The following is a 57,671-nucleotide window of genomic DNA, read 5'->3' as shown; positions in this document are numbered from 1 at the left end:
CCAATCACCTTTTTTCCATCCTGCTTCAAATTGGGTAACTCGCGTGAACGCGCACCAGTGGCAATTATAATATGGTCTGCTGTATATTCCTTTCCGTCTACTTCTACTTTCTTGCCGGGTTTTATTTTTCCGAAGCCATTAATGACATCAATCTTATTTTTTTTCATCAAAAACTGCACTCCTTTGCTCATGCCATCTGCAACCCCTCGACTGCGATCTATCACTTTACCGAAGTCCTTATCGGCTCCCTTAACAGTAAGGCCATAGTCCTCGGCATGCTGTAAATATTTAAAAACCTCTGCACTTTTTAACAGTGCTTTCGTAGGAATGCAACCCCAGTTCAGACATACACCACCTAAATTTTCTTTTTCAACAACAGCCGTTTTAAAGCCTAGTTGTGAAGCTCTAATTGCTGTGACATAGCCCCCTGGGCCACTCCCTAACACTATAATATCGTATTTACTCATGTTCTGTAATTAAGTCAGTAATATAAAGACACGAAATTACAAAATTCAAAAAGAAAAATTCCATATTCCAAAAATCAAATCACAAATTATTTGAGATGTAAAAAACGTCAAACTCAAAAAATGATATTTCGGATTTGACGTCTTGTTTTTGAAATCGAATTTTTTATTTTTTCTGAAAATCTACGGAGGCCGAATTTACACAATACCGTTGTCCTGTACTGGTGGGCCCATCATTGAATACATGACCCAAATGACTTCCACAATTTGCACAGACTATTTCGGTACGGATCATTCCGTGGGATGCATCTTTGATGTATTCCACCGAGCCTTTAATTGATTCATCAAAAGAGGGCCATCCACAGCCACTGTCAAACTTGTTATTACTTTCGAAAAGCGGAGTTCTACACGCACCACAGGCATAGCTGCCATTTTCAAAATTAAGATTGTATTCTCCTGTAAAAGGACGTTCAGTTCCTTTTTCTCGAAGAATGCGATATCTGTCAGGACCAAGCTCTTCCAGCCATTGGGCTTCTGTCTTCTGAATTGGATATTTTTTACTATTCATCTTTTGAAGGAATAAAATCGAGAGCAGCACCATTGATACAGTGTCTTTTTCCGGTCGTCTTCTTGGGGCCATCATCAAATACATGACCCAAATGCCCGCCACAGTTAGCGCAGTGCTCTTCGGTACGTGCATAGCCTATGTTGTGGTCGGTTGAAAATGCCACATTTCCTTTAATTTCACGATCAAAGCTCGGCCACCCTGTGCCACTATCAAACTTATGCTCACTTTTAAAGAGTGGGGTCTTGCAAGCAGCGCATACATAGGTTCCGGGGCTGTAGTTTTTATTCAACGGACTGGTAAAAGCCCGTTCTGTACCTTCTTCGCGCAAGACGTAGTACTGAAGTTCGGTGAGACTAGCTCTCCATGCAGCTTCTGTTTTACTAATGGGAAAATGCTTCGTTTCCTTTTTGTTTTGTGCCGAAGAATTACAGCTTAACAAAATGCTTGTTACTACTAAGAAAAAGACGTGCTTCATTGCTAATCGAGGGTGCGTATTTGATTTGTTTCAATTTGAAGGGCTTGCAATAATGCTTCCATACTCATGCTTGTTTTGCCAAATTCTGACGGAACTACTGCAATCCGAAAGGTTTGGTCGTTGGTAAAACCGTTTCCTAACAGGCCGAGATCAAAGTCGCCTTGAAGAAATAGTAGGACATCCAAAAATGTATGATTAAAAGTATATTGAAATGATCCTTCGTTTACATAAATGGTCTGAGGTAGGGGACTCCAAACATCAATGGTTCCTCCACTGTTATCCGGAATTACATCTTCCAGCCAATACACTAAAATGGCATCGCTTTCATAAACTTCTATATTAGAAGGGAATACAACTAATTGTTCATAATTATTGGAAGCTGTAAAATCGACGGTGGTTTCAAAAACCTGTCCCAGTATGTTTATGCCAGGCGCACCCGGAGGTCCCGGGTCTCCTTCACAAGAGGTAAATAAAATAGTGCTAAAAGCAGCGAATAAAAGAATAAGATGTTTCATAAGAATTTGTTTTTTTGGATTCTATTACAAAAGTTGTTCCATTCTTTAAAAGTATGTGTTTAATTATAATTTTACCACTTGCATGAATTACATTTTTGGCATTATTTTTGGCCTTTCAAAAAAATATAAAGCCGGGCATCGGTTTTCCGACTTTTTTATTTCAATTGAAAATTTAAATCTTATTTTTAAACCATAATTAAAACACTATTAGCATGAAATTTAAAATTATTATTTCCTTTGTTGTCTTGGCAGCAGTATCTATAGCCTGTACTACCAATCCTTTTACCGGTAAGCAGACCATGGCATTGGTTCCGAATTCGCAGATATTTCCGATGGCATTTCAGCAATACGATCAGTTTTTAGGCGAACACAAGGTAATTACCGGAACAGCCGATGCACAGCGTATTAAGTCGGTTGGACAGAAAATAGCCACTGCCTCCGAACGTTGGTTAACCGCGAATGGGTATGCGGGATATTTGAACGATTACCAATGGGAGTATAACTTAGTGGACGATCCGGCTGTCAATGCTTGGTGTATGCCGGGAGGAAAGATTGTTTTTTATACGGGAATCTTACCCATTGCGAAGAATGAAGCCGGGATTGCCGCAATTATGGGTCATGAAGTAGCACACGCACTGGCCAACCATGGGCAACAACGAATGAGCGCTGCACAATATCAGGCCTTAGGTGCTGTTGCTGGAAATATTGCTTTAAGCAAGGACCCGAAGAACCAAGAAGCGTTTAACACCTATTATGGATTAGGTACCACAGTAGGAGTGATGCTGCCGTTTAGTAGAAATCATGAAAGTGAGGCAGACAAAATTGGCCTAACACTTATGGCAATTGCAGGTTACGACCCCATGGTTGCAGCCGAATTGTGGCAACGAATGAAAGCTAGTGCAAGCGGTAGTGCACCACCCGAATTTTTGAGTACCCACCCATCCAGTGACACCCGAATTAGCAATATTACAAGTTGGGCACCGGCCGCGAAAGCCGAGGCAAGGAAGTTTGGGGTAACCTCATTTAAAAAATAATCCCTTCTTAAATTTATTTACTACTTTAGAATCCCGCTTTAGCGGGATTTTTACTATTTAACGATACCACTTTATGGGGCAATTAGCAAAAGGAAGTAAGAAGTTATTAAACGCCTGGGCGTTTTATGACTGGGCAAACTCAGTATATAGTTTGGTAATTGCTTCGGCCATATTTCCCATTTATTATCAGGCGCTGTTTAAAACGGCTGGAATAGAAACCGTTACGATCTTTGGAGGCGCAATTCGGAGTACCCCTTTAATTAGTTATACCACAGCCGCCGCATTTTTGATGGTTTCTTTTATTTCGCCATTACTCTCCGGGATCGCCGATTACGTGGGTAACAAAAAGGCGTTTATGCGATTTTTCTGTTATCTGGGTGCCTTATCCTGCATTGGATTGTATTTCTTCGATCTGGACCGCATTGTGATAAGCTTACTTTTTTACTTTCTAGGACTAGTAGGTTTCTGGGGTAGTTTGGTGTTTTATAATTCCTATTTACCCGATGTAGCCCATATTGAGCAACAGGATCGAATTAGTGCTAAAGGATATTCACTAGGATATATTGGGAGCGTCGTTTTGCTCCTATTCAATTTATTAATGGTGATGAAGCCCGAACTCTTTGGTTTGGGTGAAGGAGATGCAGCCAGTATGAAGGCCATGCAAATTTCCTTTATCACGGTCGGTGTTTGGTGGATCGCTTTTAGTCAATATTCCTTCTATTATCTACCAAAGGGTGTCTCTTCGGGACACAGGGTCACCCGAAAGATCCTTTTTAATGGCTTCAAAGAATTACGAGGGGTCTATCGGTCACTTTCAGAAAATATAAAATTAAAACGCTATTTAGCGGCCTTCTTTGTATACAGCATGGCGGTCCAAACTGTAATGCTGGTGGCCACCTATTTTGGGGAGCAGGAGATTGCTTGGGGAGGAAACGATGAGAAAACCATTGGGCTTATTGTAAGTATCCTTATTATTCAATTAGTGGCTGTTGTAGGAGCCACGATTACCTCCAGATCTTCTGAAAGATTTGGAAATATCCCAACGCTTATTGTTATCAACGGTATTTGGGTACTTATTTGTATCATAGCATATTTTATTGAAACACCTATTCAGTTTTATATGACTGCCGGAATTGTTGGATTGGTAATGGGTGGAATTCAAGCCCTTTCCAGATCTACCTATTCTAAATTTTTACCCGAAACTACCGAGACAACCTCTTATTTTAGTTTTTATGATGTAGCCGAGAAAATTGGTATTGTCATTGGAATGCTGGTGTATGGTATCATTGATCAGGTTACGGGCAGTATGCGGAACTCGATATTATTCTTAGTTACATTTTTTGTGATAGGGGTAATTTTACTTCTTAGAGTGCCAAGAAAAAATAACAAATAGACAATTTTTACTTATGTTTGCGGTTATTACCAGAGAAAACTTACTACTTATGAAAAAATTTCAACTATTAAACTATTTGCTTGTCGCCTTTCTTGCATTTCAGTTTACTGCTTGTGATAACGAACCCTTGGAGGGAACCTTCCAACAGGATGACCCAAATACTGCTGCCGAAGGCGAGTTTAAAGCCAAGGTGAATGGCCAAGACTTTTTGGCGGAAACAGCCAGCGGAGTCTTATCGGGCGACGTATTGGTGATCACAGGATTAAAAACCACTACAGGAGAAAGTATTTCACTTTCTATTGCCGGAGCAGGGGTTGGCACCTTTGACCTAACGGCGGGTACTGGTACACAAACGTTTGGTACCTATATTGATTCCAATACACCTGTCAATCCATATATTTCTTTTGTTGCTTTCGGCGGAACCGGAGAAGTGACCCTAACTGAAATGGATACTGAATTGTTGACGGTCACCGGGACTTTTAATTTTGTTGGAGGCCGAATGCAATTAGATGCTGAAGGCAATCCTGTTCTAGACGGTAATGGTGATCCGGTTATTGAAACAGTTGAAGTTACCTCAGGAGCTTTTAACACTATTGAATATACCATTGAAGACAATGGAGACGGAGGCGTGGATGATATTTTCTTTGCCAAGGTAGATGGTGTGGATTTTATTGCCGAAACCCTTACGGTAACACAAGTTACGATTGCGGGTGTTCCAATGCTGAACGTAGTGGCGACCAACGCAGCGGGCGCAACAATTAGAGTAGATATTCCTGAAAATCAGGGAGTAGGAGGGCCATGGGATATGGAATCCATTTCCAATGGAACCAAATTAATAGCCATGTACAATGATGGAGCTGGCGGTGAGGACCTTACTTCCAGTCCGGGATCTATCCGAATTCTCGAATTTGGAACAACGACCGGAAAACTTTGGGCACAATTTAATTTTAGAGCATCCGATCCGTTAGGAACAGACCCGGCCGTTCATCAAATTACCGAAGCCGGATTTGTAGTCGATTATATTGCCAATTCAGGAGATATTACCAACGTATTAGTAGCCGAAATTGATGGAGAAAGCTATATGCCCGATATGCTCGATATTGTACAAACACCGGTTAGTGGAATTCCAACAGTATGGATTACTACTGAAGATACTACAAATGCGCAATTTTTACGCTTAACATTCCCTGAAGCAATCGAGGTTGGAATGTATCAAATGACTACCGATCTAACTGTGGGAGACGAAAAAATTGCACTGTATATACCCGACACTACCGATCCGAGAAATTTTAAATCGGTTACTGGGACCTTGTCCATTGTGAGTTACGATACAACGGAAAAAATTATTGAAGGCACCTTCGAGTTTAGTGCCATTGATACCACAGGACAGGATCCTACCGTGTATCAAATTGCGAATGGAGCCTTCACCATTCAATTAGACTGATGCAAAACATACCAAATAAAAAAAGCCGCTTTCTAAGCGGCTTTTTTTTGTGATACGGTTACATCGATTTAATGGTGCCCGAGCCTGAGACCTTAGTATCACTCTTTTCAGGGTTTCCGGCATACCGAATATCTCCCGAGCCGTTAACACGGGCTTTTATGTGTTTCTTTGCATAAACTTTTGCATCTCCCGACCCCGATACATAGGCCTGTACATTATCTGCTATAAGGGAGGCTCCTTTATAATCACCGCTTCCACTTATTTTTATTTCTAAATTTGCTGCCTTTCCCGAAAGGTCCAAATCACCGGAACCGGTCAACTTGGCATTTATATCGGCCGCATCGACTGTGAGCACCATATCACCCGATCCTGTTAAGGAAACTTCAAGTTGGGAAGCCGTAATTGTATCCTTCGAATCAATATCCCCCGAACCCACTAAGGATACTTCAGAAATATCTTCATACGGGACTGTTATATGTATCCCCTTTTTAGTTTTCAAGCTGGTGTTCTTTTCAGTTCGAATCACCAACATATTATTCTCTTTCACTTCAACAATGATATATTCCTGTAAGTTTTCGTCGGTGGTCACAGCAATAGTGCCTTCAGCGCCTCTTTGCAAGTGTACGTCCATGGATCCAACGACCTGAATACCCGCATAATCTGATGTGTTAACAGTCTTTGTTACCACATTTCCGTTACCCACCACTTTTTTGCTACCCCATTGAGCCAATAATTCGGTATGACCAAGTAGGGTAAGTGAAATGGCAAGTGTAATTTTAACTAGTGTGTTCATAAGGTTGTGTGTTAATTAGTTTCTGAAAAAGGTTACGCCTCCGTAATCGGAGTCTATATTAACGATATTGCCCGAGTTCTTACTACCGTGATACCCGGAATACATTTTCTGACTATTTTCTGAAGAGGATTTCAACATGGTAACCAATTCTTCCCCTTTCATACCGCAATACGACAGTTGAACGGTAAAATCGAAGGAGTAATTACTCGCTAGACCTAATTTAATTCCTGTATAGTCGGCATTGATGGTGACGTTTTTAGCGGTTCCCGTGAGCCGGTCCACAACTATAGATCCATAGTCGGTATTCAAGTTCAAGGATCCGCTTACAGACCCAATTCGGTTGCTCACATAATCACCACGTCCAAGAATATTCACAGCCTTGTGTATTGTTACTTTTCCATAGTCACAGTTGTAGTTTACCTCATTGGCTTCGCCTATTTCCGAATTGGTATAATCTGCATTCAACTCCAAATTACCAACCTTGTCCAGCGTGAAGCTCGAATAATCGGCATCAATTTTTCCGCTTTTCATATAAGCAATTGTAGATTTGCTTGTATAATCGAAATTTAGATAGTTGTTATTTGCCATGAGGTCTCCTATGATTAACTGACCGTAGTCACAATTGATCTTGGCATTGCCTTCCAACCGATTCAGATTTATAGCGCCGTAGTTATTGTCAAGGTCTACCGAATTCGTAACAGGCAATTTAATGGTATAATGTACTTCAATCGAGATATTTTTGTTTTTCTTTCCCCACCAACTCCAAGAGCTACCTTTTTTATCGCCAAATCGGGTCTTTGCACTTACCAGTGAGGCATTTCCGGAAAAATCGACAGTGATTTCATCCAACCGTTTTTGAACCTCCTCTTCATCATTTCCATTTGTTAAAATGTGCACTTCGATCACCGTTCGGTTTTCATTCCAGGTGGTGATCTCTATATTTCCGTACGAATTATCAACCTCCAACCCCGCATTTGCGTTAACGGAGTATTCCTTCTTTATTTTCTTCTCTTTTGTATATTTTCCTTTAAAGGGGCCGTGGTTTGCCAAAAGCATCGCCGGCAACAATAAAAGGAGTATCAGTAATTTAGATTGTGGTTTCATTTTTAGTGTTATTTAGATTTTTAACTTCTTCTATGGTGGTTATTACTTGTTCTAGTAGTTCAATTCTGCTTTGGAAATTAGTGATCATAGCGTAGATAACGCGTTTATCGTTGCCACTTTCTACTAAATCTACTTTTAGTTTTTCGTATTGAACTTCTAGCACTTCCATTTGTTTTAAGGCATCGTCCACGAGGGCTTTTGTCTCGGGTGCATCAAAGTTTTTTAATGTTTGAAGCTCCTTGTTGATGGTTGTGGTAAAAAAAGTTTGTGTTTGTTCCATTTCGGGAGAGACACTTGCCAGTTCGGCTGCTTCAATGCTTGGCGTATTCAGAAAGGTAAACCCTATTCCGAAGATAACCAACACAGAAGCGGCTATAGACAGTGGTTTCCACCATTTTGGGTTGTTACGAGTGTGCTTTTCAGCATGTAATTTCTCCAAAAACCTTTTTTGGTGTCCGCTTGGTGTTTCCTCCACGTCGAAGGTGCCTTCTAAACGTTTAAAAATGGTATGTATGTACTCTTTATTCATGGTGCATTACTATTTTTTTTCGTAAACTTTCTTTGGCGCGGGAAATAAGTGTTCGGCAATTTGCATAACTTATTTTCAGAATCTCACAGATCTCTTCATAATCATAGCCTTCAATATAATGAAGCGTTAGAATTTGTTGATAGCTATCGTGCAATTCTTCCATGCAGGCGAGCAATTGCTTTGCTTTTAGCGGGACTTCCTCTTGATCAAGCAGCTCCATGGGTAATGATTCTTCCGCCGTATCGGGGAATCTATCATCGTGAATTTCCATAAAACGCTGTGACTTTCTGTACTGTGAAATACTATTGTTTATCACAATTCTTTTTAACCACGAACCAAATGAGGCATCTCCTTTAAAGGTATGAAGTTTTGCAAAGGCCGTAATAAACGATTCCTGCATAATATCCTCTGCTTCAGCGGTGTTTTTCACGATACGAAGCGCGGTATTGTACATGGCGCGTTGATAACGGTTGTAGACTTCAACCTGTGCTAGCTGATTTCCTTTCTGACAAAGAGCGAGTAACGAATTAATATGTTGTTCGGTTAGCGTCAAAAAAACATTTGTTTAATCTAAAGATGTAGCAAGTTACCAATTGTTACACTTGTATTTAAAAAATATGCCTCCGGTTTTAATGTCAAATTGGGATGCCGCTAACAGACTGGCACAACTCTTGACTTATGGGGGGTGAAGTTGCTTCGGAATTCCCTGTGTTTTTGGGGAATTTCAAAAAAAAAATATAAATATTAATACAGCAAAAACATTGTAATTGCTACTTTTAGTGACACAATGTCGTAAATCATACTATGTCCAAAACAAAGCTAACAACGATAGACAGTTTGTCATTTCAGGAATTGAAAGAAGATGCCGAGTTAATCCCCTTAATGACTCCTGAAGACGAAGAGGCCATGAATAATGAAGACTTACCAAAAGTGCTTCCCTTGTTGCCGCTCCGAAACACCGTATTGTTTCCGGGTGTTGTAATTCCCATTACAGCTGGTCGTGATAAGTCCATTAAACTTATAAATGAAACCAACAAAGGCACCAAAGTAATTGGTGTAGTTTCTCAAAAAGATGAAGACAAAGAAGAGCCCGGCTTAGAAGATATTAATACCATTGGAACGGTAGCTCAAATTCTACGAGTTTTAAAGATGCCCGACGGCAACACCACGGTGATCATTCAAGGTAAAAAACGCTTTGAAGTCGCTGAAGTGTTGACCACCAGCCCCTATATGACAGCTACCATTCGCGAAGTAGCAGAGGCTCGTCCCGCCAAGGAGAACGAAGAATTTATTGCCATCATCGATTCCATAAAGGAAATGGCCCTTGAGATTATAAAGGAGAGTCCCAATATTCCTTCGGAAGCGGCCTTTGCCATCAAGAATATTGAAAGCACCTCATTCCTGATCAATTTCGTGTCCTCCAATCTAAATATTTCGGTGGCTGAAAAGCAAAAATTACTGGAAATAAACGACTTGAAGGAGCGTGCACTTGAGACCTTGCGCTATATGAATATAGAGATTCAGAAGCTATCGTTGCGTCAAGATATTCAGTCGAAGGTAGAAAGCGATATAAGTCAGCAACAACGCGAATACTTCTTGCATCAACAAATGAAAACGATTCAAGAAGAGCTAGGAGGTAATACTTCCGAAGCGGAAATCGAAGAAATGCGTGCCCGCGGCAAGACCAAGAAATGGAATGAAGAGGTTGCCAAGCATTTCGATAAAGAACTGGCCAAGCTGCAGCGTATGAATCCGCAGGTGGCCGAATTCAGTATCCAACGAAACTACCTGGATCTCGTTCTTGAGTTGCCTTGGAATGAATTTAGCAAGGATAAGTTCGACCTAAAACGAGCCAGAAAGATCTTAGATCGCGATCATTACGGATTGGATGACGTAAAAAAACGAATCGTTGAATACCTCGCAGTCTTAAAGCTCAGAAACGATATGAAATCGCCTATTCTGTGCTTATACGGCCCTCCGGGGGTAGGTAAAACCTCATTGGGGAAATCGATCGCTGAGTCCCTAGGACGGGAATACGTGCGGATATCGCTTGGTGGCTTAAGGGATGAGGCGGAAATTCGAGGACACAGAAAAACCTATATTGGGGCGATGCCGGGTAGAATTATTCAAAGCTTAAAGAAAGCCGGAACGAGTAATCCTGTTTTTGTACTCGATGAGATAGATAAGCTTTCTATGGGAAATCAGGGGGATCCTTCATCCGCCATGCTCGAAGTGCTAGATCCGGAACAGAATTTTGCGTTTTATGATAATTTCTTGGAATTGGGATTCGACCTCTCCAAAGTGATGTTTATTGCCACTTCGAATAGTTTAAGTTCTATTCAGCCTGCGCTTTTAGATAGGATGGAGATTATCAATGTTTCAGGGTATACCACCGAAGAAAAGGTGGAAATAGCCAAAAGACATTTACTTCCGAAGCAATTAACAGAACACGGCCTTGCCAAATCCCATCTTTCCATTGGCAAACCGCAATTGGAGAAAATTGTGGAAGGCTATACGCGTGAGAGTGGTGTACGTGGTTTGGAAAAGCAGATCGCCAAAATGGTGCGTCATGCGGCTATGAAGATCGCTATGGAAGAAACTTATGAAACAAAAGTGACCAATACGCTAATTGAAAATGTATTAGGAGCCCCAAAAATGCAGCGCGATAAATATGAGAACAACGATGTGGCCGGCGTTGTAACGGGATTGGCCTGGACGCGAGTTGGGGGTGATATTCTATTTATTGAATCCATTTTGTCAAAAGGAAAAGGACAACTTACATTAACCGGGAACCTAGGTAAGGTCATGAAAGAATCGGCCACCATAGCGATGGAGTATATAAAATCGAATGCAGAATCAATGGGTATCGATCCTGAAGTATTTGAAAAATACAACGTGCATGTCCATGTACCGGAAGGAGCTACCCCAAAAGATGGTCCAAGTGCTGGGATTACCATGCTTACGTCGTTGGTTTCGCTGTTCACACAACGGAAAGTAAAGAAAAACATCGCGATGACAGGCGAAATTACGTTAAGAGGAAAGGTACTGCCGGTAGGGGGTATCAAAGAGAAGATTCTAGCAGCGAAGCGGGCGCGGATCAAAGAAATCTTGTTATGTGAGGACAATAGACGTGATATCGAAGAGATAAAACCCGAATACTTAAAAGGGTTGAAGTTTCACTATGTGAAAGAAATGGGCGATGTACTTGATCTTGCGTTGACAAAAGAGAAGGTGAAAAACGCCAAAAAGTTATAACCGTATATTGTTTTCTCATGCCGAAAAGCAGGACGCAACATTTTATACTTTGAATACCACTAGCACCTTTTGAGACTTGGTAAAATGCATCGGTTTGCAAATAGACTAAATAAGTAAACTCTTTTTTCCCTGCCGAAAATAAATTATACTTGCATTCGTTTTAAACTTCAGGTAAAGGTATCTCACAACTAATGAATCATAAGGTTTTATTTTTAGTAACCTCATTCATAGCTACTTCTGTTTTTTCGCAGGTAGGTGGGAAATCAACCTACCAGTTTTTAAATCTGGCAAATTCACCTCGACAGGCGGCTTTAGGAGGAAAAACTGTTACCAATTACGATTACGACCCAACCCAGGGACTGTTCAATCCGGCCTCTATCAACCCGGAAATGGACAATCAGCTTTCGTTAAACTACTTCAACTATATTGGAGATATCAACTATGGAAGTGTGGCCTACGCCTATTTATGGGACCGCCGTACCAGAGTACTACACGCCGGAATTACCTATATCAACTACGGAAAATTTGATGGGTACGACGAATTGGGGAATCCCACCGATACATTTAGTGGAGGAGAGGTAGCCCTGTCTTTTGGGCATGCCCGAAATATTCCTTATACAAATTTCCATGTGGGAGCCAATGTAAAATTGATCTCCTCAAAACTAGAGCAGTATTCTTCGTTTGGAGGTGCGGTGGATATTGGACTCATGTATGTCTATGAAGACTGGGATCTTCAAATAACCGGGGTGGCGAGAAATTTAGGGACGCAATTTTCACCTTACGACACCGAATACGAGCCATTACCATTCGAATTGATCTTCGGGGTATCGCAGACCTTAGAGAACATTCCTATCCGCTGGCACTTCACCCTCGAAAATATGCAACAATGGAAAGTGGCATTTCCCAACTCAGCACGAGACATAACCGATCTTGAGGGAAATACCCAATCGGAGAAGATCAATTTTATAGATCACGCTTTTCGCCATATGATTATAGGGATAGAGCTTTTTCCGGAAAGTGGCTTCAACATTCGATTGGGATACAACCTGCGCCGTGGTGAGGAATTGCGTATTCTTGAAAAACGAGCATTTGCCGGACTAAGTGCGGGATTCTCACTTCGATTAAACAAACTTCGCTTTAGTTATTCATATGTCAAATATAACACCGCGGCTTCAACCAGTAATTTCGGATTAAATATTAACTTGCAGTAATGCGAAAAATTACTATTGCCATTGACGGCTATTCATCCACCGGGAAAAGTACAGTTGCCAGACAATTAGCGAATTGGCTGGACTATGTCTATGTGGATAGCGGCGCTATGTACCGGGCGGTTACCTTGTATGCCATGCGCAACGGATTTATTTCTGAAACACATATTGACACCGACAAACTAATTAATGCATTGCCGAACATTCGGGTAGAATTCAGAAAAAACAAAGGTGGAAAGGCCGAAATGTACCTCAATGGTGAAAATGTAGAAAAGGCGATTCGCAGCATGGAAGTTTCCGAATATGTAAGCCCCATAGCGACTATTCCGGAAGTACGCAGGAAGTTGGTACGGCTGCAACACAAGATGGGTGAAGAAAAAGGCGTGGTAATGGACGGTCGCGATATTGGCACCGTTGTGTTTCCCAATGCCGAATTAAAGATTTTTATGACGGCTACTGCCGAAGAAAGGGCAGGGCGTCGTTATAGAGAATTGGTGGCACGAGGCGATTCGGTGCAATATGAGGAGGTTTTGGAGAATGTGACAGAACGTGATCATATGGATTCAACAAGGGCCGATTCTCCATTAAAAAAGGCTTTAGATGCAATTGAAATTGACAATTCAGACATGAACTTAGAAGATCAGTTTCATATTATTCTTCAATTGGCAAAGGATCGTATTGCCGGCAGAATTTAGGCGTTTTTAAACTAAAATTATTGCCATACCACTAAGTATCTCAACGATAATTATTTACGTAATTTCCTACAAATAAATTCCAATGAGCTAAAAAAGTTGCAGATAATCGAATTTTGTTGTTTATTTGCCTTCTATTAGCCCCTAAATTCCTACTTATGAAACAATTACAATTTACGCTAGCACTAGCTGTGCTTTCACTGTTTGTATTCTCCTGTAGTCAAGATCAAGAAACTTCCGATGAAAATCTAAATTTTAATGCGGCCAAAGATATTGCAGCCATCGATCAGTTTCCGAATAGAACCTATGATGAATCTAAATTTGGTATGTACCATGGTGTTGTTGCATCTGCTACTAGTTTGTCTAGAGGGAAAATTTGGATAAACGTTAATAATAATGGTCAATATAATGCCACAATTGACCTGGTTGGCGGTGCGATCATTTCATTTGGACTTAAACCGCAGTTTCAGGCAATAGCGGCAACTACTGAGGTATATGAGTTTGAAGGTGCTATTGGCCACTTTGTTTTGAATATAAGTGATTTTAACAACCCAATCCTCACGGATGTGGAGCTTTACAATGAGTCATATTTTGGAAGTGTCTTAAAAAGCAGAAGCAATAGTTTAGCAAATGCCGTAACGGCTACGTTTTCAGAATCGGGAAACCCGGCGTTTAGCGGAACTTGGAATCTAATTTCCGATGGTAGCATCCAAAATCCTAATGGAGATGGTGGTGAAGCAATAACTTCACTAATGATTACGTACGATGGAAATGTATATACCGATCTAATTTTTGAAAGTTTTAATGCGGATACTTGCCTAGGCTTGCCGGCATATATTCCTACTATTGGCTCAAATGGTTTAGAAGATTTTGTGGTTTGTGATTATCAAAATACGGAATTCGGCACTGGAATAGCCAAATGGAATCTTGGATATGACGCCTCAACCGACACCTATATGAGCTGGATGCGCTGCGAAACTGTTGCTTCGGGAGATTTTGTATGGATCAGTTCCGATGCAACTATGACCAGAGTGGGAGGAATCTATCTAGATTAATCCTTTAAATGAAGTACAATAAAAACAGCCCAAGCGGCTGTTTTTTTGTTTAATCAATATTTGCCTCAATTCGTCTATCGGGTATCAACCACATAATTGCTACCAAAATATACATTGAAATAGCAATCCATGTATTCACAAATGAAAGTGAAAGGCCTACTATATATAAAACGATTGAAAGTTTCCCTTTCAAGTCTTTGCCTACCGCCTTCCGCAGTACAAAGTCCGCTCCGTGAAATTTTAATATGACAGATTGCAAAATAAAATAGGCTATCGCACTCATTAAAAGATTAAGCCCGTATAGGGCGACCGGAACATCGGCTATATGGTTTTCGCCTAGCCAAGAAGTTGTAAAAGGAATAAGGGATAGCCAAAATAGCAAGTGCAGATTGGCCCACAAGATGCTTCCGCTTACTTTTTGCGCAACTTGAAACAGATGGTGGTGATTGTTCCAGTAAATTCCTATATAAATAAAACTGAACAGATAGCTTGCAAATTTTGGAAGCTCAGGCATAAGAGCCTCCAATGTTACATCGTGGGGAGCCTTTAGTTCCAATACCATAATGGTAATAATGATGGCGAGAACACCATCACTAAATGCCTCTAGTCGGTTGGTAGTCATATTTCTGGTTTCATTAGTTCAGCATAAATGTATGAAATGGTTTTCTAATTAATCCAATCCTCTAAAAATCCAACGATCTTCAATAAAACCCTTTGATAATCAAAACAAAAACACTATTTTTGCAGCCCTTTTAGCGATAAGACTGAATTAAAAGGAACTAAAAACAAAACAATCATAACCCTTCTGTGGGCGCATCGCAGTAAATTTCAGTCGGAACACAGAATACAAACCCTTGATTTTAGAGGAATTCATTCCGAAGAAATCAAATTTTAACGAATGGCTGATAAAGCAAAAGAAACAGCGGTAGAAGAAAAGAAAACTGCCAAACCAAGAAAAGCAGCGGCAAAAAAACCTGCCAAAGCAAAAAAAGAAGTAGTAGAAACTGTTGAAGCAACTACTGCCGAAGTGGAGGAAACTGCAAAAGCTCCCAAGGAAGTATCTCTTAAAGAGAGTAATCCTGAAAAATTCCTAAAAGATTTTAACTGGCATAACTACGAAGAAGGTATCGACCCTATCGACGATGGTAAGCTGGAAGAATTCGAAAAATTAGTAGCTGCAAATTTCGTTGACACCTTAGATGATGAAGTAGTAGAAGGTGAAGTAGTATACATCTCAGACCGTGATGCCATTATCGACATCAACGCAAAGTCGGAAGGTGTTGTATCACTTAACGAATTTCGCTACAACCCAGACCTAAAGGTTGGGGACAAGGTAGAAGTGTTGATTGACGTACGTGAAGACAGTACAGGACAATTGATTCTCTCTCACCGTAAAGCAAGAACCATTAAAGCGTGGGATCGCGTAAATGCAGCACACGACGAAGGTACTATCGTGAACGGTTTTGTAAAATGCCGTACAAAAGGTGGTATGATCGTAGATGTGTTTGGTATTGAAGCCTTCTTACCCGGATCACAAATAGATGTGAAACCTATCCGCGATTACGATATCTATGTCGGAAAAACAATGGAATTCAAAGTGGTGAAAATCAACCACGAATTCAAAAACGTTGTTGTTTCGCACAAAGCCTTGATCGAAGCGGATATCGAAGAACAGAAAAAAGAAATTATTGGTCAGTTAGAAAAAGGTCAAGTATTAGAAGGTGTGGTGAAAAACATCACTTCTTACGGAGTATTTGTTGACCTTGGAGGTGTTGATGGATTGGTACATATTACAGACCTTTCTTGGTCTCGTATTAACCACCCTAACGAGATCGTTGAACTAGATCAGAAATTAAACGTGGTAATCCTTGATTTTGATGAGGACAAAACACGTATCCAATTAGGTCTTAAGCAATTGAACGCCCATCCTTGGGATGCCCTTGGCGATGAACTTAAAGTGGGTGACAAAGTAAAAGGTAAGGTAGTTGTAATCGCAGATTACGGTGCGTTTATCGAAGTGGCCGAAGGCGTTGAAGGATTGATCCACGTGAGTGAAATGTCATGGTCTACGCATTTGCGTAGCGCACAGGATTTCGTAAACGTTGGTGACGAAATCGAAGCTCAAATTTTGACACTAGATCGCGAAGATCGTAAAATGTCATTGGGAATTAAGCAATTGTCACAGGATCCATGGACCGATATTACTAAGAAATACCCTGTAGGTTCAACCCATAAAGGAATTGTACGCAACTTTACCAACTTTGGTGTGTTCGTGGAATTGGAAGAGGGAATCGACGGACTTATATACATCAGTGATCTTTCTTGGACCAAGAAAATCAAGCATCCAAGTGAATTCACTAATATCAGTGATACCCTTGAAGTGGTTGTGTTAGAATTGGACGTTGAAGGCCGTAAGTTAAGTTTAGGACACAAACAAACTACCGAAAATCCTTGGGATAAGTACGAAGCTGAGTTTGCAGTAGGCTCTAAACATACAGCAGCGATCGACGAGATGGTGGATAAAGGTGCTGTGATAAACTTTAACGAGGATATCAGTGCGTTTGTTCCAACACGTCACTTGGAAAAAGAAGACGGAAACAACTTGAAGAAAGGTGAAGAAGCGGAATTCCAAATTATTGAATTCAACAAAGAATTCAAGAAAGTGGTAGCTTCACACATGGCAATTCATAAGGAAGAAGAGGCGAAAATCGTGAAGCAGGCAGCTAAAAAGCAAGCGGCTCAAGCGGAAGAGGCCAAGCCAACCTTAGGAGATGCGAATTCTAAACTTCAGGAGTTGAAAGACAAAATGGACGGAAAGAAGAAATAAAGCAATCCCTGTGAAAACAAGGATATAATCCTATATTTTGAAAAGCCTCTCAGCAATGAGGGGCTTTTTTATTTGGGCATTCCCAACCCGCAGCAAAGCTTTGGCTGGTCGGGCTTTCGGCGCTACACGATAGCTCGCCTCAATCCCTAATGCAAAAAAAGAAAGTACTTCTTAAAAAAAGTGCTATTTTTGTACCCTGAATATATTTCAGAACTACCTATGAGCCAAAAAGTGTTATTAAACGCAACCGAAGTACACATCGCACTTCATCGTTTGGCTTGTCAATTAATAGAAAATCACGACTCCTTTCACAATACCGTTCTCATTGGCATTCAGCCAAGAGGTGTTTATTTGGCCGAACGTCTCAAGAGCATGCTTGAAACCGATTATAAGATTAAAAATGTGCCTTTGGGCTATTTAGACATCACCTTTTATCGAGATGACTTCAGAAGAAGCGATAAACCGCTGGAAGCCAATAAAACCAAGATAAATTTTATTGTAGAAGACAAGAAAGTCGTTTTTATTGACGATGTGCTCTTTACCGGGCGCAGTATTCGATCGGCATTAACCGCTATTCAATCCTTCGGAAGACCTTTAGAAATAGAGTTGCTGACCTTGATTGACCGCCGGTTCAGCAGACATCTGCCCATTCAGCCCGATTACCGAGGAAGACAGGTAGATGCGATCAATAATGAGAAAGTAAAGGTATGTTGGAAGGAAAATGATGGGGAAGATGCCGTTTATCTGATAAAGAATTAAGGTCGCTTCGGCTCTGCTCTGCGACCGTTTAATGTAACAACCGAACCCTGAGCGAAATCGAAGGATGGAATAAAAGAGCAAACTAAGATGAGTGAACTAAGTGTAAACCACTTACTGGGAATTAAATACATCACCGAAGCCGACATTCAATTGATCTTCGAAACGGCAGATCATTTCAAGGAAGTGATTAACCGACCCATTAAAAAAGTTCCTTCCCTCCGAGATATTACGATAGCCAACCTCTTTTTCGAAAACAGTACCCGTACACGATTGTCCTTCGAATTGGCAGAAAAAAGACTTTCGGCCGATGTGATCAACTTTTCGGCTTCTTCCTCTTCCGTAAAAAAAGGAGAAACGCTCATAGATACGGTAAATAACATCCTGTCTATGAAGGTAGATATGGTTGTTATGCGCCATCCCAATCCGGGTGCGGGCGTATTTCTCGCAAAACACGTAAATGCAAGCATAATCAATGCGGGTGACGGAGCACATGAGCATCCTACACAGGCCTTGCTGGATTGTTATTCCATTAGAGAAAAACTAGGTGATGTCGCCGGTAAAAATGTAGTAATAGTTGGGGATATCCTACATTCTAGGGTGGCTTTATCCAATATATTTGCACTTCAAAAGCTTGGAGCAAAAGTTAAGGTATGCGGTCCTAAAACGCTTATACCTAAATATATAGAAAAATTAGGAGTGGAGATTGAAGGAAACCTTCGCAAGGCCTTGGAATGGTGTGATGTAGCAAATATGTTACGCGTTCAGAACGAGCGTATGGAAATTAGTTATTTTCCGACGACACGAGAGTATACACAACAATTTGGAGTAAATAAAGCATTGCTCGATGCGTTGAAAAAAGAGATCGTAGTGATGCACCCGGGTCCTATTAATCGAGGCGTGGAAATTACGAGTGACGTAGCCGATAGCAAACAGGCGATCATTTTGGATCAAGTCCAAAATGGTGTAGCTATTAGGATGGCGGTCATTTATCTTTTGGCATCAAAAATTCAACATCATGAAGATTGAGAATAGAGATAAATTTGTGATTTTAACCGATGATAAAGGAAATTTAAAAGAGTTTGCCTCCTTTATAACCTTTCAGATTGCCAATAAATTCAAACGACAAAACGTTGTCATAGATCTAGGAGCATTCGATGCTTTAGAATTGGATCAATTACTGTTGTTTCTTAAAGTTTCCAACCTGCACAGAAAAACGAAACACTCCTTTGTAATAGTAAACAATGCAATTGACCCGGACGATGTTCCCTTCGAGATGGTTGTAGTGCCTACCCTTCAGGAGGCTGCAGACATCATCGAAATGGAGGAAATAGAGCGGGATCTTGGATCCTAGTCAAAAGACAGGCTGCGCAGGCATTTTTTAAATCGTAATTCTAATGAAACTCACCATTCTTGGCTGTCATTCGGCCACACCACGTGCACATCACAATCCAACGGCACAGGTATTGGAAACGAAGGGTCATCTCTTTTTGATAGATTGTGGTGAAGGGACTCAGGTGCAATTACGACGTTTTAAGATAAAATTTTCCCGCATACGGCATGTTTTCATCTCACACCTACACGGCGATCACTTTTTTGGATTGATAGGGCTTATTTCTACCTTCCGATTGCTTGGTAGAGAGGCTGAACTCAATATCTACGGTCCGAAGGGGATCAAGGAAGCGATTACGCTTCAGCTTAAATTAGGGAAATCATGGACCAACTATCCCTTGTATTTTCACGAACTGGACAGTGATTCTCCACAACTACTTTTTGAAGACGACAAACTTACTATAACAACGATACCGTTAGACCACCGGGTATATACGAATGGCTTTCTTTTCCGCGAAAAACCGGGCGAACGCAAACTAAATATTGATGCTGCCCGTAAAGCCAACGTGGACCTTAGTTACTACAACAAGCTAAAACAAGGATTTGATGTGGTGAATAAGGACGGAAAAACCATAGCAAACAAGGACATTACGCTAGATCCTGATCCGTCAAAATCCTATGCCTTTTGTAGCGATACGGCCTATTACCCCAATATTATTCCGCAAATTAAAGAAGTGACTACCTTGTATCACGAAGCCACCTTTTTGGAAACGCACCAGCATCTTTGTGAACCCACCAAGCACAGTACAGCCAGGGGAGCTGCTACGATCGCTAAGAAGGCTGAGGTTACGACCTTGATTTTGGGGCATTACTCGGGGCGCTATGACGATCTCGAATTGTTTCGAAATGAGGCAAAACAAGTTTTTGAAGCAGTGGAACTGGCGGAGGATGGGAAGGTGTTTGAATTTTAGCCATGTTTTCGCTATTTTTTTTAACCCAAACTTAACTACAATTCCTTTTCAGAATAATTGTTAAAACTCGTAACTTGCAGTAAAGTTAGCGCATGAAGGACAACCTGCATAAACAACGAAAATCTTACGAAAAGGGAGAGCTGTCAGAGCATTCTGTAGATCCAAATCCCCTGCAGCAATTCAGAACCTGGTATTACGAAACCGAATTAACCGGTGGCGTTGATGAGGTCAACGCGATGACACTAACAACCTTGGGAACTGACGGTTTTCCACGTGGACGTGTAGTCTTACTCAAGAAGTACGACGAAAACGGATTTTATTTCTACACCAATTATAACAGTGAAAAGGGAAAATCGATTGCTGCCCACAACAAGGTATGCCTGTCGTTTTTCTGGCCCGATATGGAACGTCAAGTTATTATAAAAGGCATTGCTGAAAAAACCTCCGAGGCAGATGCAATTAATTATTTCCATTCCCGACCAATTGGGAGTCAGTTAGGAGCCTTGCTATCTCACCAAAGTGAGGAAATTGAAAGTAGGGAGGTTATGGAAGCTCAATTGGCTGCTTTAGAAAAAGAATACGAGTTCAAAGAGGTCCCAAAACCAAAAGATTGGGGCGGATACGTGGTACAACCCCAAGTAATCGAATTCTGGCAGGGAAGACCCAATAGATTGCACGATCGAATTCAATATACCTTGGAAGGAATAGATTGGAAAATTAAAAGACTACAACCCTAAGCGAAGGTATTGGGCGTGTGAAGACGAGGAGTTTAGATTGCTATTTGATACAATAATTTAAAATGGAATATCGGGTGTGCTTATTCGAGCTTCCTAAATAAGATTTATGAAAACACTTTATATGGTTCGCCATGCGAAATCGTCATGGAAACACGATGTGATAGATCACAAACGTCCCCTCAAAGGCAGGGGAAAGCGAGATGCTGTATTAGTTTCGGAAGCACTTAAAGATAAAATCCCACCTCCACAGCGCATTATTACCAGTGATGCAGTAAGAGCATTTACAACGGCGACTTATTTTAAAGAGGCCTTTTCGGTAACCGATTCAAACTTCACTACCAACCATAGTTTGTACGATTTTAGCGGGCAGCAAGTAATGAATATTATCAAGAACTTGGATAATGCCTATGATACGGTGATGATCGTTGGACATAATCATGCGTTTACATCGGTTGCAAATATGTTGGGAAACAAGTATATTGAAAACGTTCCAACCAGTGGATTTGTGATGATTCAATTTAATGAGGATTCCTGGAGTAAAATTAGCACCGGAACTACCTTAAAAACATTGTTTCCTAGAGATCTAAAATAATGACCGTACAAACCCAGAAAATAGTTAAAACAGAGAACCGATATTTTAATCGGGAGCTGAGTTGGTTGCAGTTCAACGCAAGAGTACTTCAGGAGGCGGCAGATAAAACGGTTCCTTTGATAGAACGGCTTCGGTTTTTGGGAATATTCTCCAATAATTTGGATGAATTTTTTAAAGTGCGCTATGCTACTATCAAACGTATTGTAGAAGCCGGAAAAGGAGGGAAAAGTGAACTTGGGGGTATTTCGGCAAAAGAACTGTTGGAGCAAATAACACAAACCGTAATTGAACAACAGGCTACGAGCCTTCGCATTTTAAGCGCCATAGAAAAGGAACTTCGGCAGGAGAATATTTTTATTGTCGATGAAACTGAAGTGACACCCGAGCAAGGAAAATTTATTTCAGATTATTTTATTCGGAAGGTAAGTCCGGCCTTAGTTACCATTATGATTGGTGAGGTGGCTCAATTTCCGGAGTTAAAGGATAGTGCTGCCTATCTCGTGGTAAAAATGGTCATGTCTAAGGAAGACGAAACCTTTGAATCGAAAAACAACTATGCACTTATTGAAATCCCGAGATCCATAGATCGTTTTGTAGTATTGCCTTCGACAGGGGAAAAACAATACATAATTATACTCGATGATTTAATTCGCTATTCTCTCCAAAATATCTTCAGCATTTTTAAATACGACAGTATAACAGCACACATGATCAAAATAACGCGGGATGCCGAGTTAGATATTGATAGTGATCTGAGTAGGAGTTTTATCGATAAGATATCTAAAAGTGTGAAGGAACGCAGTTCGGGTGATCCGGTGCGTTTTGTTTACGACAAGAGTATCGATCCGGAAACACTAAGATTTCTGAAGGAAAAAATGGTGATAGATTCTACCGATAGCATTATTCCGGGAGGTAGATATCACAACCGTCGCGATTATATGGGCTTCCCAAGTTTGGGAAAAACAGACCTCTTATATGAAGCAATTGAACCATTGCAAATACCCGGATTGGAATTAAAAGGTAGTTTGTTTGAAAAAGTCTCGCAGAAGGATTATTTGCTGCACGCACCCTACCAAACCTTTTCGTACGTGGTAAAATTTTTACGAGAAGCCGCCTTAGATCCAAATGTTCGATCAATTAAAATTACTATCTATCGCCTTGCCGAAGTATCGCATATCGCTAGTTCGCTGATCAATGCGGCAAAGAACGGAAAAGAGGTCACAGTGCAAATCGAATTGCAAGCGCGATTTGATGAGGCGGCTAACATTTGGTACGCCGAACAAATGCAGAGTGAAGGAGTACATTTAATTTTCGGAGTTAAAGGATTAAAGGTGCATTGTAAGGCCTGCGTGATAGAACGTATTGAAAAACAAAAAACAGTACGGTACGGATTCATTAGTACAGGAAACTTCAACGAATCGACGGCGCGAATCTATACAGATTTCACGCTGTTCACCTCCAACCCAAAAATATGTAAGGAGATTTACCGGGTATTCGATTTTTTTGAGGTGAATTATAAGATTAAAAAATACCGGCATTTAATTGTTTCTCCTCATTATACACGAAATGCAATCTATGCCTTGATTGAAACCGAAATTTTAAACAAGAAAAAGGGGTTGCCCAGTGGAATTCGGTTAAAACTAAACAGTTTGTCCGACTTTAAGGTCATTGATAAATTGTATACTGCGAGCAGGGAAGGCGTTAAAATCCAACTTATCGTTCGAGGTATTTGTTGCTTGATTCCCGGTATAAGAGGGATGAGCGAGCATATTGAAGTTATAAGTATCGTCGATAAATTTTTAGAACACCCCAGACTCTTCATCTTTGAAAATGGTGGAAGCCCTAAAGCTTATATTTCATCGGCAGATATTATGGGACGCAATTTAGACAACCGGGTAGAAATTACCTGTCCTATTTATGACGAGGCATTGAAAAACGAACTAATAGAAACCTTTGAAATATGTTGGAGCGACAATGTAAAGGCTAGGGTCATTTCTGAAAAACAAGACAATGCGTATCGCAAACCGAAAAATGGAAGTGTTAGATCACAGTTTCGGTTATACGAATATTATAAAGAAAAACTAAAGGCGTAATTTGTTACACTTAGAGAAATACGGTGCAATTGATATAGGTTCCAACGCGATTCGTCTGTTGGTGGCTACGGTTGTTGAACAGGAAGGGAAACAAACCCTTTTTAAGAAGACATCTCTGGTCCGAGTCCCTATCCGACTTGGTGCCGATGTGTTCCTCGAAGGTAAAATATCCGATACGAATGCCCAGCGCATGATCGACGCCATGAACGCCTTTCGTCTCTTAATGCAAACGCATAACGTAAAGCGCTATAAGGCCTGTGCTACTTCGGCCATGCGGGAAGCTGCTAACGGGCAGCTCATTGCCGATATCATTTATAAAGAAGCCGAAATTTTTATCAATATCATCGATGGAAAGGACGAAGCAGCGATTATTGCTTCAACCGACCTTAAATCGTTGATACAGAATGACCGCGTGTTCTTGTATGTTGATGTAGGTGGGGGGAGTACCGAATTCACCATTTTTGCCGATGGACACACCATTACCTCTAAGTCCTTCAAATTGGGAACCGTACGTTTGCTAAATGATATGGTGGAAGATACTATGTGGCAACAGATGGAAGAATGGATCAAAGCTGAAACTAAGCAGTACAAGAAGATCGATGTCATAGGGTCTGGAGGGAATATTAACAGTATCTACAAGAACAGTGGGAAGAAAATCGGAAAACCATTGAGCTATTTCTATTTGGCTTCTTTTTACGACCTAATTCGTTCCTATACCCTTGAAGAACGAATTGTTGAAATGGATATGAACCCAGATCGAGCCGATGTAATTGTACCGGCTACCCGTATCTATCTTTCGTCTATGAAATGGGCGGGAGCTAAGAGTATTTTTGTTCCCAAAATTGGACTGTCAGACGGAATTATAAAAAGTTTATACAACGAGAAGATGGCGAGGGAGCTGGAAGTTAAATAGTCATTGGCATTCAGTGTTTTATTTTTACACTGCTATCCTTACAACTATGCCCACTACTTTAAAATACGCTTCAGTCCCAACAATAAATTTTGTTCCAACACATCGTATTTTCCATCGCTAAGAAAAAGCTCCTTTATTTCCGTAAAGAAGCTATTTAGTTCCTTTTCAGAATAGCCGTGTTTTTTTAGTGCAGCTTGTATTTTCTGAATACTTTGATAATCGTTATCGGCTTCAAATTCGGCATGAAGCTTGTCATAATCGCTATTTTGCAATTTTGATTTGATAAAATCTACTTCAATATTCGACTCATTAAAATCGGCTTTTGCGCAATAGATCAGAATATATATTTTTAGATCTTCTTTGCTCCAATTGGGTTTTGTGTTAGACATTTGTAGTTGTTTTGAAGTTTTAAAGTTAGCAAAAGGAATTATATATGAAAAGGATTAATTAACATCGACTGCAACGCACTGAACTCAGTCCTTATAAGATAGTTTTAACACATCAGTGTTTTGGTACCTTCCAGGAGATATTCACTCTTTTCTTTCCCCAAAGGACCGCAGCCTTTTTATCATTTCCCATATAGATATCGATGCTGTTTTTATGACGTCTGTTCATTTTATCCAAAACTATATAGACACCGGGAAGTCCTTCGATAGTAACGGCTGTCTTGTGATCTAACCCCAACGGAATTAAATCTCTTGAAACGGCTATGCATTTCATGCCGGGTTCCAACCGATCTCCCCAGGCCGCTATATTTGGACCCTCATTGTCTGTCTGAGAGGCCAATGAATTATACGCCTTTGCCGTAACTTCTCGTGTTCTTATTTCGTACGAGTCATTCTCATAAACAACTAATAATAGGATTAGCATGCCTATAAGACTCCATTTCAAATGATGCGCCTTCCATTTCATTCGCTGTGTCCCTTTCAGTAATAATTCGACACTTGCACCTGTATATGAAAAATGATTAATTCAAGCAGGATGCTAGACGATATTTAATAAAGATAGGAAAAAGCAGGCACTGATTAGTTATAGACTAAACGTTCAATTGATTGAAGTGGAAAATATAGTTAACCGTGAATCGTCTCTTTCGTGCCGAGATCTTTCATGACCTGAGCTTCAAAAACAAGTAGGTCGTTCCATTTCTTATCAACCTCCGCACGTTCTCCATACTTTCTTGCGAATCCCAGGAACATGGTATAATGGTTGGCCTCACTCACCATTAATTTGCGATAAAAATCGGCTAACTCCTTATCTTCCAAAGCTTCGCTTAGCAGTCGGAAGCGCTCACAACTTCTAGCCTCAATGAGAGCGGCATATAGCAGACGGTGTACCAATTGTGTGGTACGACTGCCGCCTTTCGGAAAGAATTTTACAATTTGAAGGACGTAATCATCTTTGCGATCGCGACCCATGACCCAACCACGTTCCAGGATTTTGTCGTGCACCATTTTAAAATGACTGATCTCCTCTTTTACCAATGCTACCATTTCCTGCACCAACTCTGTATATTCGGGGAAGGAAACAATCAGCGATATAGCTGTTGAGGCAGCCTTTTGTTCACAATAGGCATGATCTGTCAAGATTTCCTCTACATTCATCTCGACAATGTGTACCCATCGCGGGTCGGTAGGAAGTTTAAGGCCTAACATTATTTTATGTTTAGGTGTTTATGCATATTTTGGGTGTCCCACATTTCATCGATACACCGTTTCAATTAAATATCCAGGTCGAATTCCTTTCTCAACTTTTCGATCATGGGGTTCTTCTCCTTGAGCTTTTCAAACTTTTCCCTTGGTGTATAGGCATACCGTTTTTCGATGGTTTCATTCACCTCGATGGATATATCCACGTTGTAGTTCCTTAATTTTTCCCTAAGAAACCCTAACAGCTCATATTTGGCCCGTTCTACTTCGACCTTGATGGTCTCATTGGGAAATTCCAAATGAATTAGGAAGCCATCCAACTTAGGCACCCCCATCGTTAAATGCGATAAGAGATTATATTTTCCATCTTGCTCCACCTGATCGGTATATTCCTTCCAGGCAGAGATCATTTGTGGTTCATCAAATTCTTCGGTTGGAAGATTGGCTTCATCCGGCTGATTGGCAACCAGTTCTTTTTTCAACTCTTGCTTTTTTTGAATACTTTTCAGCGAAAGAGCAGACACCTTTTTTGCATTTCGCTCGGCCAGAATTTGAGGCCTGTCAATAACGCGTTCCTTGATAGGTTCTTCGGGGGCTGTATCTTCTGAAGTATTTATTTCTGAAGGGATTGGTTCTGAAACCACGTCAATAACTACAGCTGCTTCGGAAGGAATTTCTTTAGCCGTTACTGCCTTTTCCGAAGCAATACTTTCAGCTTTAAAATAGGAGGGAGGTATTACGAAGCGACTACCGTTTTTTTTTTCACCCTTGGCCGTAAGAGAAGCTAACTGCAATAAACACAATTCGACCAACAACCGTTGATTATGACTGGTCTTATACTTTAGATCACAGCTATTGGCAATGGCTATGGCTTCTATCAAAAATTCGTGTGAGGTGTTTTTGGCCTGCTCAAAATATAGGGTCTTCACCTGCTCTCCAACTTCTAAAAGCGCAATGGTCTCCTGATTCTGACACACCAGCAAATCTCTAAAGTGTGAGGCCAATCCGGTTACGAAATGGTGCCCCTCAAAGCCCTGCGCTAAAATATCATTATACGCCACTAGCACCTTTGGGATGTCATTGGCCAACAAGAGATCGGTAATGGAAAAATAATAGGTATAATCCAGTACATTTAAGTTTTCGGTGACGGCCTGTCTTGTCAAATTTTTTCCTGAGAAACTAACCACACGGTCAAAGATAGATAAGGCATCCCGTAAGGCGCCATCTGCTTTTTGAGCGATGATGTGCAAGGCATCGTCTTCGGCGTCTATGTTTTCCAATTTTGCCACTTCAATCAAATGTCCCTTAATATCATTAACCGTTATTCGCTTAAAATCGAATATCTGACAGCGGGAAAGAATGGTAGGGATGATCTTGTGCTTTTCGGTAGTTGCCAAAATAAAAATAGCATGCTTGGGAGGTTCTTCCAAGGTTTTCAGAAAGGCATTAAAAGCGGCAGACGACAGCATATGCACCTCGTCAATGATATACACCTTGTACATGCCCACCTGTGGTGGAATACGAACTTGATCGATTAGGTTTCGGATATCATCCACCGAATTGTTTGAAGCTGCATCCAATTCGAATATATTAAAGGCAAAATCTTCATCAACCTTTTCGGTGCCGTCCTGATTAATTTTTTTGGCCAGAATTCGGGCACAGGTCGTTTTGCCAACACCCCGAGGTCCGGTGAACAACAATGCCTGGGCCAGATGGTTGTTCTCTATGGCATTTTCGAGGGTATTGGTAATTGCTTGTTGCCCAACAACGTCTTTAAAAACGGTGGGTCTGTACTTTCTAGCCGATACAATAAAATGCTCCATAGTAGAAAAACAAATATAGAAAGGTATGCTTAGTTTTTAAAAAATAGCCCGTCCTATTTTACGGTATTTATTAACATTGGCGTACTTTTGCAAAAGCAGACCGCCTTATCGATCCTAAACTTCGGTTTGGGGTAGGAAAGTCCGGACACCATAGGGAAGCATAGCGGCTAACGGCCGTCGTTCGCCACAAGCGAATCGGACAAGTGCAACAGAAAGAATGTACAGGTAATGCTGTAGTGAAACCAGGTAAACTCTATGCGGTGAAATGTCACGTAAACCTGTGCTTGAGGGTACCCGCCCGATGCAGGAGGGTGGACAGATAGAGCGTATGGGTAACCATACGTCCAGATAAATGATAAGGATTGCGTTTCGGCGCGATACAGAATCCGGCTTATAGGTCTGCTTTCTTTTTATATGCTTCAACAAGCTCTTTCGCCCAGGCAATACATGTTTCCATGGAATAAAAAGGTTGAAAGGGGCCTTTAAAAAATGTTTTCTCGAATAGGGCTGTTTGATAGGAAGCTTCAGAGTAACAAACCACACCAATTCCTAATAAATTTGGGAATCGCGAATCACGCAACAAGTTTGGGTTGATGGTGTAATCGTATTTACGATCGGCAATCGAGACAAAGGGTATTCCCGAATAATAGGTTTCAAAAATCTCGTAAAATTTATCGAGGTGACGTTGCTCGAATACCAGACCTTCCTTAATCTGTGAAACCAAATAATGTTCGTGTATCTCAATACACGTAAAATCAAGATCGATTTTTTTAACAATAAATGGTCTCATGAATTAGGCTTCAAAAAAACTAAAAACAGATCCTCCGTATTTCCTTGCTTCCGAAAAATTAGTATGCGAGGACAAGTCGGTGTGTTTCGAATGTTCAATAATAAGTATTCCTTCGGTATTTAGCAACTTGTTATTCAGTATGTTATCAACTATTTCTACAAACTTTTCAGGCTGAAAATCGTATGGAGGATCTGCAAAAATGATGTCGTATGCACCTTTTGCCTTTTCGAGGTATTTGTATACATCGGCCTTGATCGCGCTAATGGGAAATGTAAATTCTTCAGCTATCTTCTGAATAAATTTTACGCAACCAAAATGGGCATCCACCGAAATGATGTCCGGTACCCCACGCGAAGCGAATTCGAAACTAATATTACCGGTACCGGCGAAAAGATCCAGCACGTTTACCTCGTCAAAATCAATGCGATTGTTAAGAATATTGAAAAGGGATTCCTTGGCCAGATCGGTAGTGGGGCGAACCGGCAAATTTTTTGGAGCTGTGATTCTTCTTCCCTTATATGTTCCTGAAATAATTCGCACTATAAGTGATTCTTCAGTAAAAAATGTTGATGCGCTGCATCATTCATGGTAGCAGAATTAAAATTCCCTGTTGGCTGGACGAACGATATATTACGAATGTACTGATATAGGATTTCAAAATTGGCATCCTTTTCGGTAATAGCACCGCACACACAGGTTTCGATCGTATCGGGGTTTAACTTCAACTGTTCCATACAGAACAAAATATAGTATAAAAAGTCCTCCGGTGTCTTGTAAGTATAGGTATTGCAGAGCTGTAGCCTGCCGTCTTGAAGTACGATCAGGTCGAATGTACTATCCAGCACATGGACAAATACCTTAGCACCACTGCTGTGCTTTTCCGCATCAAGAAGTGATTTCAGTAATATGGTAGTGGCATGATAGTATTGAAAACTTCCGTAACGATCAAACAGATAGTTATTTATATTTACGAAAGGGACATAGACAACGACCATTTCGTAATTTTCAATGGTATCGTGTGTAATAAAGTCGTTGGCAAGGATCTTCGAATTAAATTTTAAGTAATCACTTGCCTTGGTTTCATCGAATAGGGAGGAAGGCGCCAAACTATAGACATCGGTGGCATAGATAACCGAAACCTGCTCAAAGTCTTCCTGAAGTACTGTTTGCGTCGTAATTTCCTCTTCCAATTGAAGTAGCACTTCTTCAGGAGTACGGGCACTATCGAATTTTTTTTCAGAAAAAAAAGATACCTCTTTGGCATCTAGAGACGATACCAAAAAAGAAAGCCCGGTCAATGAAACTTGAACGGACAGTCTTTTATTTGTTTGTGTAGCTATGTTATTGGTCTTTTGCAGTGTCGTAAATTTTTGGCCAGTTACCACTTGTGTTTACTTCGTTCATCGACCCTACCTTAATAGTAGGTCCGTTTACACCATCCACCGAAACTACCTGCTTTTCCTGAGCCAAAAGATCCTTATCTTGATCGGACAATATTATGTCTTTGGAAATACTGGCTTCAAAAACAGAATAGGTGGCATCGTTCTTCTTAAGTTTTCCTGCCTTTAATTGAATTTTTGTGTCAACTCCTTTAACCGGAATATTCATCATAGTTTTATAGCGATCGGATCCTTGGAATAACGAATCCTTTACGGGTGTAAAGCCCAAGGTGTCTAACAGTACTTTTTCAATAAAATAACCTTCATTAAGTCCGAAAGCCTTGTTTTTTGCCACATCAGCAAAACTAGTATCTCTTCTCTGAACAATGGCAAATTGTGCTGTGTCTATAAATTGAACCAAACTATCAAAATCGCCGGTAAAACTTCCGGTAATCTCCTGAAATGCTAATTCGGCATCTCTTATATCTTTTAAATTTTTAATGACTTTGGCATAACGAGCCTGTTTCACCTTATTAAATTCAATGGGTCCCTGAATCGATTTATATAATTGATATCCTAAAAAAGCGATAACAATCCAAAGAAGTAGCTGTATTACAAGTTTCATTATTCTGATAGTTTAAATAAGTTGTAAATAATAGGTCTATCGCAAATCTACAATTTTTTTTTGTTCGTTAAAGTATATTCCGAAAAAATCATGGCTATCTTTAAAGCCTCTTAACACAGAGATGAATTCATGAATGTTTCTCAGTTTTACAGCCTTTTAAAGAATGATTTTCCGCATACTACAACCTCAAAACAGGATGTTGCCTTACAATTATTGTCTCAATTTGTCCTTAGTGAGGACCCGAAAGCACTTTTTTTATTAAAGGGTTATGCCGGAACCGGGAAAACAACCCTCGTTGGAACCTTGGTAAAAAACCTATGGAAGGCGAAAAAATCGGCTGTATTATTAGCCCCAACAGGTCGGGCTGCGAAGGTGATTAGTAACTATTCGAATAAAGAGGCCTTTACCATTCATAAAAAGATTTACTACCCTAAAAGCCAGAAAGGCGGTGGCGTATCCTTTACACTTCAGAAAAACAAACACCGCAACGTCATCTTTATTGTCGATGAGGCATCCATGATCCCGGATATCAATCAGGAATCCAAACTCTTTGAAAATGGTTCGTTATTGGACGACCTCATGCAGTATGTGTACAGCGGACATCAATGTAAATTATTGTTAATTGGGGATACCGCTCAGCTTCCGCCGGTAAAATTGTCTATTAGCCCTGCTTTGGACAAACATACCTTGACCAATTATTACAATAAGGAAGTGACTGAGCTGGAAATGGATGAAGTAGTACGACAGCAGCAGGACAGTGGTATACTGGTGAATGCTACCGAAATTCGCAACCGGATTGAAGATGGTCTTTTTGAAGCGTTCAGATTTTCAGAGATACCCTATCCGGAAGTCATTCGGCCACTCGACGGCCAAGAATTGATGGATGCCATACAGGATAGTTATGCGACTTTGGGAAATGAAGAAACAGTCATTATTGTTCGATCGAACAAACGTGCAAATTTGTACAATCAAAACATACGAAACCGAATTTTATTTCAAGAAGAAGAGTTGTCGGCAGGAGATTATTTAATGGTGGTGAAGAACAACTATTTTTGGGTAAAACCGCATACCGAAGCAGGATTTATCGCGAATGGCGATATTATTGAAGTATTGGAAATATTTAGTTTTAAAGACTTGTACGGATTTCGTTTTGCTGAAGTAAAAATACGAATGGTGGATTATCCAAAAATGCAGCCTTTTGAAACGGTGTTGCTATTAGATACGCTTACTTCCGAAACACCGTCGCTATCGTATGAAGACTCCAATAAACTATATCAGGAAGTGATGCAGGATTACGCCTCCGAAAAATCCAACTACAAACGTTTTCTTTCGGTAAAGAACAATACTTTTTTCAACGCGTTACAGGTAAAATTCTCCTATGCCATTACGTGTCACAAGTCGCAAGGAGGACAGTGGAACACGGTCTTTGTGGAACAGCCCTATTTGCCGAATGGTATCGATAAGGAATACCTTAGGTGGTTGTATACGGCGGTCACTCGTGCGAAAGAAAAATTATACCTCATTGGATTTAAAGACGACTTTTTTGTAGATTCGTAAAAGATGGACACCTTAGATATTATCATCAGTATTTTTTTAGGAGTAGGCCTGGCCGCAGCAGTTGGCTTTCGGGTTTTTCTTCCATTGCTGGTATTAAGTCTGGCGGGTCATTATGAGGTGATTCCGCTAAATGAAAGTTGGCAATGGATAGGTAGTCTAACGGCTGTGATTACCTTGGGCGTTGCCACGCTTATCGAGATATTCGGGTATTATATTCCTTGGTTCGACAATGCCCTAGATACCATTGCCATTCCTTTAGCGGCCGTTGCAGGAACGGCAGTGATGGTAGCAACCGTGTCTAATTTGGACCCTATCATTACATGGTCATTGGCCATTATTGCAGGGGGTGGGACGGCCACACTTATCAAGGGAAATGCTTCGGCCTTGCGGCTTGGTTCTACGGCGACGACAGGCGGTATTGGGAATCCGGTTGTAACCACTATAGAAACAGGGACTTCTACCGTGATGGCCATCCTCTCTATATTTATTCCATTAATTGCATTTATCCTAGTACTGCTAATTTTTTTCGGAATTTATAAGTTTTATAAAAAGCTTCGGAAAAAAGGTAGCACTAGTGCATAATCTTCTTATTTTTGAAGCAACGTTTATAAATCATTTCAGTTTGAAAATAATAGCAATGATTCCGGCGCGATACGGCGCTTCAAGATTTCCGGGAAAATTAATGCAGGACTTGGGTGGAAAACCCGTAATTGTTAGAACCTACGAAGCAGCCAAAGCGACAAAACTCTTTGATGAAGTCTTTGTGGTGACCGATAGCGACATAATTTTTAACGAAATCGAACAACATGGAGGCAAGGCTTTAATGAGCAAAAGGGATCATGACTGTGGAAGCGATCGCATTGCCGAGGCAGTGGAGCACATGAATGTTGATATCGTGGTAAACGTACAAGGCGATGAGCCCTTTACCAGTAAACAAGGTTTGGAGCAAGTCTTAAGCGTTTTTGATGGACCTGATGCAGATAAAATTGACCTGGCATCTTTAATGACAGAAATCCATGATTGGAAGGAAATTAGTGATCCTAATTGCGTAAAGGTAATTGTAGATAAGGATAACTTCGCCTTATACTTTTCAAGATCCCCAATCCCGTATCCCAGAGATAAGAATGTCGCTGTACAGTATTATAAGCACAAGGGGATCTATGCGTTTAGGAAATCGGCTTTAATGGATTTTTATAAGCTGCCCATGCGCTCCATGGAAGCCGCCGAAAAAATAGAGTGCATCCGCTATCTTGAATACGGAAAAAATATTAAAATGGCCATATCGAACACCCAAGGAATTGAAATTGATACGCCAGAGGACTTAATAAGAGCAAATAAAGTGTTGAAAGAAGAGAAGAAAGAAACCGTAAATAATAAATACAGAAACTTCCCAATGGTCCCTAAAGTGGTTTTCGGACAGGGAAGTTTTGATCAATTGAGCTCGATATTAGCACCCCAACGTAAGGACAAAGCGCCTTTTATATTTTTGGTGGATGATGTCTTTAAGAGCAATAAAGAACTTATCGATCGTATCAACCCACGATTTAATGATAAGATAGTGTTTATCTCGGCCGATGAAGAGCCAAAAACATCTCAGGTAGATCAAATTGTAAAGGAAATCAAAACCGAGTTCACCTACAAACCATCCGGAATTATTGGAATTGGTGGTGGAACAATACTGGATCTTGCAAAAGCGGTGTCAATCATGCTAACCAACAAGGGGAGTGCGGCCGATTACCAAGGATGGGATCTGGTAAAGTCCAAGGCGATCTATCACGTGGGGGTACCAACTATTTCGGGTACCGGTGCCGAAGTTTCCAGAACAACGGTGCTTTCTGGACCGGTTCGAAAGCTCGGTATCAATAGTGATTTTACTCCTTTCGATCAGGTGATCCTGGATCCCGATCTCACCATAGGGGTTCCTAAAAACCAATGGTTCTATACCGGAATGGATTGTTTTATTCACTGTGTTGAATCCTTAAATGGAACTTTCCTGAATGCGTTCAGCCAGAGTTATGGTGAAAAAGCCTATGATTTGTGCAAGGAGATATTTGTTGATAATGTACTTTCAGATGAAGAATCCAGAGGGAAACTCATGATGGCTTCGTGGCACGGCGGAATGAGTATCGCGTATTCACAAGTTGGGGTAGCACATGCCATGAGCTACGGACTATCCTATGTGTTAGGGACGAAACACGGTGTTGGAAACTGTATTGTCTTCGATCACTTGGAAGAGTTTTACCCAAAAGATGTTATCTTATTCAAGGAAATGGTAAAATCGCATGGAATTGAAATTCCGAAGCACTTATGTGCTAATCTTACCGATAACCAACTTAATACCATGATCGATATCGCCTTAAGTTTAGTACCGCTATGGGAAAATGCACTAGGAGACAATTGGGAAACCATAATAACACGGGATAAGCTGAAAACACTGTACTTAAAAATGTAATGCATGGCGTTACCTCCAAATGGGACTTACAAAATTTATTTTTTACAAGATACTTGGCTGGAAGATAGTTGGTGCATTCGACCCAGCCATTAAAAAATGCGTTGTTATTGTGGTGCCTCACACCAGTTGGCACGATTTCTTTGTAGGGGTTTTTGTCCGTAGAATACTTAAGACCGAAATAAATTTTGTGGCTAAAAAGGAGCTATTTGTTTGGCCGATTGGTTGGTATTTTCGATGGATGGGAGGTGCTTCACTAGATAGAACTGCCGGTCAAAATAAGGTAGAGGCGATTGCGGCAGTTTTTAATTCGAAAGATGAATTTCGATTAGCGTTGGCTCCGGAAGGAACCCGTAAAAAAGTGGATATCTGGAAAACAGGATATTATTATATCGCTGAAGCAGCCCATGTACCTATTGTTCCGGTTGCTTTCGATTATAGTACAAGAAGCGTGACTATACACAAGCCGTTTTACCCAACGGGTGCGATTGAAGCAGATACAAAAGTGCTGCGAAATTATTACGTTGGAGTAGTGGGTAAAAAACCTGAATATACCTAGTTACTTATTCTTCCGTCGATTCCTCCATGGTGTGATATACGTTCTGTACATCGTCATCTTCTTCCAGCTTTTCCAATAATTTCTCGACATCGGCAGCCTGTTCTTGCGTCAATTTTTTTGTTACCTGCGGAATACGTTCAAAACCGGATGAAAGTATTTCGATATTATTCTCCTCTAAATAGGCCTGAATAGCTCCAAAACTTTCGAAGGGAGCATAGATATGTACGCCATCCTCGTCTTCAAAGATCTCTTCCACTCCAAAATCAATTAGCTCCAATTCCAGCTCTTCCAAATCCATTCCTTCTGCATTTATTCTGAAATTACAACTGTGGTCAAACATAAACACCACCGAACCTGAAGTTCCTAAACTACCATCACATTTGTTAAAGTAGGAACGCACATTGGCTACCGTACGCGTATTGTTGTCGGTTGCCGTTTCAATGAGTACAGCTATTCCGTGCTGGGCGTAGCCTTCAAACAACACTTCCTTATAATCTCCCTGACTCTTATCACTGGCTCGCTTAATGGCTCGCTCTACATTGTCCTTAGGCATGTTCACCGCCTTGGCGTTTTGAATCACGGCCCGTAAGCGGGAGTTAGCATCGGGATCGGGTCCTCCTTCTTTCACAGCCATCACAATGTCTTTCCCTATTCGGGTAAAGGCCTTGGACATGGCCGACCATCTTTTCATTTTACGTGCTTTGCGAAATTCAAAAGCTCTTCCCATAGTATGTTGTTTTAATCGAGATTTTTGACAAATTTAAAAAAATCTGTGCTTCGTTTGGTATATGTTTGTTGAAAAAGCTTCGGTCAGTTTCTGAGCCGAGAACGCATCACTTTAGGTTGAGACTTTCAATAAGTTCAATTAGTATGGTGTAGGCTTCTTCAATATGTACATCCTTGGTAATTTCATTTAAAAGCATTTCATTGGATTGCTTTTCGCCCTCATTTTTCTGAAGTGCTATATCGGTCGCCACCGAATTACGCACGCTGAGACTGCTGGTGTACGATTTCAAATTACTGTGATACTCCTTCCAATTCGTATAATACGCATTCAGGTCGTTGTAAAGATTATCCAGGGTCAATGCATATTTGGCAGATTTATTAATATAGGTGTCTAAAAGAATTTGGTTGTAATCCTGAATGTTTTTGAAGCCTATATTCTTTGAAACCCGTTCTTTGCTTTTAGCTTTTAAACTGGCAATCGATACTTTTTTCAATGGATTGAACTTAGTTTGAATAGTCACCGAATCATTGACCAGCGTATATTTCAGATATTTTTCGCCTGTTTCCATATGATCGTAAAGACTGGGTAGTGAAATGTCGGGGAGTACCCCTTGGGACTGAATACTTTTCCCGGTCACTCGATAAAACTGGTCCACTGTTATTTTGCTGAAACCCATATTGCTACCCTCTTGCAATGGTAGTACCACCTGTGCGCTCGATTTACCATAGCTTGCCGCGCCTACTATGATAGCGCGATTGTAATCTTGCATTGTACTCGAAAACAATTCGGATGCCGAAGCAGAAAATCCGTTGATCAAAATAATAATAGGCTTTTTGAAGAGCATTCCTCTATTGTTATCCTTTACCGTATACAGTTCGCCGGTATTGTATTTTAAAATAGAGAGGGGACCCCTGTTTATAAACATTCCGCAGAGGTCTGCGGCCTCTTTCATAGAACCTCCGCCATTGAAGCGTAGATCTAAGATTAGTCCCTTTATATTCTCCTTTTCCAGTTTGTATAGTTCTTTGGCAACATCGTTGGCTACACCCTGACCGTTTGCCGATTCGAAGTCGGTATAAAAACTAGGAATCTGGATATAACCGATGTCCGATGATTTAGATAAGACAAAGCCATGCACCGAATTTTCCTCCACTTTGATCTTTGCCTTCTGAAGTGTTACCATTTTTTGCGAACCATCCTTCTTTTTTAGCCCAAAGGTCATCGTGTTGTGGTGTGGGTCTTGAATAAATGTCTGAACGTCTTCGGAAGACACACACACCATATCGAGTGAATCCTTTCCCGAAGCTATCGTTTTTATAATATCACCTTCTTCGAAATCTTTGTTTCTATGTGCCGCACTGCCGGGACTTATGTAATCCACCTGTACTTCTCCATCGTTATTCTTTGAAGTCATAAAGCCAAATGACAATTGATTACTCGAGAGTGAGGTTTCAAAAACAGTTTTTTCAGTATTGTTAAAAAATAGCGTATTCGGATCGTGATAATTGGCATAGGCATTTAAAAACGCCTCCTGAACAAAACGTTCTACACCGCCAAACTGATTTAAAATTTCATCTAAAAGACAAAGCTCCCGTTCGATAACTTTCGGCTTCAACCGAGCTTCAAGTGAGGCAAAATTTGTTTTAATATTTTCGTAAATAGAGTCTTCATCCATCATTAAGGAGATGATTCTATATCTAATTTTCTTGCTCCAATACTTTTTAACAGCGGCTTCATCTTTAAAGTATGAAAACTCCATTTTCGAATCGAAATTTAGGCTGTCCTTCCCTGTATAGTCCAACGTTTCGGAACTATGCGCCCCAATAACTAATTTCGAATTGCTAAGGCGCCTTTGTAAAGTGTCGATATATTTGGTGATAAACACACATTCGCGATCCCTAATATAATCGTCAAATTTAAATTTGTCCTGCTCAAAGTTCGAGATATCGCTTTTTAAGAACAACCGCCTATCGGGATCTAATTGTTGCAGAAACAACTCGAATACAGCAGTAGACAAACTATCGTTCAGCGGTTTTGGTGTGATATGTTCTTTACTAACAATGCGCTCTAAGGCCTGTGTCTGTGCACAGAATTTTGCGTTGCCTTGCGCATACGCGCATGTATATGCTACTACAAAAAAGGCAATAAAGAGCGGTTGCTGCATTTTATAAAGTATAGTGAGGGCACTAAAATAGTTAACTTACAAGGTGATCGATTATTTTGGCCAATTCGAAATCCTTGTCTGTAACACCGCCTGCATCGTGCGTAGACAGGCTAATACTAAGTGAATTGTACACATTGGACCAATTGGGATGGTGATTCATCTTTTCGGCTTCAAAAGCGATACGGGTCATCACCGAAAAAGCGTCTTTAAAATCTCTGAACTCGATAGTGGTATGCAGTGCGCCTTCATGGTATTCCCAATCGGAAATTTCATTCAATCGTTCTTTGATACTATTTTCGGTAAGTTTTTTCATAACAAACTAATATTTTAAGGTACTTATTTCTTCATTTAAGGTACTTTCTTCAATCACTTCGGCAACGGAAATTCTGTACTCCTTAGGCAACTTATTTTTTTTCGGCAAAATGGCTAAGTAGCTGTCTTCATTTCGGTTAAATACACTTTTAAAGATAGGCATTTTATCGCTTAACTTCTCGGTAAGCTCTCGAAACAGGTCTTCATGGTGGATCATATCCTGACTCGCCAAATGGAAGATTCCGCTAAGTTTTTTGTTGATGATATAATGTAGCTGCTGTGCTATTTTGTTGGCGGTTGTTATGCTTATAATTAGATTTGGGTATGCTTCAAATTTCGCCTGATGTATAATGGCTTGTTTTAGCTGAAATACCCTGGGGGAGTTTACACCCAGCACCACGGGTAGCCTTAAAATTGCATATTTTTCGGGGGGGAGCTGTCGTAACAGTTTTTCTACCGAAAGCTTGAATTTTCCGTATTCCGATTCTGCCAAAGGGAGGTCGTTTTCGTAGGATGGAAATTGAAACTTACCATCAAAGACATTGGCAGACGATAAAAACAAAAGCGTACAGTGTTCGTTGGTCAGAACAAAATTTGACAGCTGCTTATGCAAATCGTACTGCGAACTAAAATTTCCTCTTAACGAAGATATTATAAAATTTGGTCGTGTTTTTTCAAGTACCTCGAGCAGATCGTCTTTTTCGTGGTCAAAACGAAAAAAAACCTTATTGTCTTCATAGAGCTCGTTTTCATGGCAATACGTTCCATACACATCAAAATACGGTACCAATTCTTTATATAAGGTGTTGCCAATGAATCCACTGGCGCCAAGAATGAGGATTCTATTCAAAATTAACCTTTATAAAATGGAAGCTTCACCACGGTAGCCGGGATCGCACTTTTCCGTATTTGAATATAAATTTTAGAACCAATGTCCTTAAAGATCGTGGGAACATAACCGAGGCCAATTCCTTTACCCAACGATGGTGCCATGGTTCCACTGGTAACAACACCTATTTTGTTACCATTGCTGTCTACAATATCATATCCTTGTCTAGGGATCCCTCGTTCGTCCAATTCGAAGGCAATGAGCCTTCGTTCGGTACCCTGTTCTTTTTGTTTCAGTAAATTTTCAGAATTGACAAAATCCTTAGTGAATTTGGTAATCCATCCAAGTCCGGCCTCCATGGGTGAAGTTGTATCGTCTATATCATTTCCGTACAAACAGAACCCCATTTCCAAACGAAGTGTGTCTCTAGCGGCCAAACCAATAGGTTTAATTCCGAAGTTGGCTCCGGCTTCCATCACCTTGTTCCATACCTGTTCCACTTCCGAATTTTTACAATAAACCTCAAATCCGCCACTACCCGTATAACCGGTAGCACTTATAATCACATGTTCGATTTCGGCAAAATCGGACACCTTGAAGGTATAAAATTTTATGGCTGAAAGATCTTCACTAGTCAACGACTGCATTGCTTCAATCGCCTTTGGACCTTGAATTGCCAACAGCGAATAATCCTCGGAAAGGTTGCGCATTTCGGCACCCATAGTATTGTGGCTCATGATCCAATTCCAGTCTTTTTCAATATTCGATGCATTGACCACCAACAGATATTTTTCGGCATCAAAACGATACACGATAAGATCGTCTACAATTCCACCGCTAGCATTTGGCAGACAACTGTATTGTGCCTGTCCATCTACCAACTTTGCAGCATCATTGCTGGTTACCTTCTGAATGAGCTCTAGTGCCTTCGCTCCTGTTATTAAAAATTCTCCCATATGGGAGACATCAAAAACACCCACACCGTTTCGTACGGTTTCGTGTTCGGCGTTGACTCCTTCGTAGGAGACGGGCATGTTATATCCTGCAAAGGGAACCATTTTGGCACCTAGTTGCTCGTGTATGTGTGATAGTGCGGTTTGTTTCATGGTGAAATTTTTGGCAAATGTATTATATCTATAAAAGGTAACGAAGGATTTGCTTGATTGTTTTCAACAAGCTTGGTAACTTGCAACAAAAGAAAATTAGGATGAAAATATTCTCTTCGGAACAATTTTACCAGGCAGATGCTATCACTACCGAAAAACAGGGGATTACATCTGCCGACCTTATGGAGCGTGCAGGAACTCAGATCTACAATTGGTTGCACCACCGGATGCAAGGCGCTCAGGTTCCTGTTCATATATTTTGTGGAATAGGAAACAATGGGGGCGACGGCCTTGTGGTTGGAAGACTCCTCATTGAGAGTGGGTATTTGGTACATATGTATGTGGTGAATTGTAGTGATAAGCGGTCGAAGAACTTTCTTATCAACTATGACCGTATTAAAAACATAACCAAAGAATGGCCCAAATTAATGAAGTCGGAAACCGATTTTCCCGAAATACATCCTGATGATATCATTATCGATGCTATTTTTGGAATCGGACTTAACCGATGCCCCGGAGGTTGGGTAAAGCAATTGATTCAATACCTAAATGAAAGCAAGGCGTTCAAATTGGCGGTAGATATTCCCAGTGGAATGCATGCGAATTTGCCACTAGAAGATCCAGAGGCGGTGCTGAAAGCCAATCATACACTGACGTTTCAAAGTCCGAAACTGGCGTTTTTCTTGCCAGAAACCGGTGCTTTTGTTCCCTATTTTGAAGTATTGGATATTGGTTTAGACCCACAGTTCTTATCCGAAACCGCACCCATAGCGCAACTTATCGATAAGGCCGAAGCACAGCAATTCTACAAACAGAGAGCAAAATACGATCATAAAGGAACTTATGGACATGCCTTGATTGTTGGTGGGAGTTATGGGAAAATAGGGGCAGTGGTACTTTCTTCAAAAGCTACCTTAAAAATAGGGGCGGGGATGGTGACCGTTTTTAGTCCGAAATGCGGCTATAACATGCTTCAGACTGCATTTCCGGAAGCCATGGTAGTCACTGATAAAAGTGACCATCATATTTCTGAAATAACTACCGAATTTATTCCTTCAGCAATAGGTATTGGAATGGGAATGGGAACACATCCCGAAAGCCTTTCCGCCTTAAAAGAATTGTTCAAAAGTTCGAAAGCAGCTATGGTGATTGATGCAGACGCTTTGAATGCACTAAGTCAGTCAAAGGAACTGTTGAAAGTACTACCAAAACAATCAATACTCACACCACATATTGGCGAATTAAAACGCTTGATAGGTGACTGGACGAATGATTATGACAAGCTCGAAAAAGCTACGGCCTTTGCCAAAAAGCACAAAGCTATCCTCGTATTAAAAGGGGCCAATACCATCACCATATTCGATGAAAAACTCTATATAAATTCGACCGGTAACCCCGGAATGGCCACGGCCGGGAGTGGTGATGTGCTTTCGGGCATGATCACAGGATTAGTATCGCAAGGATATGATCCCCTGTTGTCGGCGGTATTTGGGGTGTATCTACATGGCAGTGCCGGCAATATCGCTTCCCAATCTATGGGATTTGAGGCCGTTACGGCTTCCGATATAATTGACAATATAGGGAATGCGTATCTAGCACTATTTGAACAAGAGCCACCACCAGTAGAAAAAGAGGAACAATAAAAAACCGTCGGAAATGAGTTTTCAAACGGCTTATTAATTGGGTTGGATTGTTATTAGATAAGTTTGTCGAGCAATACCCTAAGTTTCGCATCGGAAGGTCTAGGTGCATCGGCCGAGACTATATTCCCTTGCGGATCGATCAATATAAATCTCGGAATCCCCAAAATGCCATAGTCTTTTACAAACTTAGATTCCCAGTTTTTATCTGCCATTAATTGGACACCGCCCAATTCCTTTTCAGCAATCATATTTTTCCATTTATCGTAGTCCTTGGCTTCATCAATAGAAAGACTCACAAAAACAATATTCTTTCCGTGATAGTCCTTTTCAACTTGCTTTAGGGCGGGAATTTCTCTTATACAGGGTCCGCACCAGGTTGCCCATACATCCACGTATACGTACTTACCTTTAAAATCGTCCAACTTTGTGCTGCCCCCTTTGTAATTCTCATAGTCAAAAGTAGGGGATGGGTTGCCGGCAAGTAATGGTTTTAACAGACTGTAGCGGGCTGTAACTTTTTTTAGATTTTCAGCATTGGGATTACTGTTTTTATAAACCTGATAAACTTCTTCCATACTGGCATCGGGCGTAAGTCCATACCTCAAGTAGTCGTACATAAGTTCGTCTTTCGCATAGCCATTGGGCAGGCGCTCATTCACCAAATTCAAATAGGCCTTTGTTCTGTTTAAATCGGGGTCTGAAGTAGCCATTTCACTAACCATTCTACTAAAATGTGTTTCCAGCATGTTTTGATAGGTAATTGAATTTCTGAAGGCCGTTGTATCGGCATAATTTACATTTTTTGTAAAGGCGTAATACCCTTCCGACACCTCAAATGCATCGTTACTTGTAAAATGTCTATGATACCCTAGGTAATTCTCGAGATTCATAGTATGGGTATACGCCAAATTCTTGGTTTCTAACGCAATAAAGTCTTCGGAAAGTCCTTCGGTCTTTGCCAAGAGGTCCTGGTATGTTTGATTTATTGCATTGGCTTCAGCTATAAAGGCAGCTTCTTCCATGGCGTATACGTCTTGAAAAGGTTTTTCCTGTTCTGACAACAAATACTTTGCGGCCAGATAGTTATTTTCGGCTGCGACATCTCCTTCGTATTTAATGGTTTCATCAAACTGTACAACATCTACCGAAACGGATAGATTTTTACCTTTTCTCAGATAGGTAGAAGTTCCTTCGCGACCAATACGCAGTGTGTAAATACCATCCGTTTTAACATCCAGCGTATCACTAAAAGTACCGGCTTCCGAAATAGGGATTTCGAACTCCATATCGAAACCACGAATCATGGCGGTTTCGGCGTCACTGTTTTGCACCGTTCCATTAATAATAACATATTCCTGCTCTTTGACCTCCTTCTTACAAGAGATAAAAGCCATAACTGTTAGTAGCACAACTAATTTTTTCATCGACTTAAAATTTAAATACCACGCTAAAATACATCATAATTATTCAGTATATAAAAATTAACAAACCTTTACAAGAAAATGGTACTTTTGTGTTTCAAACAACCTATCCCATGCAAGAGATGCATTATATAAGTTCAGAAATTCTGGACTTACCTGTTATTAAAGATATTATTGAATCGAATAAATTATTATCCCTTTCGGAAGAAGCTTCTTTGAATATAAAGAAGTCTAAAGAATATTTGGACGCCAAGACCAAAGGAAATGATACACCTATCTACGGTATCAATACCGGGTTTGGTTCGTTGTGCAATGTGAGGATTTCTTCAGAAAATTTATCAAAATTACAGGAAAACCTTGTCATGTCGCATGCCTGTGGGACTGGGGAGTTGGTTCCAAAACCCATCGTCAAGTTGATGCTTTTGCTAAAAATTCAATCCTTGAGCTATGGGTATAGTGGCGTGCAATTGCAAACCGTTGAACGATTAATAGATTTTTATAACAACGATATCCTACCCGTAGTTTACAATCAAGGAAGCTTGGGTGCTTCGGGTGATTTGGCACCCTTGGCGCATTTATCCTTACCACTGTTAGGAAAGGGAGAAGTATTTATAGGTGAAGAGATGGTCGCTTCAGAAAAAATGATGAAGAAGCACGGTTGGAAACCTATAGTTCTGGAAGCCAAAGAAGGACTCGCTTTATTGAATGGTACCCAGTTTATGAGTGCGTACGGTGTGTATATTTTATTACAGTCGCATAAACTTTCCTTTTTGGCCGATATGATAGCGGCCCTTTCGGTGGATGCCTTTGATTGTAATATGAGTCCGTTCGATCCTTTGGTACATTTAATACGCCCACATCGAGGACAGGTAAAAACAGCCGAACGTTTTGTACACTTTTTGGAAGGCAGTGAATTGGGAAAATCGGAAAAGAAAAACGTACAGGATCCCTATTCGTTTCGTTGTATTCCTCAGGTTCATGGGGCGAGTAAGGACACCGTGGTTTATGTTTCGTCAATTTTTAAGACAGAGATCAATTCGGTTACAGACAATCCCAATATTTTTATCAAAGAAGACAAAATTATTTCCGGCGGAAACTTTCACGGGCAGCCACTTGCTTTGGGATTAGACTATCTGGCTATTGCATTGGCCGAATTTGCGAATATTTCTGAAAGAAGAACCTACCAGTTGGTTTCGGGATTACGCGATCTTCCTGCATTCTTGGTGAATAATTCGGGGCTGAACAGCGGTTTTATGATTCCTCAATACACCGCAGCGAGTATTGTGAGTCAGAATAAGCAACTGGCTACCCCTGCTTCGGTAGATTCCATTGTTTCATCGAATGGGCAAGAAGATCATGTGAGTATGGGCGCTAATGCTGCTACGAAATGTTTACGTGTAGTTGAGAACTTAGAGACCGTTCTAGCTATTGAATTGATGAATGCCTCACAGGCGATGGAATTCAGAAGACCTAAGAAGACCTCTCCATTTTTAGAAACGTTTCTAGCGTCTTTCAGAAAAACGGTCCCTTTTGTTGCCGAAGATAGACTGCTTGCCGATGATATTCATGCATCGATTGCTTTTTTACAAAGCTTTTCTATAGATAATGATGTACTTTTTTAAGAGTATTAAGTTCAGACTATATACTCACGTTGGCGACAACATCATTTACCCAATCGATGGCTTCGTCCAGTTCCTCAAAATGATCCAAGGGTTTCTTTAAGAATATTCGTTCCAATTCGGTATTTGTTAAATTGATCGAATTATTTGAAACCACAGCAAAGGCCACCAAATTATCAATCTTGGAGGTTTCAATATAGGTGCTTGGATCCACCGAATACGAATTGATTCTATGGGTAATATAACCGAAGGGGCGATTTTTAAAGTACTGGTTTGCAAGAGAAACAAGGTCTTTGTTGTATTCCGGTTTTACTGTAACACCTTCTTTCATAATGGCTATTACATAATTGGGATATATTTCAAGTTTCCCGAAAATATAGTTTCTGGCAGTTATCATGGGGCTGGTTCGATTTTGCTTCAAGGTATAAAAACTATAAAGAAACACCAACTATCTGGCGCAATTCACACAAAAAACAGCCTGCGGAAGCAACATAATTCGTTCTATGGGAATTGGGTTTTTACACCGAAGACAACTACCAAAATCCGGGTCATCTATCTTAGATAATGCGACGCGTAAGTTCTTTAACTTGAGTTCGGCTTTTCGCAATGCGACCTCATTAACCGATTTGTTATTAATGGCATCCATGCGAGAAACCCGTCCAATAGCATTCTCGGGTGCTATGGGTTTTGTAAGTTCACGATATTTAACAATACTTTCCTCAGTACTGCTAATCTCTTCTTTAATTCGGTTGGCTATTTGTGCTTTGTTCATTTCCTAAATAAAAAACACCTGTATGATAAAGATACAGGTGTCTCATGTAATAAAATTAACTATTAGGACTCTGTGGTCTTCTTTTGCTTCTTGATCTTTATGGTCAATTCCCCTTTCTTTTCATCCAAATCCATGGTAATACCATCGCCTTCTTGCAGGTTCGAATTGATAATCTCTTCGGCCAAGGCGTCTTCAATGTATTTCTGTATGGCACGCTTCAATGGACGAGCTCCATATTCCTTGTCAAATCCCTTATCGGCGATATAGTCTTTCGCCTTTTCGGTAAGTTTAAGGTCGTAACCAAGGTCACTTATACGCTCGAAAAGTTGGTTCAACTCAATATCAATAATCTTATGGATGTCATCTCGATCCAATGGATTAAAGACCATAACATCGTCCACGCGATTTAAGAACTCCGGAGCAAACGCTTTTTTCAATGCATTTTCAATAATGCTTTTCGAATTTGCATCGGCTTGACTTTCTTTAGCAGCGGTCCCAAAACCAACACCCTGTCCAAAATCTTTTAACTTACGGGCTCCAATATTGGAGGTCATAATTATGATCGTATTCTTGAAGTCGATCTTACGTCCCAGGCTGTCTGTTAGTTGTCCGTCATCCAGCACCTGTAAAAGCATATTAAACACATCGGGGTGTGCCTTTTCAATTTCATCAAGGAGTACCACCGCATATGGTTTGCGTCTAATTTTTTCGGTAAGCTGTCCGCCTTCTTCATAACCTACATATCCAGGAGGTGCGCCAATTAAACGAGATACGGCAAATTTTTCCATATACTCACTCATGTCTACACGCACCAAGGCATTGTCCGAATCGAATAATTCACGTGCAAGCACCTTGGCCAATTGCGTCTTACCCACACCGGTTTGTCCTAAGAAGATAAAAGAGCCAATAGGTTTGTTAGGATCTTTAAGTCCTGCACGGTTTCGCTGAATGGCCTTAACCACTTTTGCTACGGCTTCATCTTGGCCAATCACCTTTCCTTTGATTCGGTCGGGTAGGGCGGCTAACTTGGTGCTTTCCGTTTGTGCAATCCGGTTAACAGGAACACCGGTCATCATAGAAACCACCTCTGCTACATTTTCTTCATCTACAATTTCTCTGTGCAATTTGGATTCTTTCTCCCAAACTTCTTGTTCGGTAGCTAATTCTTTTTCCAGATTCTTTTCATCATCTCGCAATTTAGCGGCTTCTTCATATTTCTGCTTTTTAACCACAGAGTTTTTCAGTTCGCGAACCTCTTCCAATTTCCCCTCGATTTCTAATATTTTATCCGGGACATGAATATTGGTAATATGCACACGAGAACCAGCCTCATCCAAGGCGTCAATGGCCTTGTCTGGCAAGAAACGTTCTGTCATATACCGATTGGTCAATTTCACACAGGCTTCGAGAGCGGCATCAGTATATTGAACGTTGTGATGCGCTTCGTATTTGTCTTTAATATTCTGAAGTATCTCGATAGTTTCAGCCACCGTAGTTGGTTCGACCAAAACCTTTTGAAAACGACGTTCTAACGCGCCGTCTTTTTCAATATACTGGCGATATTCGTCCAAGGTAGTAGCTCCAATACATTGTATCTCACCACGTGCAAGCGCAGGTTTAAACATATTAGAAGCGTCTAAAGAGCCGGTGGCTCCACCAGCACCTACGATGGTATGTATCTCATCAATAAATAGGATGATGTCATCGTTCTTCTCCAATTCATTCATTACCGCTTTCATTCGCTCTTCGAACTGACCACGATACTTTGTTCCGGCGACCAGACTTGCCAAGTCTAAGGTGACTACACGCTTGTCGTAAAGGATTCGAGAAACTTTTCGTTGGATAATTCGCAAGGCTAAGCCTTCGGCAATAGCCGATTTACCCACGCCGGGTTCTCCAATGAGTAGGGGGTTGTTCTTTTTTCTTCGGCTGAGGATCTGTGAAACACGCTGAATTTCACTCTCACGGCCCACTACAGGGTCTAATTTACCCTCTTCGGCCATAACGGTAAGGTCGCGCCCAAAATTATCTAAAACCGGTGTTTTAGACTTTTTTGCGCCTTTTGAAGTGGTTCCCGAGAAGAGATTTTCTTTTGAAGCATCTTCGGGGGAGGTATCGTCATCGTTCGGAAATGATTCGGAAGTTGGACTGTCTATATAATCTTCGTCGTTTGCTATCATAAGTTTAAATTGGTCTTTCACACCATCGTAATCCACTTTCATTTTATTTAACAACTTCGTTGTGGGATCATTTTCATTTCTAAGAATACACAACAATAAGTGTGCGGTATTGATAGAAGAACTCTGAAAAAGTTTCGCTTCTAAAAAAGTTGTTTTTAAGGCTCTTTCGGCCTGACGCGTGAGGTGTAGGTTTTTTTTATCGTTTTCGCTTGTTCCGGGGTTTGGATTTGCCGGACTCAAAATTTCCACTTTTCGACGTAGGTGATTTAAATCAACATCCAAAGCATTTAAAATGGTAACTGCTTTACCATTGCCATCGCGAAGTAGCCCCAACATTAAATGTTCGGTGCCTATAAAATCGTGACCCAATCGCAGCGCTTCTTCTTTGCTATATGCAATTACATCTTTTACTCTGGGGGAAAAATTATCATCCATACATTTTGATTCTGGGTGCTCTAAAAATACTAAAATTAGCTAATAAAGGGACAAAAATCATACCCCATTTGAGACTACAGTAGTAAAAGGACAAAAAAACTTACTAAAAACAAAACATAAACCACTTTAGTTATTAACGATTTTACTTGCTTTTTTTGTTAATAAAAACGTGAATTTTGAAGTCGGAAACCCCTTTAAAAACGTGCGAAATAGTGTATCTTGCCCGGTAAGTTAAACGACTAAAAAAATAAAGAAAATATTTATGGCTGAAGGCGAAAAATTGATTCCAATTAACATTGAAGATGAAATGAAATCGGCTTACATTGATTATTCAATGTCGGTCATTGTGTCACGTGCATTACCAGACGTAAGAGACGGTATGAAACCTGTTCACAGACGTGTTTTATTTGGGATGCACGAACTAGGTGTTAGAGCTACCGGAGCTCATAAAAAATCGGCTAGAATTGTGGGAGAAGTATTGGGTAAGTATCACCCCCACGGTGATACATCTGTATACGATGCCATGGTGCGAATGGCGCAAGAATGGAGCCTTCGGTATATGCTTGTAGACGGACAGGGGAACTTCGGTTCTATCGATGGAGACAGTCCGGCGGCCATGCGTTATACAGAGGCCCGTATGCAAAAGATTTCCGAAGACATGTTGGCTGATATTGACAAAGAGACAGTCGATCACAAGCTTAATTTTGACGACACCCTTCAGGAACCTACGGTATTGCCTACGCGCGTACCCGGATTGCTCATTAATGGTGCCTCTGGTATTGCTGTTGGGATGGCAACCAATATGCCTCCTCATAATCTTTCGGAAGTAATTGATGGAACCGTTGCCTATATCGAAAATAACGACATTACTATCGATGAGTTAATTCAGCACATAAAGGCTCCCGATTTTCCTACCGGAGGTGTGATCTACGGCTATGAGGGTGTTAAAGAAGCATTCCATACCGGTCGCGGACGTATCGTGATGCGTGGAAAGGCAAGTTTCGAAGAAGTTGCTGGACGGGAATGCATTATTGTTAATGAAATTCCTTATCAGGTGAACAAGGCAGACATGATTAAGAAAACAGCCGATCTTGTCAATGATAAAAAAATTGAAGGTATCTCCAATATACGCGATGAATCCGATAGAAACGGAATGCGTATTGTCTATATCCTGAAGCGGGATGCTATTCCCAATATCGTATTGAATATGCTGTACAAGTACACAGCGCTTCAATCCAGTTTTAGCGTAAACAATATTGCTCTGGTAAAGGGAAGACCTCAGATGCTTAATCTGAAGGAATTGATCCATTATTTTGTGGAACATCGCCACGAAGTGGTGGTGCGTCGTACCGAATATCTATTGCGTAAAGCCGAAGAACGCGCACATATCTTAGAAGGATTGATCATTGCATCCGATAATATTGATGAAGTGATTCGCCTTATTCGTGCTTCCGCCAATGCCGATGAAGCTCGCGAAGTGTTGATGAAAACCTTTGAGCTCTCTGAAATTCAGGCGAAGGCGATTGTCGAAATGAGATTGCGTCAGTTAACGGGTCTTGAGCAGGATAAATTACGAAGTGAGTACGAAGATTTGATGAAAACCATCGAAGACTACAAAGACATTCTTGCTAAGGTGGAACGTCGTATGGAGATCATCAAAGAAGAATTAGCAGAAATTAAAGCAAAATATGGCGATGAGCGTCGTTCCATTATTGAATATGCAGGGGGTGATGTAAGTATTACCGACCTTATTGCCGATGAAAAAGTGGTAATCACTATTTCTCATGCCGGGTATATAAAACGAACCTCGCTGACCGAGTACAAAACTCAAAATAGAGGAGGGGTAGGGCAAAAGGCTTCAGCTACCAGAAATGAAGATTTTCTGGAGCACCTGTTTGTAGGAACAAACCATCAATATATGTTGTTCTTTACACAAAAGGGGAAGTGTTTCTGGATGCGCGTATTTGAAATTCCTGAAGGAAGTCGAACCTCAAAAGGACGAGCTATTCAGAATTTAATAAATATTGAACCGGACGACAAGGTAAAAGCCTTTATCTGTACCCAGGACTTGAAAGATGAAGATTATATCAATAATCATTATGTGATCATGGCTACTAAGAAAGGGCAGGTGAAGAAAACGCCTTTAGAGCAATATTCGCGTCCGCGTACCAATGGTATCAATGCCATTACGATTCGCGAAGATGACGAGTTGTTGGAGGCCAAACTTACTACCGGAAATAGTCAGGTAATGTTAGCAGTGCGTTCGGGAAAAGCCATCCGCTTTGAAGAAGAAAAGACTCGCCCCATGGGTAGAAATGCTTCAGGAGTACGCGGAATTACATTGGCACATAAAGATGACGAAGTTATTGGAATGATCGCTGTTGAAAATGGAGAATCCGATATTTTGGTGGTTGCAGAAAACGGCTACGGAAAAAGATCCAGTATAGAAGATTACCGCATCACTAACCGAGGCGGAAAAGGTGTGAAAACAATTAATGTTACCGAAAAAACAGGTAAATTAGTGGCCATCAAGAATGTAAGTGATCAGGACGATCTTATGATTATCAATAAATCGGGAATTGCCATTCGAATGGCGGTTGAAGATTTACGAGTTATGGGTCGTGCAACACAAGGTGTTCGCCTGATCAAGGTGCGGGAAGACGATGCCATTGCTGCTGTCGCCAAAGTCATGCACGATGAAGATGAAGTGAATGGAGACGATCTTGAAGATGGCACTACTATTGATGGTACAGAAACCGATACAGACGAAACACAAACCGAAAACAACGAATAAATTTTAAAGTTATAATCATGAAAAATAAATTTCTGATAGCGGGACTCATGTTAATGACCGCTGTTACTTTTGGACAGAAAAAGGAGATTAAAAAAGCCGAAAAAGCTATAAAATCTGGTGATTTTACCGAAGCTATGTCGTTATTGTCTCAAGCTGAAGGCATGTTAGGTAGTGCCGATACCGATGAAAAAGTGAGTTTTTATATTACGAGAGCCGAGGCAAATACAAATAATATGGCCTCCGGCTTTGATAAGTTGGCGCAGGCTGGAGCCGATCTTCAAAAGGCAATAGAAATTGATCCTGCATCAGCAAAAAGTAGTCGCTATGAAAATGCTGTCAATGTATTAAAACAAAAAATGGAGGAGGGTGCCATCAAGGACTTTAGATCGAAGAACTATACCTCGGCTTCTACGAAGTATTATTCCATGTACAACCTAAGTAAATCGGATACGATCTTTTTGGCCAATGCGGCTATTAGTGCTAAGAATGGTCAAGATTATGAAAATGCTGTTTCATATTATGAAGAGTTAATCAGAATTGGCTATTCCGATATTAAAAAACAATATATCGCTACTAATAAAGAAACCGGAAAAGTTGAATCCTATAACACCAAACCAGAACGGGATCTAATGCTCAATGCAGGAACACATATTTTGCCGGGTGTTCAAAATTCACCTTCAAAGCAAGAGGATTTTTTGAGCGACCTTACTTTACTCTACATTGAAACAGGTAAGCATGATAAAGCTTTGTCATTAATGCGTGAGTTGCGTGCAAAAAACTCTGATGATCCAAGATTGATTCGTGCGGAAGCCGATTTACAGTACAAACTTGGGAACACAGCCGAATATCAACGATTGATCGGTGAATTAATTGATAGCGATCCTAATAACCCTGAATTGTATTTTAATCTAGGTGTGACCTCCGGTAAGAGTGGTAACAAAGAAAAAGCCATGGAATACTATAAAAAAGCCTTGTCGTTGGATCCAGATTATGTGGGCGCAAATATTAATATGGCATCTTTGATTTTGGATATGCAGCCGCCAATAGTCGAAGAGATGAATAACCTAGGAAGTTCCAATGCAGATTACAAACGATACGATGTGTTGAAGGCGGAGTTAACTGAAATACAAAGGAGTTCCATTCCGTATTTAGAAGCTTCGGTACGTTTGCGTCCCGATGACGTAGATTTCGCTAGAACCCTTATGAATATTTACACTCAGGTTGGGGAAGATGCAAAAGCAAAAGAAATGAAGGCGAAAGTTGAAGCCATGGATGGAGGAGAATAATCCGCTATCCAATAGTATTTATAAAACGGCCTCCTTTTTAGGAGGCTTTTTTTATGTGATAATTCGTTTGATCACCCTAAGTTTATGGGTATGTGTTCGTTTTTCGTAATTAAAGATTCCCGTGTGATCTATACGGTCGATCCGAACCTTACCATGTGCGTGGATGATGTAGTTGTCATTCATCACAATCCCCACATGTACTATAACACCTTCAGTATTGTCAAAAAAGGCCAGGTCACCTGGCTCACATTCTTCAATAAAGCTCAATGGCTCCCCTTGGGTAGCTTGCTGACTCGCATCTCGCAACAACTTATAGCCATTCAGTTTATACACCATTTGTGTAAAGCCACTGCAGTCTATTCCAAATGGAGTTTTACCACCCCAAAGATACGGGGCATTCAAATAGAGCAGCGCAGTTTCAATTAAATGTGCTTTTGGAAAAATAGATGAAACCGATTTACCTTCAAACCGGTGTTTTAATAAGGCCGTCGCATTTATTGTACTACCCAGGCAAATAGAAAGCAACTGATTCTCTTCGGAAGTGATAAAATCGACAAGATCTGCCGAATAGTGAGGTGTTTCTTTCTTAAGTCGGTTGTAATCTTCTTCCGAAATAGTTAGGAATTGTTTGTTGTCCATCCAGCCTTCATAGCCATCGAACTGCAACCGAATCCGACTCCATTTTTTTCTGCTCTCCAATACCTTAAAAACTTCTCCATAGAGCAGCTGACTAACGAGCTCACTTCTGTCCGATGTTTCCGCTCGTAAGGGAACGATACTCAAATTACAAATTCCGTAGTTCATTCAGGAGAATTGAAAATAGAGATTAGGTTCTTTCAATCACCATGGCCGACGCACCACCTCCGCCGTTACAAATCGCAGCAGCTCCCAGTTTTGCATCGTTTTGAACCAATACATTAAGCAGTGTAATTAAAATTCGGACACCACTACATCCCAACGGATGACCTAACGAAACAGCACCGCCGTTTACATTTACATTTGTATCGGTAAGGCCTAAGAGTTTCATATTAGCCAGACCAACTACCGAGAATGCTTCATTGAACTCGAAATAATCAACATCGTTCAACGCAATTCCAGCCTTCGATAAGGCTTTAGGAAGTGCCTTTGACGGAGCCGTCGTAAACCATTTTGGCTCATGGGCGGCATCTGCGTAACTTTTTATTGTGGCAAGGGGTTGAAGGCCTAATTCAGCTGCCTTTTCGGCACTCATCAAGATCATTGCTCCGGCTCCATCGTTAATGGTGGACGCATTGGCGGCGGTAACGGTACCATCTTTACTAAAGGCCGGACGTAAAGCTGGAATTTTATCCATTCGCACATTCTTGTATTCTTCATCTTCAGAAACTACAATTGGCTCTCCTCTTCTTTGTGGTACAGTGACAGCAACCACCTCATTGGTAAATTTTCCATCCTGCCATGCTTTTTCAGACCGTTGATACGATTGCACTGCAAAGGCATCCTGATCTTCTCTTGAAAAATTATATTCGGTGGCGCAAAGATCTGCGCATACACCCATTGCATTGTGATCGTACGCGTCTACTAAACCATCTTTTTGCATCCCATCTTCCATGGTCATAGGCCCAAATTTATGACCATTACGTATATGTACATAGTGCGGAATATTACTCATACTTTCCATACCACCTGCAATTACGATATCTGCATCACCTAAGGCGATCGCCTGTGCTGCATTCATAACTGCCTTCATACCGGAAGCACACACCTTATTGACGGTAGTACAGGGCACCGTATCCGGTATCCCCGCGCCAAGGGCAGCTTGGCGAGCAGGTGCCTGACCCACTCCGGCCTGCACAACATTCCCCATATATACTTCTTGCACCAGTGAAGGATTGAGGTTTATTTTGTCTAAAACACCCTTTATTGCCACAGTCCCAAGCTGGGTAGCAGTTAACGATGATAAACTTCCCATAAAACTCCCTATTGGAGTTCGTGCCGCAGCAACTATTACAACTTTCTTACTCATTGAATCCTGATGTTTTAGTGAATTAAATATGACGAATTAAGGCCAAAAGGACCTCGGTATCGAAGCCACAAATTTACATATTTAAAACCAAAACAACAATCTTTAATATGCGGCTTTGGGATTAATCAACCTATATGTATACCTTTACTTTTACAATTTTTTGTATGAGCAAATTCTTTACACTACTTACGAAAAGGCAATCTTATATTTACAAGGCTTTTTTATTTGTTATTGCGACCATTCTGGTTATTTATTTGCTTCCAAAAGGAGGCCAGTTCAAGTATAATTTTCAGAAAGGAAAACCCTGGCAATATGAAAATCTGTACGCTCCTTTTAGCTTTACCATAAAGAAGGACCAAGCTTCCATCGACAAGGAAAAGGAAGTCATCCGCGCAAATGCTATTCCGTATTTTGAATATGATATCGCGATAGCCGAAGCTAGTAGACAACAATTCCAAGATGTATTCGAGCAAGTTTTTACCGATAGTTTGTACCGAGCCCCCAAAGATGTTGTAAAAAGACTAGGAGAAGGTGCCTTAACTGAAATATATACGAATGGCGTTATTGATGAAATCCATCCGTATGCAGAGGATCGAATGGTCTATCTAAAAAAAGGAAATGAGATAGAAGAAATTTCATATGCTAAACTGTATAAAAATGAACAGCTTGCTACAACTATTACCAAGTTACTATTAAAAGCTCCAAATAGCAATGTAGAAGAATTGCTTCGGAAGCTGATTGCGCGTGTTGTACGTCCAAATGTGGCGTTAAACGCAAAGTTGACAGAGGCCGGAATTGCTTCAGAAATAAAAGCCATCATCCCCAATCGCGGTATTATCGAAAAAGACGCTCGTATTATTGCCAAAGGCGAAGTGGTTGAAGGGGATAAGTTTCAAATATTAAATTCGCTTAAAGCGGAGTACCAGTCGCAGGTGTGGAGCAAGTCTAATTATGTGTGGCTGTTGGTGGGGTATTCACTTCTGGTGTCCTTAGTTTTTTTAATGCTCTTCCTTTTTTTACGGAAATATCGTCCCGATATTTTTCACAATAATACCAAGGTTACTTTCATCTTTTTTAATATGGTGCTCATGATCTTCTTAACGACCATTGTCGTGAAGATGGATGCGGCCTATGTTTATGTAGTTCCTTTATGTACGCTCCCTTTGGTAATTAAGGCGTTTTTCGACCCAAGATTGGGATTGTTTGTCCATGTCTTGACACTCTTGCTTTTGGGATTTGTAGTACCCAATAGTTTTGAATATTTATTCTTGCAAATCATTGCCGGGATCGTGACTATTTTAACCATTTCGGAATTGTACAAAAGAGCGAATTTGTTTATTTCGGTGGGGCAGATCACCTTTATTTATATTGTAGGTTATTTTGCCTTTTTTCTTATTCAGGAAGGAAACATCCAATTGCTGAAATGGGAAAATTTCGGTTTCTTCGTACTCTGTGGTTTGGCCACCTTGTTTGCCCATCCGTTGATCTATTTATACGAAAAGGTCTTTGGGCTGGTCTCGGACGTTTCGCTGTTAGAATTAAGTGACACCAACAGTAAGTTACTTCGCGAGCTTTCCAATAAAGCACCCGGAACTTTTCACCATTCGCTAAATGTGGCCAACCTGTCTGAAGCTGCTGCCAGTGAAATAGGGGCAAATGCTATGTTGGTACGGGTAGGGGCCCTGTATCACGATATTGGCAAGATGATCAATCCGACTAATTTTACTGAAAATCAGGTAAATTCATTTAATGCACATCACGAATTGGCACCCAAGGAAAGTGCCAAAATTATTATCAATCATGTAATTGACGGAATAGAGATTGCACGGAAAAATAAGCTTCCGGATCGTATTATCGATTTTATACGAACCCACCACGGCACCAGCCTGGTTTATTATTTTTATAAGAAAGAAAAGGAATTAAACGGCACCGCCAATCCGGATGATTTTAGGTATCCGGGTCCGGTACCCTTTTCGAAAGAAACGGCGATTTTAATGATGGCGGACAGTGTGGAAGCCGCTAGTAAAAGCCTAAAAGATCCTACATCTACTATGATCGACAATTTCGTGGAAAAAATCATTGATAGTCAGATGGAGAACGGACAATTTTTAAATGCCAACATCACGTTTAAGGAAATTCAAGTGATAAAAAAAGTGCTTAAAAAGAAGCTCAACAATATGTACCATCTTCGAGTGGAATATCCCGAATAGAAAAAGCTCCGCTCCCCAAAGCAGAGCTTTTCACTCCTCATAATTGTAGGTTAACTTTGAGGCAAATTTTTAAATCAATTTACTTTCACTATCGAAATGGTCGACGCACCTGGTGATGAACCTCCACTAATACTTGGGGCAGGTGTACTACCATCCCAACTGACAAGAAACCTAAAACTCACCAAATCTCCTGCACTTAGATTGGAGTAAAAATCATACGAGTATTGCTGCGAATAACCTGTGTTGATTGTTGCCCCGTTTTGAATTGATTTTTGTTCCTGGTTAACTCCGTTAACATAGACTCTCAAAGCTATTATTATATTGTCGCTAGGTGAACTTGAAAAGATTAAATCTAGATTTGTTAAAATATTATATACCCCAGAAGAGGGAACCGTATATGTGCCGGTACCAGTATTATAAGCCCCCCCTCCCACATTGAACAATACTGTATTCATAATAAGATTGTTTTCTGTTGGGAAGTTGGAATAACCATTAATGTTGGAATTAGACCTTACCTTAATCGCTACTGAGTTACTTGCAGTAGGGCTGGTCCAACTTAGATTTCCAGCACCATCGGTTTGTATTACTTG

General features: G+C 40.7%; 53 protein-coding genes, 1 other RNA gene and 1 pseudogene (2 of these 55 cut by a window edge). 27 read left to right on the top strand and 28 right to left on the bottom strand.

The window, feature by feature from the left end; all coding sequences use genetic code 11:
• The 4 genes from lpdA to K8F54_RS03720 all read right to left on the bottom strand — a co-directional run.
• A protein-coding gene (gene lpdA / locus K8F54_RS03735; RefSeq protein WP_290787199.1) for a dihydrolipoyl dehydrogenase crosses the window boundary here: on the bottom strand, nt 1-467 show its 5' portion. The gene continues 910 nt to the left of window position 1, outside the view; only the first 467 of its 1,377 coding nucleotides appear in the window; it begins with the start codon at nt 465-467; its stop codon lies beyond the left edge, outside the window.
• Nucleotides 468-630: 163 nt separating this feature from the next.
• A complete protein-coding gene (gene msrB, locus K8F54_RS03730) occupies nt 631-1,032 on the bottom strand; it encodes a peptide-methionine (R)-S-oxide reductase MsrB (protein WP_290787196.1) in 402 nt (133 codons plus the stop codon).
• On the bottom strand, nt 1,025-1,507 hold the full coding sequence (gene msrB, locus K8F54_RS03725; protein WP_290787193.1) for a peptide-methionine (R)-S-oxide reductase MsrB: 483 nt from the start codon (nt 1,505-1,507) through the stop codon (nt 1,025-1,027). The genes msrB (K8F54_RS03730) and msrB (K8F54_RS03725) overlap by 8 nt, the downstream gene beginning before the upstream one ends.
• Before the next feature lie 2 nt (nt 1,508-1,509).
• Nucleotides 1,510-2,022 (bottom strand): collagen-like protein, encoded by a 513-nt coding sequence (locus K8F54_RS03720; RefSeq protein ID WP_290787190.1) that lies wholly within the window; start codon nt 2,020-2,022, stop codon nt 1,510-1,512.
• A 212-nt stretch (nt 2,023-2,234) separates the two neighbouring features.
• On the opposite strand from K8F54_RS03720, the gene K8F54_RS03715 reads away from it, so the two are divergent.
• From K8F54_RS03715 to K8F54_RS03705, 3 genes are all read left to right on the top strand, one after another.
• Complete coding sequence (locus K8F54_RS03715; RefSeq protein ID WP_290787187.1) at nt 2,235-3,056, top strand: M48 family metallopeptidase; 822 nt, start codon at nt 2,235-2,237, stop codon at nt 3,054-3,056.
• A 73-nt stretch (nt 3,057-3,129) separates the two neighbouring features.
• Nucleotides 3,130-4,449, top strand: coding sequence for an MFS transporter (locus tag K8F54_RS03710; RefSeq protein WP_290787185.1), 1,320 nt, complete (start codon nt 3,130-3,132; stop codon nt 4,447-4,449).
• A gap of 49 nt (nt 4,450-4,498) precedes the next feature.
• Entirely contained in the window at nt 4,499-5,893 is a 1,395-nt protein-coding gene (locus K8F54_RS03705; RefSeq protein ID WP_290787183.1) for a DUF6252 family protein, read from the top strand.
• 58 nt (nt 5,894-5,951) lie between these two features.
• On the opposite strand, the gene K8F54_RS03700 is transcribed toward K8F54_RS03705, so the two are convergent.
• The 4 genes from K8F54_RS03700 to K8F54_RS03685 are packed head-to-tail and all read right to left on the bottom strand — an operon-like array spanning nt 5,952 to nt 8,872.
• Nucleotides 5,952-6,686 carry a head GIN domain-containing protein gene (locus K8F54_RS03700; RefSeq protein WP_290787181.1) on the bottom strand — a complete coding sequence of 245 codons (735 nt, stop codon included), beginning with the start codon at nt 6,684-6,686 and terminating at the stop codon, nt 5,952-5,954.
• A 15-nt stretch (nt 6,687-6,701) separates the two neighbouring features.
• Nucleotides 6,702-7,790, bottom strand: coding sequence for a hypothetical protein (locus K8F54_RS03695; RefSeq protein WP_290787178.1), 1,089 nt, complete (start codon nt 7,788-7,790; stop codon nt 6,702-6,704).
• Nucleotides 7,774-8,319 carry a hypothetical protein gene (locus K8F54_RS03690; protein ID WP_290787176.1) on the bottom strand — a complete coding sequence of 182 codons (546 nt, stop codon included), beginning with the start codon at nt 8,317-8,319 and terminating at the stop codon, nt 7,774-7,776. The genes K8F54_RS03695 and K8F54_RS03690 overlap by 17 nt, the downstream gene beginning before the upstream one ends.
• Nucleotides 8,312-8,872 carry an RNA polymerase sigma factor gene (locus K8F54_RS03685; protein ID WP_290787173.1) on the bottom strand — a complete coding sequence of 187 codons (561 nt, stop codon included), beginning with the start codon at nt 8,870-8,872 and terminating at the stop codon, nt 8,312-8,314. Before K8F54_RS03685 ends, K8F54_RS03690 begins: the two co-directional genes overlap by 8 nt.
• Nucleotides 8,873-9,123: 251 nt before the next feature.
• Between K8F54_RS03685 and lon the strand changes: the two genes are divergently transcribed.
• The 4 genes from lon (at nt 9,124) to K8F54_RS03665 (ending at nt 14,529) form a co-directional block, all read left to right on the top strand.
• On the top strand, nt 9,124-11,574 hold the full coding sequence (gene lon / locus K8F54_RS03680) for an endopeptidase La (protein WP_290787169.1): 2,451 nt from the start codon (nt 9,124-9,126) through the stop codon (nt 11,572-11,574).
• 191 nt (nt 11,575-11,765) lie between these two features.
• Nucleotides 11,766-12,785: a type IX secretion system protein PorQ gene (gene porQ / locus K8F54_RS03675; protein ID WP_290787166.1), complete on the top strand. Its 1,020-nt coding sequence runs from the start codon at nt 11,766-11,768 to the stop codon at nt 12,783-12,785.
• Nucleotides 12,785-13,477: a (d)CMP kinase gene (cmk, locus tag K8F54_RS03670; RefSeq protein ID WP_290787163.1), complete on the top strand. Its 693-nt coding sequence runs from the start codon at nt 12,785-12,787 to the stop codon at nt 13,475-13,477. Before porQ ends, cmk begins: the two co-directional genes overlap by 1 nt.
• A 155-nt stretch (nt 13,478-13,632) precedes the next feature.
• The gene (locus tag K8F54_RS03665; RefSeq protein ID WP_290787159.1) at nt 13,633-14,529 is read left to right on the top strand and encodes a hypothetical protein; all 897 of its coding nucleotides are present in this window, start codon (nt 13,633-13,635) and stop codon (nt 14,527-14,529) included.
• A 49-nt stretch (nt 14,530-14,578) separates the two neighbouring features.
• On the opposite strand, the gene K8F54_RS03660 is transcribed toward K8F54_RS03665, so the two are convergent.
• Nucleotides 14,579-15,151, bottom strand: coding sequence for a TMEM175 family protein (locus K8F54_RS03660; RefSeq protein ID WP_290787156.1), 573 nt, complete (start codon nt 15,149-15,151; stop codon nt 14,579-14,581).
• Nucleotides 15,152-15,427: 276 nt separating this feature from the next.
• Between K8F54_RS03660 and rpsA the strand changes: the two genes are divergently transcribed.
• The 9 genes from rpsA to K8F54_RS03615 all read left to right on the top strand — a co-directional run bounded on the left by rpsA (nt 15,428) and on the right by K8F54_RS03615 (nt 24,750).
• The gene (rpsA, locus tag K8F54_RS03655) at nt 15,428-17,356 is read left to right on the top strand and encodes a 30S ribosomal protein S1 (RefSeq protein ID WP_290787153.1); all 1,929 of its coding nucleotides are present in this window, start codon (nt 15,428-15,430) and stop codon (nt 17,354-17,356) included.
• Between the two features lie 219 nt (nt 17,357-17,575).
• Nucleotides 17,576-18,115 (top strand): bifunctional pyr operon transcriptional regulator/uracil phosphoribosyltransferase PyrR, encoded by a 540-nt coding sequence (gene pyrR / locus K8F54_RS03650; RefSeq protein WP_290787216.1) that lies wholly within the window; start codon nt 17,576-17,578, stop codon nt 18,113-18,115.
• A gap of 87 nt (nt 18,116-18,202) precedes the next feature.
• Nucleotides 18,203-19,141: an aspartate carbamoyltransferase catalytic subunit gene (locus tag K8F54_RS03645; RefSeq protein WP_290787150.1), complete on the top strand. Its 939-nt coding sequence runs from the start codon at nt 18,203-18,205 to the stop codon at nt 19,139-19,141.
• Nucleotides 19,131-19,466 (top strand): ribonuclease Z, encoded by a 336-nt coding sequence (locus tag K8F54_RS03640; RefSeq protein WP_290787147.1) that lies wholly within the window; start codon nt 19,131-19,133, stop codon nt 19,464-19,466. Before K8F54_RS03645 ends, K8F54_RS03640 begins: the two co-directional genes overlap by 11 nt.
• Nucleotides 19,467-19,509: 43 nt before the next feature.
• A complete protein-coding gene (locus K8F54_RS03635; RefSeq protein WP_290787143.1) occupies nt 19,510-20,415 on the top strand; it encodes a ribonuclease Z in 906 nt (301 codons plus the stop codon).
• A 92-nt stretch (nt 20,416-20,507) separates the two neighbouring features.
• Nucleotides 20,508-21,152 carry a pyridoxamine 5'-phosphate oxidase gene (gene pdxH, locus K8F54_RS03630; protein WP_290787141.1) on the top strand — a complete coding sequence of 215 codons (645 nt, stop codon included), beginning with the start codon at nt 20,508-20,510 and terminating at the stop codon, nt 21,150-21,152.
• A gap of 106 nt (nt 21,153-21,258) precedes the next feature.
• Nucleotides 21,259-21,744: a histidine phosphatase family protein gene (locus K8F54_RS03625; protein ID WP_290787138.1), complete on the top strand. Its 486-nt coding sequence runs from the start codon at nt 21,259-21,261 to the stop codon at nt 21,742-21,744.
• Entirely contained in the window at nt 21,744-23,837 is a 2,094-nt protein-coding gene (ppk1, locus tag K8F54_RS03620) for a polyphosphate kinase 1 (RefSeq protein ID WP_290787135.1), read from the top strand. Before K8F54_RS03625 ends, ppk1 begins: the two co-directional genes overlap by 1 nt.
• 1 nt (nt 23,838) lies before the next feature.
• Complete coding sequence (locus K8F54_RS03615) at nt 23,839-24,750, top strand: exopolyphosphatase (protein ID WP_290787132.1); 912 nt, start codon at nt 23,839-23,841, stop codon at nt 24,748-24,750.
• A 53-nt stretch (nt 24,751-24,803) separates the two neighbouring features.
• Here the strand turns inward: K8F54_RS03615 and K8F54_RS03610 are convergent, their stop codons facing one another.
• The 4 genes from K8F54_RS03610 to K8F54_RS03595 all read right to left on the bottom strand — a co-directional run bounded on the left by K8F54_RS03610 (nt 24,804) and on the right by K8F54_RS03595 (nt 28,219).
• The gene (locus K8F54_RS03610; protein ID WP_290787129.1) at nt 24,804-25,139 is read right to left on the bottom strand and encodes a hypothetical protein; all 336 of its coding nucleotides are present in this window, start codon (nt 25,137-25,139) and stop codon (nt 24,804-24,806) included.
• Nucleotides 25,140-25,251: 112 nt separating this feature from the next.
• Nucleotides 25,252-25,662, bottom strand: a complete 411-nt coding sequence (locus tag K8F54_RS03605; RefSeq protein ID WP_290787126.1) for a hypothetical protein — start codon at nt 25,660-25,662, stop codon at nt 25,252-25,254.
• A 158-nt stretch (nt 25,663-25,820) separates the two neighbouring features.
• Entirely contained in the window at nt 25,821-26,402 is a 582-nt protein-coding gene (locus tag K8F54_RS03600) for a tRNA-(ms[2]io[6]A)-hydroxylase (RefSeq protein WP_290787124.1), read from the bottom strand.
• Between the two features lie 65 nt (nt 26,403-26,467).
• Entirely contained in the window at nt 26,468-28,219 is a 1,752-nt protein-coding gene (locus tag K8F54_RS03595; protein ID WP_290787121.1) for a DNA polymerase III subunit gamma/tau, read from the bottom strand.
• 92 nt (nt 28,220-28,311) lie between these two features.
• Here K8F54_RS03595 and rnpB point away from each other — a divergent pair.
• Nucleotides 28,312-28,629: RNase P RNA component class A (gene rnpB / locus K8F54_RS03590), an RNA gene on the top strand.
• Between the two features lie 383 nt (nt 28,630-29,012).
• Here the strand turns inward: rnpB and K8F54_RS03585 are convergent.
• The 3 genes from K8F54_RS03585 to K8F54_RS03575 are packed head-to-tail and all read right to left on the bottom strand — an operon-like array spanning nt 29,013 to nt 31,013.
• Complete coding sequence (locus K8F54_RS03585; protein WP_290787117.1) at nt 29,013-29,549, bottom strand: RsmD family RNA methyltransferase; 537 nt, start codon at nt 29,547-29,549, stop codon at nt 29,013-29,015.
• Nucleotides 29,549-30,394, bottom strand: a complete 846-nt coding sequence (locus K8F54_RS03580) for a DUF3822 family protein (protein WP_290787114.1) — start codon at nt 30,392-30,394, stop codon at nt 29,549-29,551. Before K8F54_RS03580 ends, K8F54_RS03585 begins: the two co-directional genes overlap by 1 nt.
• The gene (locus tag K8F54_RS03575) at nt 30,351-31,013 is read right to left on the bottom strand and encodes a hypothetical protein (RefSeq protein WP_290787111.1); all 663 of its coding nucleotides are present in this window, start codon (nt 31,011-31,013) and stop codon (nt 30,351-30,353) included. Before K8F54_RS03575 ends, K8F54_RS03580 begins: the two co-directional genes overlap by 44 nt.
• A gap of 129 nt (nt 31,014-31,142) precedes the next feature.
• Here K8F54_RS03575 and K8F54_RS03570 point away from each other — a divergent pair, with 129 nt between their 5' ends.
• The 5 genes and pseudogenes from K8F54_RS03570 (at nt 31,143) to K8F54_RS03550 (ending at nt 35,578) form a co-directional block, all read left to right on the top strand.
• Nucleotides 31,143-32,570 (top strand): ATP-binding domain-containing protein, encoded by a 1,428-nt coding sequence (locus tag K8F54_RS03570; protein ID WP_290787108.1) that lies wholly within the window; start codon nt 31,143-31,145, stop codon nt 32,568-32,570.
• 3 nt (nt 32,571-32,573) lie between these two features.
• On the top strand, nt 32,574-33,152 hold the full coding sequence (locus tag K8F54_RS03565; protein WP_290787105.1) for a DUF4126 domain-containing protein: 579 nt from the start codon (nt 32,574-32,576) through the stop codon (nt 33,150-33,152).
• 55 nt (nt 33,153-33,207) lie between these two features.
• A pseudogene (gene kdsB / locus K8F54_RS03560) lies at nt 33,208-33,918 on the top strand (3-deoxy-manno-octulosonate cytidylyltransferase); the annotation flags it as partial.
• A gap of 45 nt (nt 33,919-33,963) precedes the next feature.
• Nucleotides 33,964-35,022, top strand: a complete 1,059-nt coding sequence (locus K8F54_RS03555) for an iron-containing alcohol dehydrogenase family protein (protein ID WP_290787213.1) — start codon at nt 33,964-33,966, stop codon at nt 35,020-35,022.
• Between the two features lie 19 nt (nt 35,023-35,041).
• Entirely contained in the window at nt 35,042-35,578 is a 537-nt protein-coding gene (locus K8F54_RS03550) for a 1-acyl-sn-glycerol-3-phosphate acyltransferase (RefSeq protein ID WP_290787102.1), read from the top strand.
• 4 nt (nt 35,579-35,582) lie between these two features.
• Here K8F54_RS03550 and K8F54_RS03545 read toward each other — a convergent pair whose 3' ends face one another.
• The 5 genes from K8F54_RS03545 to gcvT all read right to left on the bottom strand — a co-directional run bounded on the left by K8F54_RS03545 (nt 35,583) and on the right by gcvT (nt 40,716).
• A complete protein-coding gene (locus K8F54_RS03545; protein ID WP_290787100.1) occupies nt 35,583-36,305 on the bottom strand; it encodes a YebC/PmpR family DNA-binding transcriptional regulator in 723 nt (240 codons plus the stop codon).
• 106 nt (nt 36,306-36,411) lie between these two features.
• Nucleotides 36,412-38,469, bottom strand: a complete 2,058-nt coding sequence (locus tag K8F54_RS03540; RefSeq protein ID WP_290787097.1) for a carboxy terminal-processing peptidase — start codon at nt 38,467-38,469, stop codon at nt 36,412-36,414.
• Nucleotides 38,470-38,500: 31 nt separating this feature from the next.
• Entirely contained in the window at nt 38,501-38,782 is a 282-nt protein-coding gene (locus tag K8F54_RS03535; RefSeq protein ID WP_290787094.1) for a 4a-hydroxytetrahydrobiopterin dehydratase, read from the bottom strand.
• A 6-nt stretch (nt 38,783-38,788) separates the two neighbouring features.
• Nucleotides 38,789-39,631 (bottom strand): sugar nucleotide-binding protein, encoded by an 843-nt coding sequence (locus tag K8F54_RS03530; RefSeq protein WP_290787091.1) that lies wholly within the window; start codon nt 39,629-39,631, stop codon nt 38,789-38,791.
• 2 nt (nt 39,632-39,633) lie between these two features.
• Entirely contained in the window at nt 39,634-40,716 is a 1,083-nt protein-coding gene (gene gcvT / locus K8F54_RS03525) for a glycine cleavage system aminomethyltransferase GcvT (RefSeq protein ID WP_290787088.1), read from the bottom strand.
• Nucleotides 40,717-40,817: 101 nt separating this feature from the next.
• Between gcvT and K8F54_RS03520 the strand changes: the two genes are divergently transcribed.
• The gene (locus K8F54_RS03520; protein ID WP_290787085.1) at nt 40,818-42,359 is read left to right on the top strand and encodes an NAD(P)H-hydrate dehydratase; all 1,542 of its coding nucleotides are present in this window, start codon (nt 40,818-40,820) and stop codon (nt 42,357-42,359) included.
• Nucleotides 42,360-42,412: 53 nt separating this feature from the next.
• Here the strand turns inward: K8F54_RS03520 and K8F54_RS03515 are convergent, their stop codons facing one another.
• Nucleotides 42,413-43,783, bottom strand: a complete 1,371-nt coding sequence (locus tag K8F54_RS03515; protein WP_290787082.1) for a TlpA disulfide reductase family protein — start codon at nt 43,781-43,783, stop codon at nt 42,413-42,415.
• Nucleotides 43,784-43,893: 110 nt separating this feature from the next.
• Here K8F54_RS03515 and hutH point away from each other — a divergent pair, with 110 nt between their 5' ends.
• The gene (hutH, locus tag K8F54_RS03510) at nt 43,894-45,402 is read left to right on the top strand and encodes a histidine ammonia-lyase (RefSeq protein ID WP_290787210.1); all 1,509 of its coding nucleotides are present in this window, start codon (nt 43,894-43,896) and stop codon (nt 45,400-45,402) included.
• A gap of 16 nt (nt 45,403-45,418) precedes the next feature.
• On the opposite strand, the gene K8F54_RS03505 is transcribed toward hutH, so the two are convergent.
• From K8F54_RS03505 to K8F54_RS03495, 3 genes are all read right to left on the bottom strand, one after another.
• Nucleotides 45,419-45,820, bottom strand: a complete 402-nt coding sequence (locus tag K8F54_RS03505; protein ID WP_290787078.1) for a hypothetical protein — start codon at nt 45,818-45,820, stop codon at nt 45,419-45,421.
• A gap of 27 nt (nt 45,821-45,847) precedes the next feature.
• The gene (locus tag K8F54_RS03500) at nt 45,848-46,171 is read right to left on the bottom strand and encodes a TraR/DksA C4-type zinc finger protein (protein WP_290787076.1); all 324 of its coding nucleotides are present in this window, start codon (nt 46,169-46,171) and stop codon (nt 45,848-45,850) included.
• 62 nt (nt 46,172-46,233) lie between these two features.
• Nucleotides 46,234-48,786, bottom strand: coding sequence for an ATP-dependent Clp protease ATP-binding subunit (locus K8F54_RS03495; RefSeq protein WP_290787073.1), 2,553 nt, complete (start codon nt 48,784-48,786; stop codon nt 46,234-46,236).
• Between the two features lie 262 nt (nt 48,787-49,048).
• Here K8F54_RS03495 and gyrA point away from each other — a divergent pair, with 262 nt between their 5' ends.
• Both gyrA and K8F54_RS03485 read left to right on the top strand, forming a co-directional pair.
• Entirely contained in the window at nt 49,049-51,580 is a 2,532-nt protein-coding gene (gyrA, locus tag K8F54_RS03490) for a DNA gyrase subunit A (protein WP_290787071.1), read from the top strand.
• 17 nt (nt 51,581-51,597) lie between these two features.
• Nucleotides 51,598-52,866 carry a tetratricopeptide repeat protein gene (locus K8F54_RS03485; RefSeq protein WP_290787068.1) on the top strand — a complete coding sequence of 423 codons (1,269 nt, stop codon included), beginning with the start codon at nt 51,598-51,600 and terminating at the stop codon, nt 52,864-52,866.
• A 51-nt stretch (nt 52,867-52,917) separates the two neighbouring features.
• On the opposite strand, the gene K8F54_RS03480 is transcribed toward K8F54_RS03485, so the two are convergent.
• Both K8F54_RS03480 and K8F54_RS03475 read right to left on the bottom strand, forming a co-directional pair.
• Nucleotides 52,918-53,670: a C40 family peptidase gene (locus tag K8F54_RS03480; RefSeq protein WP_290787065.1), complete on the bottom strand. Its 753-nt coding sequence runs from the start codon at nt 53,668-53,670 to the stop codon at nt 52,918-52,920.
• A 22-nt stretch (nt 53,671-53,692) separates the two neighbouring features.
• Nucleotides 53,693-54,871, bottom strand: coding sequence for an acetyl-CoA C-acyltransferase (locus K8F54_RS03475; RefSeq protein ID WP_290787062.1), 1,179 nt, complete (start codon nt 54,869-54,871; stop codon nt 53,693-53,695).
• 164 nt (nt 54,872-55,035) lie between these two features.
• On the opposite strand from K8F54_RS03475, the gene K8F54_RS03470 reads away from it, so the two are divergent.
• Nucleotides 55,036-57,081 carry an HDIG domain-containing metalloprotein gene (locus tag K8F54_RS03470; RefSeq protein WP_290787060.1) on the top strand — a complete coding sequence of 682 codons (2,046 nt, stop codon included), beginning with the start codon at nt 55,036-55,038 and terminating at the stop codon, nt 57,079-57,081.
• Nucleotides 57,082-57,155: 74 nt separating this feature from the next.
• Here the strand turns inward: K8F54_RS03470 and K8F54_RS03465 are convergent, their stop codons facing one another.
• A protein-coding gene (locus K8F54_RS03465) for a hypothetical protein (protein WP_290787057.1) crosses the window boundary here: on the bottom strand, nt 57,156-57,671 show its end. The gene runs 2,223 nt beyond the window's last position; 516 of the gene's 2,739 nt are visible here — the last part of the coding sequence; the start codon falls outside the window, past its right edge; it ends in the stop codon at nt 57,156-57,158.

The sequence above is a fragment of the Altibacter sp. genome, from assembly GCF_019913785.1.
Taxonomy (GTDB): domain Bacteria; phylum Bacteroidota; class Bacteroidia; order Flavobacteriales; family Flavobacteriaceae; genus Altibacter.
This window is presented reverse-complemented; position numbering and strand designations above follow the sequence as displayed.

Coding starts and splice junctions, on each gene's coding strand:
- msrB (WP_290787196.1), bottom strand. CDS start 1,032: ATGAATAGTAAAAAATATCCAATTCAGAAGACAGAAGCCCAATGGCTG.
- msrB (WP_290787193.1), bottom strand. CDS start 1,507: ATGAAGCACGTCTTTTTCTTAGTAGTAACAAGCATTTTGTTAAGCTGT.
- K8F54_RS03720 (WP_290787190.1), bottom strand. CDS start 2,022: ATGAAACATCTTATTCTTTTATTCGCTGCTTTTAGCACTATTTTATTT.
- K8F54_RS03715 (WP_290787187.1), top strand. CDS start 2,235: ATGAAATTTAAAATTATTATTTCCTTTGTTGTCTTGGCAGCAGTATCT.
- K8F54_RS03710 (WP_290787185.1), top strand. CDS start 3,130: ATGGGGCAATTAGCAAAAGGAAGTAAGAAGTTATTAAACGCCTGGGCG.
- K8F54_RS03705 (WP_290787183.1), top strand. CDS start 4,499: ATGAAAAAATTTCAACTATTAAACTATTTGCTTGTCGCCTTTCTTGCA.
- K8F54_RS03700 (WP_290787181.1), bottom strand. CDS start 6,686: ATGAACACACTAGTTAAAATTACACTTGCCATTTCACTTACCCTACTT.
- K8F54_RS03695 (WP_290787178.1), bottom strand. CDS start 7,790: ATGAAACCACAATCTAAATTACTGATACTCCTTTTATTGTTGCCGGCG.
- K8F54_RS03690 (WP_290787176.1), bottom strand. CDS start 8,319: ATGAATAAAGAGTACATACATACCATTTTTAAACGTTTAGAAGGCACC.
- lon (WP_290787169.1), top strand. CDS start 9,124: ATGTCCAAAACAAAGCTAACAACGATAGACAGTTTGTCATTTCAGGAA.
- porQ (WP_290787166.1), top strand. CDS start 11,766: ATGAATCATAAGGTTTTATTTTTAGTAACCTCATTCATAGCTACTTCT.
- cmk (WP_290787163.1), top strand. CDS start 12,785: ATGCGAAAAATTACTATTGCCATTGACGGCTATTCATCCACCGGGAAA.
- K8F54_RS03665 (WP_290787159.1), top strand. CDS start 13,633: ATGAAACAATTACAATTTACGCTAGCACTAGCTGTGCTTTCACTGTTT.
- K8F54_RS03660 (WP_290787156.1), bottom strand. CDS start 15,151: ATGACTACCAACCGACTAGAGGCATTTAGTGATGGTGTTCTCGCCATC.
- rpsA (WP_290787153.1), top strand. CDS start 15,428: ATGGCTGATAAAGCAAAAGAAACAGCGGTAGAAGAAAAGAAAACTGCC.
- pyrR (WP_290787216.1), top strand. CDS start 17,576: ATGAGCCAAAAAGTGTTATTAAACGCAACCGAAGTACACATCGCACTT.
- K8F54_RS03645 (WP_290787150.1), top strand. CDS start 18,203: ATGAGTGAACTAAGTGTAAACCACTTACTGGGAATTAAATACATCACC.
- K8F54_RS03640 (WP_290787147.1), top strand. CDS start 19,131: ATGAAGATTGAGAATAGAGATAAATTTGTGATTTTAACCGATGATAAA.
- K8F54_RS03635 (WP_290787143.1), top strand. CDS start 19,510: ATGAAACTCACCATTCTTGGCTGTCATTCGGCCACACCACGTGCACAT.
- pdxH (WP_290787141.1), top strand. CDS start 20,508: ATGAAGGACAACCTGCATAAACAACGAAAATCTTACGAAAAGGGAGAG.
- K8F54_RS03625 (WP_290787138.1), top strand. CDS start 21,259: ATGAAAACACTTTATATGGTTCGCCATGCGAAATCGTCATGGAAACAC.
- ppk1 (WP_290787135.1), top strand. CDS start 21,744: ATGACCGTACAAACCCAGAAAATAGTTAAAACAGAGAACCGATATTTT.
- K8F54_RS03610 (WP_290787129.1), bottom strand. CDS start 25,139: ATGTCTAACACAAAACCCAATTGGAGCAAAGAAGATCTAAAAATATAT.
- K8F54_RS03605 (WP_290787126.1), bottom strand. CDS start 25,662: ATGAAATGGAAGGCGCATCATTTGAAATGGAGTCTTATAGGCATGCTA.
- K8F54_RS03600 (WP_290787124.1), bottom strand. CDS start 26,402: ATGTTAGGCCTTAAACTTCCTACCGACCCGCGATGGGTACACATTGTC.
- K8F54_RS03595 (WP_290787121.1), bottom strand. CDS start 28,219: ATGGAGCATTTTATTGTATCGGCTAGAAAGTACAGACCCACCGTTTTT.
- K8F54_RS03575 (WP_290787111.1), bottom strand. CDS start 31,013: ATGAAACTTGTAATACAGCTACTTCTTTGGATTGTTATCGCTTTTTTA.
- K8F54_RS03570 (WP_290787108.1), top strand. CDS start 31,143: ATGAATGTTTCTCAGTTTTACAGCCTTTTAAAGAATGATTTTCCGCAT.
- K8F54_RS03565 (WP_290787105.1), top strand. CDS start 32,574: ATGGACACCTTAGATATTATCATCAGTATTTTTTTAGGAGTAGGCCTG.
- K8F54_RS03555 (WP_290787213.1), top strand. CDS start 33,964: ATGGTCCCTAAAGTGGTTTTCGGACAGGGAAGTTTTGATCAATTGAGC.
- K8F54_RS03550 (WP_290787102.1), top strand. CDS start 35,042: ATGGGACTTACAAAATTTATTTTTTACAAGATACTTGGCTGGAAGATA.
- K8F54_RS03545 (WP_290787100.1), bottom strand. CDS start 36,305: ATGGGAAGAGCTTTTGAATTTCGCAAAGCACGTAAAATGAAAAGATGG.
- K8F54_RS03540 (WP_290787097.1), bottom strand. CDS start 38,469: ATGCAGCAACCGCTCTTTATTGCCTTTTTTGTAGTAGCATATACATGC.
- K8F54_RS03535 (WP_290787094.1), bottom strand. CDS start 38,782: ATGAAAAAACTTACCGAAAATAGTATCAAAGAACGATTGAATGAAATT.
- gcvT (WP_290787088.1), bottom strand. CDS start 40,716: ATGAAACAAACCGCACTATCACACATACACGAGCAACTAGGTGCCAAA.
- K8F54_RS03520 (WP_290787085.1), top strand. CDS start 40,818: ATGAAAATATTCTCTTCGGAACAATTTTACCAGGCAGATGCTATCACT.
- K8F54_RS03515 (WP_290787082.1), bottom strand. CDS start 43,783: ATGAAAAAATTAGTTGTGCTACTAACAGTTATGGCTTTTATCTCTTGT.
- hutH (WP_290787210.1), top strand. CDS start 43,894: ATGCAAGAGATGCATTATATAAGTTCAGAAATTCTGGACTTACCTGTT.
- K8F54_RS03500 (WP_290787076.1), bottom strand. CDS start 46,171: ATGAACAAAGCACAAATAGCCAACCGAATTAAAGAAGAGATTAGCAGT.
- K8F54_RS03495 (WP_290787073.1), bottom strand. CDS start 48,786: ATGGATGATAATTTTTCCCCCAGAGTAAAAGATGTAATTGCATATAGC.
- gyrA (WP_290787071.1), top strand. CDS start 49,049: ATGGCTGAAGGCGAAAAATTGATTCCAATTAACATTGAAGATGAAATG.
- K8F54_RS03485 (WP_290787068.1), top strand. CDS start 51,598: ATGAAAAATAAATTTCTGATAGCGGGACTCATGTTAATGACCGCTGTT.
- K8F54_RS03480 (WP_290787065.1), bottom strand. CDS start 53,670: ATGAACTACGGAATTTGTAATTTGAGTATCGTTCCCTTACGAGCGGAA.
- K8F54_RS03475 (WP_290787062.1), bottom strand. CDS start 54,871: ATGAGTAAGAAAGTTGTAATAGTTGCTGCGGCACGAACTCCAATAGGG.
- K8F54_RS03470 (WP_290787060.1), top strand. CDS start 55,036: ATGAGCAAATTCTTTACACTACTTACGAAAAGGCAATCTTATATTTAC.